General features: G+C 63.3%; 47 protein-coding genes and 1 pseudogene (1 of these 48 running past the window's edge). 36 read left to right on the top strand and 12 right to left on the bottom strand.

The features are described 5' to 3' along the window. Window positions 1-152 precede the first annotated feature (152 nt). From mrdA to NQL71_RS27950, 4 genes are all read left to right on the top strand, one after another. Window positions 153-2,045 carry a penicillin-binding protein 2 gene (mrdA, locus tag NQL71_RS27935; protein WP_046818033.1) on the top strand — a complete coding sequence of 631 codons (1,893 nt, stop codon included), beginning with the start codon at window positions 153-155 and terminating at the stop codon, window positions 2,043-2,045. A gap of 194 nt (window positions 2,046-2,239) precedes the next feature. Then, the gene (locus tag NQL71_RS27940) at window positions 2,240-2,437 is read left to right on the top strand and encodes a hypothetical protein (RefSeq protein ID WP_274643674.1); all 198 of its coding nucleotides are present in this window, start codon (window positions 2,240-2,242) and stop codon (window positions 2,435-2,437) included. 61 nt (window positions 2,438-2,498) lie between these two features. After that, on the top strand, window positions 2,499-3,164 hold the full coding sequence (locus tag NQL71_RS27945) for a c-type cytochrome (protein ID WP_248687947.1): 666 nt from the start codon (window positions 2,499-2,501) through the stop codon (window positions 3,162-3,164). After that, complete coding sequence (locus NQL71_RS27950) at window positions 3,161-4,105, top strand: c-type cytochrome (RefSeq protein WP_046818030.1); 945 nt, start codon at window positions 3,161-3,163, stop codon at window positions 4,103-4,105. The genes NQL71_RS27945 and NQL71_RS27950 overlap by 4 nt, the downstream gene beginning before the upstream one ends. Before the next feature lie 48 nt (window positions 4,106-4,153). On the opposite strand, the gene sorB is transcribed toward NQL71_RS27950, so the two are convergent. After that, window positions 4,154-4,801, bottom strand: a complete 648-nt coding sequence (sorB, locus tag NQL71_RS27955; protein ID WP_274643675.1) for a SorB family sulfite dehydrogenase c-type cytochrome subunit — start codon at window positions 4,799-4,801, stop codon at window positions 4,154-4,156. A gap of 10 nt (window positions 4,802-4,811) precedes the next feature. Beyond that, the gene (sorA, locus tag NQL71_RS27960; RefSeq protein ID WP_274643676.1) at window positions 4,812-6,053 is read right to left on the bottom strand and encodes a SorA family sulfite dehydrogenase catalytic subunit; all 1,242 of its coding nucleotides are present in this window, start codon (window positions 6,051-6,053) and stop codon (window positions 4,812-4,814) included. A 373-nt stretch (window positions 6,054-6,426) separates the two neighbouring features. On the opposite strand from sorA, the gene NQL71_RS27965 reads away from it, so the two are divergent. The 7 genes from NQL71_RS27965 to NQL71_RS27995 all read left to right on the top strand — a co-directional run bounded on the left by NQL71_RS27965 (window position 6,427) and on the right by NQL71_RS27995 (window position 12,825). Then, window positions 6,427-7,407, top strand: a complete 981-nt coding sequence (locus tag NQL71_RS27965) for a quinone oxidoreductase family protein (RefSeq protein ID WP_046818027.1) — start codon at window positions 6,427-6,429, stop codon at window positions 7,405-7,407. A 14-nt stretch (window positions 7,408-7,421) separates the two neighbouring features. Next, window positions 7,422-8,270, top strand: a complete 849-nt coding sequence (locus NQL71_RS27970; RefSeq protein WP_166621968.1) for a TauD/TfdA dioxygenase family protein — start codon at window positions 7,422-7,424, stop codon at window positions 8,268-8,270. A 78-nt stretch (window positions 8,271-8,348) separates the two neighbouring features. Continuing rightward, on the top strand, window positions 8,349-9,401 hold the full coding sequence (locus NQL71_RS27975; protein ID WP_046818025.1) for a beta-keto acid cleavage family enzyme: 1,053 nt from the start codon (window positions 8,349-8,351) through the stop codon (window positions 9,399-9,401). Window positions 9,402-9,510: 109 nt separating this feature from the next. Further along, entirely contained in the window at window positions 9,511-10,836 is a 1,326-nt protein-coding gene (locus tag NQL71_RS27980; protein ID WP_046818024.1) for an MFS transporter, read from the top strand. Continuing rightward, on the top strand, window positions 10,833-11,495 hold the full coding sequence (locus NQL71_RS27985; protein ID WP_274643677.1) for a DsbA family oxidoreductase: 663 nt from the start codon (window positions 10,833-10,835) through the stop codon (window positions 11,493-11,495). Before NQL71_RS27980 ends, NQL71_RS27985 begins: the two co-directional genes overlap by 4 nt. Beyond that, window positions 11,492-11,818 (top strand): Rieske (2Fe-2S) protein, encoded by a 327-nt coding sequence (locus NQL71_RS27990; RefSeq protein ID WP_274643678.1) that lies wholly within the window; start codon window positions 11,492-11,494, stop codon window positions 11,816-11,818. The genes NQL71_RS27985 and NQL71_RS27990 overlap by 4 nt, the downstream gene beginning before the upstream one ends. After that, complete coding sequence (locus NQL71_RS27995) at window positions 11,815-12,825, top strand: YeiH family protein (protein ID WP_274643679.1); 1,011 nt, start codon at window positions 11,815-11,817, stop codon at window positions 12,823-12,825. Before NQL71_RS27990 ends, NQL71_RS27995 begins: the two co-directional genes overlap by 4 nt. A gap of 399 nt (window positions 12,826-13,224) precedes the next feature. On the opposite strand, the gene NQL71_RS28000 is transcribed toward NQL71_RS27995, so the two are convergent. Beyond that, window positions 13,225-14,244 carry an AraC family transcriptional regulator gene (locus NQL71_RS28000; RefSeq protein WP_046818020.1) on the bottom strand — a complete coding sequence of 340 codons (1,020 nt, stop codon included), beginning with the start codon at window positions 14,242-14,244 and terminating at the stop codon, window positions 13,225-13,227. 257 nt (window positions 14,245-14,501) lie between these two features. On the opposite strand from NQL71_RS28000, the gene NQL71_RS28005 reads away from it, so the two are divergent. From NQL71_RS28005 to NQL71_RS28045, 9 genes are all read left to right on the top strand, one after another. Next, window positions 14,502-15,056, top strand: coding sequence for an RBBP9/YdeN family alpha/beta hydrolase (locus tag NQL71_RS28005; RefSeq protein ID WP_046818019.1), 555 nt, complete (start codon window positions 14,502-14,504; stop codon window positions 15,054-15,056). A 113-nt stretch (window positions 15,057-15,169) separates the two neighbouring features. After that, entirely contained in the window at window positions 15,170-17,038 is a 1,869-nt protein-coding gene (locus NQL71_RS28010; protein WP_046818018.1) for a DUF1302 domain-containing protein, read from the top strand. Window positions 17,039-17,077: 39 nt separating this feature from the next. Beyond that, the gene (locus tag NQL71_RS28015; RefSeq protein ID WP_046818017.1) at window positions 17,078-18,433 is read left to right on the top strand and encodes a DUF1329 domain-containing protein; all 1,356 of its coding nucleotides are present in this window, start codon (window positions 17,078-17,080) and stop codon (window positions 18,431-18,433) included. 114 nt (window positions 18,434-18,547) lie between these two features. After that, the gene (locus NQL71_RS28020; RefSeq protein ID WP_274643680.1) at window positions 18,548-19,633 is read left to right on the top strand and encodes a WD40/YVTN/BNR-like repeat-containing protein; all 1,086 of its coding nucleotides are present in this window, start codon (window positions 18,548-18,550) and stop codon (window positions 19,631-19,633) included. 16 nt (window positions 19,634-19,649) lie between these two features. After that, a complete protein-coding gene (locus tag NQL71_RS28025) occupies window positions 19,650-22,172 on the top strand; it encodes an efflux RND transporter permease subunit (RefSeq protein WP_274643681.1) in 2,523 nt (840 codons plus the stop codon). 5 nt (window positions 22,173-22,177) lie between these two features. Beyond that, window positions 22,178-23,956, top strand: coding sequence for an acyl-CoA dehydrogenase C-terminal domain-containing protein (locus tag NQL71_RS28030; protein ID WP_046817767.1), 1,779 nt, complete (start codon window positions 22,178-22,180; stop codon window positions 23,954-23,956). Window positions 23,957-23,973: 17 nt separating this feature from the next. Further along, on the top strand, window positions 23,974-25,617 hold the full coding sequence (locus tag NQL71_RS28035; protein WP_274643682.1) for a fatty acid--CoA ligase: 1,644 nt from the start codon (window positions 23,974-23,976) through the stop codon (window positions 25,615-25,617). A 55-nt stretch (window positions 25,618-25,672) separates the two neighbouring features. Further along, window positions 25,673-27,784, top strand: a complete 2,112-nt coding sequence (locus tag NQL71_RS28040) for a 3-hydroxyacyl-CoA dehydrogenase NAD-binding domain-containing protein (RefSeq protein WP_274643683.1) — start codon at window positions 25,673-25,675, stop codon at window positions 27,782-27,784. Window positions 27,785-27,839: 55 nt separating this feature from the next. Next, on the top strand, window positions 27,840-29,027 hold the full coding sequence (locus tag NQL71_RS28045; RefSeq protein ID WP_046817770.1) for an acetyl-CoA C-acyltransferase: 1,188 nt from the start codon (window positions 27,840-27,842) through the stop codon (window positions 29,025-29,027). Window positions 29,028-29,039: 12 nt separating this feature from the next. Here NQL71_RS28045 and prpR read toward each other — a convergent pair whose 3' ends face one another. Beyond that, window positions 29,040-30,977: a propionate catabolism operon regulatory protein PrpR gene (prpR, locus tag NQL71_RS28050; RefSeq protein ID WP_274643684.1), complete on the bottom strand. Its 1,938-nt coding sequence runs from the start codon at window positions 30,975-30,977 to the stop codon at window positions 29,040-29,042. Between the two features lie 215 nt (window positions 30,978-31,192). On the opposite strand from prpR, the gene NQL71_RS28055 reads away from it, so the two are divergent. The 6 genes from NQL71_RS28055 to NQL71_RS28080 are packed head-to-tail and all read left to right on the top strand — an operon-like array spanning window position 31,193 to window position 36,185. After that, complete coding sequence (locus NQL71_RS28055; protein ID WP_046817772.1) at window positions 31,193-32,251, top strand: phosphotransferase family protein; 1,059 nt, start codon at window positions 31,193-31,195, stop codon at window positions 32,249-32,251. After that, complete coding sequence (locus tag NQL71_RS28060; protein WP_166620785.1) at window positions 32,248-32,613, top strand: DUF6285 domain-containing protein; 366 nt, start codon at window positions 32,248-32,250, stop codon at window positions 32,611-32,613. The genes NQL71_RS28055 and NQL71_RS28060 overlap by 4 nt, the downstream gene beginning before the upstream one ends. Beyond that, complete coding sequence (locus NQL71_RS28065) at window positions 32,610-33,323, top strand: histidine phosphatase family protein (RefSeq protein ID WP_274643685.1); 714 nt, start codon at window positions 32,610-32,612, stop codon at window positions 33,321-33,323. Before NQL71_RS28060 ends, NQL71_RS28065 begins: the two co-directional genes overlap by 4 nt. Before the next feature lie 22 nt (window positions 33,324-33,345). Then, a complete protein-coding gene (locus tag NQL71_RS28070; protein ID WP_046817775.1) occupies window positions 33,346-34,518 on the top strand; it encodes an acyl-CoA dehydrogenase family protein in 1,173 nt (390 codons plus the stop codon). Continuing rightward, complete coding sequence (locus NQL71_RS28075; protein WP_046817776.1) at window positions 34,518-35,297, top strand: SDR family NAD(P)-dependent oxidoreductase; 780 nt, start codon at window positions 34,518-34,520, stop codon at window positions 35,295-35,297. The genes NQL71_RS28070 and NQL71_RS28075 overlap by 1 nt, the downstream gene beginning before the upstream one ends. A 57-nt stretch (window positions 35,298-35,354) precedes the next feature. Next, window positions 35,355-36,185: an SDR family NAD(P)-dependent oxidoreductase gene (locus NQL71_RS28080; protein WP_274643686.1), complete on the top strand. Its 831-nt coding sequence runs from the start codon at window positions 35,355-35,357 to the stop codon at window positions 36,183-36,185. A gap of 142 nt (window positions 36,186-36,327) precedes the next feature. On the opposite strand, the gene NQL71_RS28085 is transcribed toward NQL71_RS28080, so the two are convergent. The 4 genes from NQL71_RS28085 to NQL71_RS28100 all read right to left on the bottom strand — a co-directional run bounded on the left by NQL71_RS28085 (window position 36,328) and on the right by NQL71_RS28100 (window position 41,482). Further along, the gene (locus NQL71_RS28085; RefSeq protein ID WP_274643687.1) at window positions 36,328-37,335 is read right to left on the bottom strand and encodes a zinc-dependent alcohol dehydrogenase family protein; all 1,008 of its coding nucleotides are present in this window, start codon (window positions 37,333-37,335) and stop codon (window positions 36,328-36,330) included. A 127-nt stretch (window positions 37,336-37,462) separates the two neighbouring features. Further along, entirely contained in the window at window positions 37,463-38,521 is a 1,059-nt protein-coding gene (locus NQL71_RS28090) for an NAD(P)-dependent alcohol dehydrogenase (RefSeq protein WP_046817778.1), read from the bottom strand. 59 nt (window positions 38,522-38,580) lie between these two features. After that, window positions 38,581-40,038 (bottom strand): acyl-CoA reductase, encoded by a 1,458-nt coding sequence (locus NQL71_RS28095; RefSeq protein ID WP_046817779.1) that lies wholly within the window; start codon window positions 40,036-40,038, stop codon window positions 38,581-38,583. A 4-nt stretch (window positions 40,039-40,042) separates the two neighbouring features. Continuing rightward, on the bottom strand, window positions 40,043-41,482 hold the full coding sequence (locus NQL71_RS28100; RefSeq protein ID WP_077186233.1) for a phenylacetate--CoA ligase family protein: 1,440 nt from the start codon (window positions 41,480-41,482) through the stop codon (window positions 40,043-40,045). A gap of 357 nt (window positions 41,483-41,839) precedes the next feature. On the opposite strand from NQL71_RS28100, the gene NQL71_RS28105 reads away from it, so the two are divergent. The 3 genes from NQL71_RS28105 (at window position 41,840) to NQL71_RS28115 (ending at window position 44,175) form a co-directional block, all read left to right on the top strand. Further along, window positions 41,840-42,991: an iron-containing alcohol dehydrogenase gene (locus tag NQL71_RS28105; protein ID WP_274643688.1), complete on the top strand. Its 1,152-nt coding sequence runs from the start codon at window positions 41,840-41,842 to the stop codon at window positions 42,989-42,991. Beyond that, window positions 42,988-43,425: an acyl-CoA thioesterase gene (locus tag NQL71_RS28110; RefSeq protein ID WP_046817782.1), complete on the top strand. Its 438-nt coding sequence runs from the start codon at window positions 42,988-42,990 to the stop codon at window positions 43,423-43,425. The genes NQL71_RS28105 and NQL71_RS28110 overlap by 4 nt, the downstream gene beginning before the upstream one ends. A gap of 81 nt (window positions 43,426-43,506) precedes the next feature. Next, on the top strand, window positions 43,507-44,175 hold the full coding sequence (locus NQL71_RS28115; protein ID WP_046817783.1) for a TetR/AcrR family transcriptional regulator: 669 nt from the start codon (window positions 43,507-43,509) through the stop codon (window positions 44,173-44,175). A gap of 51 nt (window positions 44,176-44,226) precedes the next feature. On the opposite strand, the gene gabD is transcribed toward NQL71_RS28115, so the two are convergent. From gabD to glaH, 3 genes are all read right to left on the bottom strand, one after another. Next, on the bottom strand, window positions 44,227-45,675 hold the full coding sequence (gene gabD / locus NQL71_RS28120; RefSeq protein ID WP_248687913.1) for an NADP-dependent succinate-semialdehyde dehydrogenase: 1,449 nt from the start codon (window positions 45,673-45,675) through the stop codon (window positions 44,227-44,229). Between the two features lie 12 nt (window positions 45,676-45,687). Then, a complete protein-coding gene (gene lhgD / locus NQL71_RS28125) occupies window positions 45,688-46,956 on the bottom strand; it encodes an L-2-hydroxyglutarate dehydrogenase (RefSeq protein WP_274643695.1) in 1,269 nt (422 codons plus the stop codon). A gap of 63 nt (window positions 46,957-47,019) precedes the next feature. Then, window positions 47,020-47,997 (bottom strand): glutarate dioxygenase GlaH, encoded by a 978-nt coding sequence (glaH, locus tag NQL71_RS28130; protein ID WP_274643689.1) that lies wholly within the window; start codon window positions 47,995-47,997, stop codon window positions 47,020-47,022. Window positions 47,998-48,191: 194 nt separating this feature from the next. On the opposite strand from glaH, the gene csiR reads away from it, so the two are divergent. Both csiR and NQL71_RS36905 read left to right on the top strand, forming a co-directional pair. After that, window positions 48,192-48,887: a DNA-binding transcriptional regulator CsiR gene (csiR, locus tag NQL71_RS28135; RefSeq protein WP_046817900.1), complete on the top strand. Its 696-nt coding sequence runs from the start codon at window positions 48,192-48,194 to the stop codon at window positions 48,885-48,887. 331 nt (window positions 48,888-49,218) lie between these two features. Further along, a pseudogene (locus NQL71_RS36905) lies at window positions 49,219-49,329 on the top strand (DUF6124 family protein); the annotation flags it as partial. Here NQL71_RS36905 and NQL71_RS28140 read toward each other — a convergent pair. After that, window positions 49,326-50,366: a LacI family DNA-binding transcriptional regulator gene (locus tag NQL71_RS28140; RefSeq protein ID WP_046817786.1), complete on the bottom strand. Its 1,041-nt coding sequence runs from the start codon at window positions 50,364-50,366 to the stop codon at window positions 49,326-49,328. The pseudogene NQL71_RS36905 and the gene NQL71_RS28140 sit on opposite strands and share 4 nt — an antisense overlap. Before the next feature lie 212 nt (window positions 50,367-50,578). Here NQL71_RS28140 and NQL71_RS28145 point away from each other — a divergent pair, with 212 nt between their 5' ends. The 5 genes from NQL71_RS28145 to qhpE all read left to right on the top strand — a co-directional run. Next, a complete protein-coding gene (locus NQL71_RS28145) occupies window positions 50,579-51,910 on the top strand; it encodes an MFS transporter (RefSeq protein ID WP_046817787.1) in 1,332 nt (443 codons plus the stop codon). A gap of 13 nt (window positions 51,911-51,923) precedes the next feature. Continuing rightward, window positions 51,924-53,282 (top strand): amidase, encoded by a 1,359-nt coding sequence (locus NQL71_RS28150; RefSeq protein WP_274643690.1) that lies wholly within the window; start codon window positions 51,924-51,926, stop codon window positions 53,280-53,282. 305 nt (window positions 53,283-53,587) lie between these two features. Then, window positions 53,588-55,492: a sigma-54-dependent Fis family transcriptional regulator gene (locus NQL71_RS28155; protein WP_046817789.1), complete on the top strand. Its 1,905-nt coding sequence runs from the start codon at window positions 53,588-53,590 to the stop codon at window positions 55,490-55,492. Next, entirely contained in the window at window positions 55,492-57,210 is a 1,719-nt protein-coding gene (locus NQL71_RS28160; RefSeq protein WP_166620794.1) for an ABC transporter ATP-binding protein, read from the top strand. Before NQL71_RS28155 ends, NQL71_RS28160 begins: the two co-directional genes overlap by 1 nt. Next, window positions 57,200-57,671, top strand: the 5' portion of a protein-coding gene (gene qhpE / locus NQL71_RS28165; protein ID WP_274643691.1) for a subtilisin-like serine protease QhpE. The gene runs 206 nt beyond the window's last position; 472 of the gene's 678 nt are visible here — the first part of the coding sequence; its start codon is at window positions 57,200-57,202; its stop codon lies off the right edge, out of view. Before NQL71_RS28160 ends, qhpE begins: the two co-directional genes overlap by 11 nt.

The raw sequence follows: 57,671 nt of genomic DNA on the forward strand, positions 1-57,671 counted from the left end.
ATTTTTTCTGCGGGAGCGAGCAAGCTCGCTCCTACGTAAAGAAAATGACATGAAAGTGACCCGGCGGTTTTTGCTATGGTGCAGCTCGTTTTTTTAACGGACTGTTTCAAGCCCAGGGATCGGCGTTTTCTTTTCAAAGAGCTGCTATAGAAATGCCCCAACCGATTCCTATCAAAGACCACGAAAAAGAGACGCGTCTGGTCAACAAGAGACTGATGGCCTGCGCCTTGTTCGTCGTCGCCATCACCTGCGCGCTGGTGGTTCGCCTGTACATCCTGCAGGTGGTGGAATTCGACTATCACTCGACGATTTCCGAAAACAACCGCGTCCACGTGCTGCCGATCACCCCTACCCGGGGCTTGATCTATGACCGTAATGGCGTGGTCCTGGCGGACAACCGGCCCAGCTACAACCTGACCATCACCCGCGAGCGAGCGTCCGATGTCAGTCAAGAGTTGGACGAAGTGGTCAGCTTGCTGCACCTGCCTGCTGAAGACCGCACGCAGTTCGACAAGGCGATGAAACAGGCACGGCACCCGTTCGTGCCAGTGACGTTGTTCTATGAACTGAGCGAGGAGCAGATCGCGGTACTGGCGGTCAACGAGTTCCGCTTGCCGGGTATCGATGTCGAGCCGCAGTTCGTGCGTCATTATCCGTTGGGCGAGCACTTTGCTCATTCGGTCGGCTACGTTGGACGGATCAACGAGAAAGAGTCCAAGGTCCTGGATACCGTCGAGTATCGAGGTACCCAATCCATCGGCAAGACCGGGGTCGAAAAATTCTACGAGTCGCAACTGCACGGCCATGTCGGTTACGAGGAAGTCGAGACCAATGCCCAGGGCCGCGTATTGCGTGTGCTCAAGCACACGGATCCGGTGCCCGGTGAAAGCATCGTCCTGAGCCTGGACGTCAAGCTGCAGGAGGCCGCCGAGCACGCCTTGGGCGATCGTCGTGGCTCCGTGGTTGCGCTCGATCCGTCCACCGGGGAAGTGTTGGCCATGGTCAGCAACCCGAGTTTCGATCCGAACCTGTTCGTCACCGGTATCAGCTCCAAGGAATACTCGGCGCTGCGCGATTCCATCGACCGGCCGCTGTTCAACCGCGTGCTGCGCGGGCTCTACGCGCCGGGCTCGACCATCAAGCCGGAAGTCGCCATTGCCGGGCTCGACGCCGGCATCGTCACGCCGCAGACCCGGGTCTTCGATCCGGGGTATTACCAACTCCCGGACTTCGACCACAAGTACCGCAACTGGAACCACAGCGGCGACGGTTGGGTGGACATGGACGCGGCGATCATGCGCTCCAACGACACCTACTTCTACGACCTGGCGCACAAGCTGGGCATCGATCGGTTGCATGACTACATGGCCATGTTCGGCCTCGGGGAAAAGGTCTCGCTGGACATGTTCGAAGAGTCTCCCGGCTTGATGCCTTCCCAGGCCTGGAAGCGCGCCACGCGGCGTCAGCCATGGTTCCCGGGGGAAACCGTGATCCTCGGCATCGGCCAGGGCTATATGCAGGTCACGCCGCTGCAACTGGCCCAGGCCACGGCGCTGATTGCCAATAAAGGCGTGTGGAACCGCCCGCACCTGGCCAAGACCGTAGACGGTGTGGCGCCAGTGGACGAGCATCCGATGCCGAATATTCTCCTCAAGGACCCGCGCGACTGGGAGCAGGTCAACCACGGCATGCAGATGGTAATGCACGATGCCCGCGGGATTGCTCGGGCGGCAGCGGCGGGCGCCCAGTACCGTATCGCCGGCAAGAGCGGCACCGCGCAAGTGGTGGCGATCAAGCAAGGCGAGCGCTACAACCGCGCGAAAACCCGCGAACGCAATCGAGACAACGCCTTGTTCGTCGGTTTCGCCCCGGCCGAACATCCGCAGATCGTGATTTCGGTGATGATCGAAAACGGCGAGGCGGGTGGTCGTGTCGCCGGTCCCGTGGTGCGGCAGATCATGGACGCCTGGCTACTCGATCAAGACGGCCATCTCAAACCGCAATACGCCGTGCCGAGCAAGGCAGCGGGCGATCCTCACGTATAAGCGTTCTATTATCCGCAGAAAATCATCGGCTCAGACGGTTAGCCGTTGGTGCAGGCTTTCGAGAAAGATCGTCTCGGCACGGCTCATGCGCTGTTCGCGGTTCCAAGTGGAAACAGTTAAGGTCAGGTCAGCCCACAATGGGCCAGATCCTGACACCGTTCGCCTGACCGCGCAGGAAGGCTCCTCCCGCACAGATGACCCCCACGCCATGGGTGGACAGCGGCGAGCTGGTCCTGCCCCTCGCTGGCTTCGGCTGTTCTGGCCACTACGACTATCATCTGGTACAGCCGCCGCTGGGAACGGTGCCCAAGCGACTGCTGGTGTTCATGAACTGGCTAGGGGAATGTGCGCTGCAATCATCACCTCAGGACGAGAACGAGGAAGTACGCTGAGGAAGGCCTGCGTACCTGTTAAGGATTAACTTGAATTGGCCGCAGAAAGGAGTCGAAAACCATGAAATTTGCCCAGAGATCCGGTCGCAAGACCCGCGTTGGCCTGTGTGTCTTCTTGCTGGCGACAGCAGCACAGGCCGATCCCCAGGGACAGAAAATCTACACCCAGGGCGGTGAGTCACCCGCCGCCCTGGCTTGCGCCACCTGTCATGGGCCCGACGGGATGGGCGTCGGTAGCGCCGGGTTTCCCCGGCTGGCGGGTTTGTCCCCGGGATACCTGGTGAAGCAGCTCGAGGATTTCCGCTCAGGCAAACGCAGCAATGCCGTGATGCAACCGATCGCAGCGGCGCTGACCGATCCCGAAGGCAAGGCGGTGGCGAGCTATCTCGGTGCCTTGGCTATCGCGGCTTCCAGTGCTGATCTGGCCCCCACGGGAAGTGTGGGCAGCGCCGCTGAGAAGTTGGTGAAACAAGGCGACTGGAGTCGCAATATTCCGGCTTGTGTCGCCTGCCACGGGGTGGGCAACAGCGGCGTGGGAGAAAGTTTTCCACCACTGTTAGACCAGTCGGGCGTGTACATCGCGGCACAGCTCAATGCCTGGCGCAGTGGTACGCGCAAGAATGATCCCAATGATTTGATGGGGCATATCGCGCGCTCCCTCAGTGATACTGAAATCAAGGATCTGTCAGCCTATTTCGCCGGCCTGGGCGGGGAGGGCAAGCCATGAACAATGCACTGAAGGTCTGCCTTGGCATCGTGATTGCGGTACCGCTTCTGGCCGCCAAAACGTACTACGAAGAACGCGACGGGGTGACGGTCGCGAAGGTACCTGTGGCGGCGGCCGAGCCGGCTGAGCCAGTCAGGCCCGGGGTTTTTACGCCGCCCCAGGAAGCGCAACTGCCCGACAACGCCTTTGGCGAGCTGGTGCGCGAAGGTCGGGACATCTTTGTCGACACCCGGAAAAATGCCGCCGAGTTCGTGGGTAACGGACTCAACTGCAGCAACTGCCACCTCGATCAAGGTCGCAAGGCGGATTCAGCGCCGCTGTGGGGGGCCTATGGCATGTACCCCGCCTATCGAAAAAAGAACAACAAGGTCAATACGTTCACCGAGCGCATGCAGGGCTGCTTCGAATTCAGCATGAACGGCAAGGCACCCGCCAGTGACAGCCATGTGATGAAAGCACTCGGCACCTACGCCTATTGGCTCGCAACCAAGGCGCCTGTGGGTGAGGAACTGCCGGGGCGCCTCTATCCGGTTATCCCGGCCCCGGAAAAAGGCTTCGACCTGGTGAAAGGGAAACAAATCTATGCCGAGCAATGTGCCATTTGCCATGGCGCGCAAGGGCAGGGCCAGCAGGCCGCAGGCACATTCGTGTTTCCACCGCTTTGGGGCAAGGACTCCTACAACTGGGGTGCTGGCATGCACCGTATCAACACGGCGGCGGGCTTCATCAAGCAGAACATGCCGCTGGGCAAGGGCGGTTCGCTGTCGGATGACGAGGCCTGGCATGTGGCGGCCTGGATCAACAGTCACGAGCGCCCCCAGGATCCGCGCCTGGTCGATGGCTCCGTGGAAAAGACCCGGGAGAAATACCACCAGGGCGATGGGGTCAACCTGTATGGCGAAGTCGTTAATGGCGTGACGCTGGGGCAGGGCATCAACTGAGCGCAGGCAGGGCCAGGTCGACTTGGCCCTGCTTGCTCAAGCGCGGGTTTACTGCTGCAGGATGAAGGTCGCCAGGCTGTTCAGCTCGTCGTTGCTCAACTGCGCGAAGGGCGGCATCGGGATGTCCCCCCATTTGCCGCTGCCGCCGTGCTGGATGCTCGACGTCAGCTTGGTCAGGGCCTGGGGGTCATTGGCGTATTTGGCCGCCACATCGTGATAAGCCGGGCCGACTACCTTGTGATCGATGGCGTGGCAGGACAGGCACGCGTTGTTCTCAAGCAAGGTCGTGGCGTCGACTTTTGCCACCGGGGCTGGGGCAGGTTGGCCCGCCGTCGGGTTCGAGGCGGCCAGCACATCGGCATCGCTCGCCTTGGCACTGCCGTAGGTGGCCGCCAGGTAGGCGCCGATAATGGTCACGTCCTGATCGCTGATCGGCGCACCGTACACGTGCTGCATCTTGCCCGCTTCCGCCGTCCACTGCGCCAGGCTCATGCCCGGTGGCTGGAAGTTGATGTAGTCGGCGGAATGGCAGGTGGAACACTTCTGCTGGGCCAGCGGGTAGCCCGGCAGGGTACTGGGCTTCAACGCTGCCGTCTCCGGCGGCAGGGTGATCGACAGGGGCGCTGCGCAGGCGATGCCCGCCAGGCAGATTTGCGCCGCGCACAGCCAGCGGCTCATGAGTTTCATGGATTTCATCCGGCTCTCCTCAGGCGACGGTCACGTGGCTGGTTTCGACGACGTGCCGGCGATAGCCGGCTGGGTTCCAGTCGGCTTGCAGCGGTTGGGTCTCGCCCGCGCTGTTGCTGGCGCGCACCATCAGTTGGGTGGCGCCCTTGCGGGTAAAGGTGATCGCCAGCGTCCACTCGCGGAAGGAGTAACGGCCGAGGTCCTGGCCAAGCGTGGCTTCACGCCAGTTTTTTCCACCGTCGATGGACAGTTCGACCTTGTTGACCCCGGTACCGCCGTCGAACGCGATGCCCTTGAGCAACACGCTTTTTTTCAACGGCAACACATCGCCGTGTTTGACGCTGGTGATGAAGCTGCGTACCGGCAGTTTGGAAATCGGTTTGGTTTGCGCCGGCGTGGTGCCGGGGGCGATGCAGAAACAATCGTTGTCCGGCACCCGGTAACCCTTGGCCATGAAAAAACCGTCGTAGGTATGGTCGACGACTTCGATCTCGCTCAGGTGCTTGACCCAGTAGGTGCCGAAATAACCGGGCACCACCAGGCGTATCGGGTAGCCGTTGAGGAAGGGCAGGTCGGTGCCGTTCATCGACCAGGCGATCATCGGCTCACCGTCCATGGCGTGGCCGATGTCCAGGGCCTTGATGAACTCCGGGGTGCTTGGCAGCACCGGCTTGTCGAGGCCGCGGAAGGTCACTTGTCTGGCGTCGGCCTTCACCCCCGCTTTCTCCAGTACGGCCTTGAGCGGCACGCCCACCCAGCGTGCATTGCCCATCGAGCCGTTGCCCAACTGCGCGCCGAACACCCGGGGCATCGAGAAGCCGCGGCTGTTGCCCGAACATTGATTGACCGCCACCACTTCCACCGGCTCCGCCAGCGCCTTGAGCTCGACCAGGGACAGTGACAACGGAGTGTCGACCGCGCCCTTGACCGTCAGCCGGTAGCTGTCTGGATCGATGCTGGTGGGGAAATTGGCCAGGTGGTAACGCACGAAAAAGGCGTCGTTGGGCGTGATCGGCCCTTCGTTGAACACCGTGAAGGGCGTTTCCAGGTGCGGTGGGCGAGTGGTTACCAGGGTCAAGGGGCGTTTTTGCGGATACTGCACCAGCGGCCGTGGACCCGCCGCGAATGTCACGTCCTCGGCGCTTTCGTCGGCTGCCCGGGCGAGGCTGGCCAAGGGGGAGGCGGCCACGGCCAGGGCCAAGGCATCGCGCAAAACGCGCCGTCGGGTGGGCTTGCCGGTATCGATAAAACTGAACTTCATGCTGCGCTCTCTTTGATTGTTTTTCTGAGATGCAACCGATAGCCCCCATCAGGGCGCAAAGGCATCGGTCTAGACGTGTCGCGAGACTGTTCGATGAGCCAACCAGTATCCCCAGGTGCGGGGTGTCTGCTTCTCATTGAGCGTCAGTGATTTAGCAATCGATGACAGAGGCGACCCCAGCGAGACCCTTTAGATGCCTTGTATTATGGTATGCCGTTTGCCAAATTTACGTGGCTACCAGTCGAGCACCAGCGCCTGTCACCAAATGTGACGGCGCTGTCGTTCGATGAGATGCGTTCAGGCAGCCTGAAGCTTACATTCCAATCACGTAATCGCCGCAGTGCACCCAGAACGCTGATTGGAGAAAAAAAGCATGGCTCAAGTCGTACGATTTTACGAAACCGGTGGTCCCGAGGTTCTTCGTTTTGAAGAGGTCGAGGTCGGTGATCCAGGTCCCGGTGAGGTTCGACTGCGCCACGTGGCGGTCGGCCTCAACTATGCCGACACCTACTTTCGCAATGGCACCTATCCGATCCCGATGCCCAATGGCATCGGCGTTGAAGCCTCCGGTGTAGTGGAAGCCGTGGGCGAGGGCGTGAGCAATGTGGTGGTCGGGGACCGGGTAACCTATACCGGCTTCACCAATACCCTTGGCGCCTACAGCACCGAACGTCTGATCCCGGCTGCGCCACTGATCAAACTGCCGGAAAGTATTTCCTTCGAGAACGCCGCGGCCATGACCATGCGCGGGCTGACCTCGGCCTACCTGATGCGGCGCATCTATGACTTCAAGGCCGGTGACAGCATCCTGCTGCACGCGGCCGCCGGTGGTGTCGGCCTGATCGTTTCGCAGTGGGCAAAATTGCTCGGCCTGAACGTGATCGGCACCGTGTCCAGCGAGGCCAAGGCAGAGCTCGCCCGGGCTCATGGTTGCGATCACGTGATCAATTACAGCCATGAAGATGTGGCCAGGCGCGTGCGTGAATTGACCGACGGCGTCGGCGTCAACGTAGTGTTCGACAGCGTCGGCAAGAGCACCTTCGAGGGCTCGCTGGACTCCCTCAAACGTCGCGGCCTGATGGTTTGCGTCGGTACCGCATCCGGCCCGATTCCGCCCTTCAGCCCGGCACAGTTAGCGATGAAAGGCTCACTGTTCATGACCCGTCCGGCACTGGCCGACTACATCGCCGACCCGGCCGAGAAGGCTGAGCTGGCCGGTGAGATCTTCGGTCTGGTCGGCAGCGGCAAGATCAAGATCGAGATCAACCAGCATTACGGTTTGCTCGACGCCGTGCAGGCGCACCGTGATCTGGAGTCGCGCAAGACCACCGGTTCATCGATCTTCGTCATCTAAGGAGGTCTGCCGCCATGCAAGTCGAACAACTCACCTGCAGCATTGGCGCCGAACTGATCGGCGTGAACCTCGCCGATGCCGTCCATGACGACGGCCTGTTCGCCGAGATCCGCGCGCAGTTGCTCAAGCACCGCGTGCTGTTCCTGCGTGACCAGGACATCAGTCGGGCCGAGCATGTGGCCTTTGCCCAGCGCTTTGGCGAACTGGAGGACCACCCGGTGGTCGGCAGCCACCCCGAGTATCCCGGGTTGGTGCAGGTCTACAAGAATCCGGACAGCCCGGTCGACCGCTACGAGAACTCCTGGCACACCGACGCCACCTGGCGCGAGGCGCCGCCGCTGGGGGCCGTGCTGCGCTGCCTGGAGTGCCCACCGGTGGGTGGCGACACCATGTGGGCCAACATGGTCGAGGCCTACAAGCATCTGCCCAGCGACGTGAAAGCCAGGATCGAAGGCCTGCGCGCCCGGCACAGCATCGAGGCGACCTTTGGCGCGGCGATGCCGATCGAAAAACGCCTCGCGCTCAAGGCCAGGTACCCGGACGCCGAGCACCCGGTGGTGCGCATCCATCCCGAAACTGGTGAACAGGTGCTGTTCGTCAATTCGTTCACCACCCACTTCACCAACTTCCACACCGCCGAGCGGGTGCGTGTCGGCCAGGATTTCAGCCAGGGTTCCTCCGAGCTGCTGCGCTACCTGACCAGCCAAGCCAGCATTCCGGAGTACCAGGTGCGCTGGCGTTGGAAGCCTAACAGCATCGCGATCTGGGACAACCGCAGCACCCAGCATTACGCCGTGATGGATTACCCGCCCTGTCATCGCAAGATGGAACGCGCCGGGATCATTGGCGAAAAGACCTACTGAGCCACTCCACCTGCACCCACGCCAAGGCCTGCTCCGTACAGCCTGTCGGGCAGGCAAAAACAAAAACAGGAGATAACCATGCAGTTTTTCGACGATTCCCTGCACCCGGACACCATGGAAAAAGTGGTGATTACCGTCGCCCCTTACGCTCCACAATGGATGCCTGGCGACTTCCCGGAAGACATTCCGCTGACCATGGACGAGCACGTGCAGGCGGCAGTCGACTGCTATGAAGCCGGCGCCACCGTGTTGCACTTGCATGTCCGCGAGCTGGACGGCAAAGGCTCCAAGCGCCTGTCCAAGTTCAACGAGTTGATCGCCGGTGTGCGTGAAGCCGTGCCGGACATGATCATCCAGGTCGGCGGCTCGATTTCCTTTGCCCCTGAAGGTGACGGTGCCGAAGCCCTGTGGCTGTCCGACGACACCCGGCACATGCTCGCGGACCTGATGCCCAAGCCGGACCAGGTCACCATCGCCATCAACACCATCCAGATGACCATCACCGAGCTGTTGTTCCCGGAAGGCATCGAAGGCACCTCGCTGCTGGAGCCGGCCACCTATGCCGCCTACAGCGAAATGACCGTGCCGGCCGGGCCTGCCTTTGTCGCCGAGCACCTCAAGCGCCTGCAGGCGAGCAATATCCAGCCGCACTTCCAGCTGACCGGTATTCATGCCTATGAAACCCTGGAGCGCCTGGTGCGCAAGGGCATCTACAAGGGCCCGCTGAACCTGACCTGGATCGGCATCGGTGGCGGTTTCGATGGCCCGAACCCGATGAACCTGATGAACTTCATCAACCGTGTGCCGGACCGTTGCACCCTGACGGCCGAGTCGTTGCTCAAGAACGTGCTGCCACTCAACACCATCGCCATGGCCATGGGCTTGCACCCACGCCTGGGCAACGAAGACACCATCATCGACCAGCACGGCAAGCGCTTCTCTTCCGTCGAGCAGGTCAAGCAGACGGTGCGCATCGCCCACGAGCTGGGTCGTGAAATCGCCACTGGCAAAGAGGCGCGCGACATCTACCGTATCGGCGTGCAGTACGAGACCGTTGAAGAAACCCTGTTGGCCAACGGCATGGCACCGAACCGCAAGCAGGGGCAGAAGGGCGTACCACAACGCGGCTGATCCGCTGTGCGGGGCAGGCGGCCAATGGCGGCCTGCCTCGGTTCGGCTGAGCGCGTGAGCAAGACCAAAAAACAATAACAAAACGGGTGCTAGACACCGAGGAGGCAGCATGGCGTTTCATCACAGTACTGTGGCCGATGAAATGGATACTTCAATTGGCATTCCACGTCGGTACGCCTGGATTGTGTTTGTGCTGACCTTTGGCCTGTTGATTTCCGATTACATGTCACGGCAGGTACTCAATGCCGTGTTCCCGATTCTCAAGAACGAGTGGACCCTGAGCGACGGCCAGCTCGGCCTGCTCAGCGGCATCGTCGCGCTGATGGTCGGCCTGCTGACGATTCCCCTGTCGCTGCTGGCCGACCGCTTTGGCCGGGTCAAGAGCCTGGCGTTGATGGCTGGCCTGTGGAGCCTGGCAACCCTGGGCTGTGCACTGGCCCAGAACTACCCGGAAATGCTGTTTGCGCGCTTCTTGGTCGGCGTCGGCGAGGCGGCCTACGGCAGCGTCGGCGTCGCCGTGGTGGTGTCGGTCTTTCCCAAGAGCATGCGGGCGACCCTCGCCAGTGCCTTCATGGCGGGCGCCATGTTCGGCTCGGTGCTGGGCATCTCCATCGGCGGGGCAATCGCGGTGAAGCTGGGCTGGCGTTGGTCGTTCGCCAGCATGGCGCTGTTCGGCCTGGTGCTGGCGGCGCTGTACCCGATCATCGTCAAGGAAGCGCGTATTGCCCCGCAGCGTCTGGCCACGATCGCCAACAAGGCCACAGCCGAGCGCCCTCTGCGCACCCTGTACGGAACGCGTTCGGTGATCGCTGCCTACATCGCCAGCGGCCTGCAGACATTCGTGGTCGGCAGCATGATTGTGTGGATGCCGAGCTATTTCAACCGCTATTACGCGATGGGCGAGGGCAAGGCGGGCGTCATGGCGGGCGTCATGGTGTTGTGCTGCGGTGTCGGAGCGATTCTGTGCGGCATGCTCAGTGATCGCCTGAGCCGGCAATCGCCGTTGCGCAAGATCGAGATGTCCATGGTGTTCTGCCTGGGCAGTTGCCTGTTGATGTCGCTGGCCCTGATGCAGCCCGTTGGCACGCTGCAGTTGGTGCTGATCGGCCTGGCGATGCTGTTGGTGACGGGCATCAACGGCCCGACCATTGCCACGATCGCCAACCTGACCCACTACAAAGTGCATGGCACCGCGTTTGCCACCCTGACCCTGGTCAACAATCTGATCGGCCTGGCCCCGGGGCCTTTCCTCACCGGCCGGGTGTCTGACCTGATCGGCCTGCATGGCGCCTTCCAGTTGATACCGCTGATGAGCATCGCGGCAGCGGCGGTGTTTTTCTATATCCGTTGTCACTATCTCGACGACATTGCACGCGTTCAGGGCGGGAAGGTCGCAGAGGCGCCGGGCAAAGCCGCGATGGAGGTGTCGTCGTGACGGGGCCATTGCGCATCAATGTGTTCTTCGACTTCATTTGCCCATGGTGCCTGATAGGCAAGCGCCAACTTGAACGCGCACTCACGCAGTTGCGCGCCCGCCACCCGCAAGTCGAGGTGGCGCTGGCCTGGCATGGCGTACAGCTGCTGCCGCACCTGCCGGCGCAGGGCGTGCCTTTTGTCGAGTTCTACCGCCAGCGACTGGGCAGTGCCGAGGCGGTGCAAGCGCGCCAGGCGCAAGTCCGCCAGGCCGCGGCCAGCGTCGGCGTGAGCATCGACTTCAATGGCATCAGCACCATGCCCAACACCGCCGATGCCCATCGTCTGCTGGAGCGTGCCGCTGAACTGGGCAGCGTGGCGCAGCGCGATGCCTTGCTGGAGCGGCTGTTCTCCGCCTATTTTCATCAAGGCGAGGACCTCGGGAACAGTGCCACCCTGCTGTCGATCGCCGAGTCCTGTGGTTACTCGCGTGCGGCCCTGGCCGACTGTCTGGAGGGCGCTCGCTTCCCCTACAACGATGGCGGTATGAGCGCCAGGGGCGTGCCGTATTTCATCTTCAACCGTCGCCAGGCGCTGTCCGGTGCACAGCCGGCCGAGGTGCTGTTGCGGGCGATGGAGCAGACCCTTGAGCAGGACGCGGCCGGGAGTCAATCGGCATGAGTCGGCGCATCGCGGTACCGCCTGAGAAAGTCCCGGCACCAGGCCTGCGCACGCTGTTTGAGCCTGAGGGCCGCAGCCTGGCGCTGTTCAATGTCGCCGGCCAACTCTACGCCATCGACGACAGCTGTCCGCATCAGGGGGCATCACTCTGTGGTGGTCGGCTGGAGGGCCGGGTCATCCAGTGCCTTGCCCACGGCCTGCGCTTCGACCTGGCGAGCGGCTGCCTGCTGAATTCGAGCAGCGTGAAGGTCGGCAGCTACCCGGTCGAGGTGGTCGACGGCCAGGTGTTCATCGTCATCGCTTGCAAGGAACCCGCCTCATGAGTGCCATTGCCCTGGCTGATGTTCAAAGCCGTGTGCAGGAACTGATCCCCGGTTTCATCGTCAGCCTGATCGTTGCCGCGGCGGCGAGTTTCCTTTCCGAGCACTATGGCGCGCCGGTGATGCTGTTCGCGTTGCTGCTCGGCATGGCGGTGAATTTTCTCGCCGCCGACGGCAAGTGCAAGATCGGTATCGAGTTCACCTCACGCACGGTGCTGCGCATCGGCGTGGCGTTGCTAGGCATGCGCATCACCCTCGAACAGATCGCCGCGCTGGGCTGGAAACCGGCGGCCCTGGTGGTGATCTCAGTGGTGGTGACCATCGTCGTGTCGATGGTGGCGGCCAGGGCCATGGGCTTCCAGCGCCTGTTTGGCATGCTCACCGGCGGCGCCACGGCCATTTGCGGCGCCTCCGCGGCCTTGGCATTGGCGGCGTCCTTTCCCCATCATCCGCAGAAAGAGCGGGCCACGCTGTTCACGGTGATCGGTGTGTCGGCGCTGTCGACCCTGGCCATGATTCTTTACCCGATGATCGCCAACTGGCTTGAGCTCGATCCGCAGTCGGCCGGGGTGTTTCTTGGCGCCACCATTCACGATGTGGCCCAGGTGGTGGGCGCCGGCTACAGCCTGTCGACCGAGACCGGCGATACGGCCACTGTGGTCAAGTTGATGCGAGTGGCCATGCTGCTGCCGGTGATCGTTTGCGCGGCGATGATTGCCCGCAGGCAGGGTGTTGATCCGACGGGTAAACGACCGCCGTTGTTGCCTTGGTTTGCGGTGGGCTTTTTGATGCTTGCGTGCATCAACAGTACTGGCTGGATTGCTCCGGCTGTGCAGGGTTTGACCAATGATCTTTCGCGCTGGTGCCTGGTCATTGCCATCAGCGCGCTGGGGATGAAGACTCAGCTCAGGGAGCTTGCGGCGGTGGGGATCAAGCCCATTTTGCTGATGGTGGGGGAGACGGTCTTTCTCGTCGTGTTGGTGCTGTTGTTGATGCGTTGGGGCTTGTAGGCGAACGTCCCGGGATTTGCTCCTTTTTGCGGTCGTCTTTCCAGCAGATGACCGTTTTTTTTGTACGGTCCATCTCTCGCGGCCGTACCCGATCCACTGTAGGAGCTACTTGTAGGAGCGAGCTTGCTCGCGAAAAGCGTCTGGACAACGCGGTCACTCAGACAGAGCGCGTCATCGTTGACGACCTTCGCTGGCAAGCCAGCTCCTACAGGGGAATGCGTTCACTTGAGATCAGGTCGGCCCATAGGGCGCCTCGCTTTGGCCGTTGCTCTGGCTTTTGATTTTCTTGCCCCCACGGAGCAGCACCGGAGCGAGGTGACCCGCTGTAAGAGCGGAACCATAAGCGGCCGTTACCGCAGCAACGGATATGTACTCCGTTGACAAACACCAGGCCAGGTATCAAGCCTCCTTGCGCGGCACAATCTTGCGTTCACTGCGCCACGCAGCCGGCGGCATGTTGAACTGGGAGATGAACCAGCGCGTGAAGGAGTTGGGCATGGAGTAGCCGAGCATGTCGGCGATCCGTCCCAACGAGTAGCCGGGGTTCTCCAGGTAGCGCACCACCAGGTCGCGGCGCACGCTGCTGATCAACTCGCTGAAACTGGCGTCTTCTTCGCCCAGGCGGCGCTGCAGGGTGCGTACGTTCATGCCCTGGCTCTGGGCAATCTGCGCGATGGTCGCGCGGCCCATGGGGAGCAGAAGGTAAATGGATTTGCGCACCTCGAACGCCACGGAGTGATCGTCCTTGCCCAGCAGCGAATCCATGTAGCGTTGCGCATGGCGGGCCATGGCCGCATTGGCCAGGGGGATGGTGGTGTCGAGGTTGGCGGCGGGACAGACGATGCCGTTGAACTCGCAGCCGAACTCCAGCTTGCAGCCGAAGATGCGGCGATGCACCGAGAGGTCCGCCGGCGCGTCATGGGTGAAACAGACCGTGATCGGGTGCCAGTGTGTGCCGAGCAGGGCGGCGCAAAAGCGGTGCATCACGGCGATGGCCAGTTCGATGGACTGGCGGTTGTTAGTGCCCATGTCGGTCACCAGCTCTTCGCGAATGATCACCGTGTTGCCGGTTTCCTCGATGTAGATCGCCAGTGACTCGTTGATCAGCCGCCGGTAATGCACGATCACATCCAGCGCATCGCGCAGGGTGCTCTGATGACTGAGCAGCAGGCTCACTTCGCCAAAATCCGCCAGTTGACGCAGCTCGGCCATGCGTAGGCCGAGGGTTTCGCAACCGCTCAGGCGCGCCGATTTTTCCAGCAGGATGATGCTGGCGGTGGCCGGGATACGTTGGCTCTGATCGCTCAGCATCGCGGGGCTCAAGCCGACTTCGGCCAACAGGGCGACCGCGTTCAGCCGTAGGTGGCGAGCGACGTCCAGATAGTTGGTCAGTACGGCGGTTCGTGCTTGTACGGGCATGGCGTGACTACATTCCAGGTGGTGACAAATGCGCTCTCGCTGTCGCGGTTCCCTGCCAGTTATAGAGACTTGATCGCGAAATGAAAAGCTCCGGGCGCGGTAAATCTCCCGGGGCGATTCTGCGGCGCTGTCACCAAAAGGGAAGTGGCTGACGCCAAATGTAACGCGCGCCGACAAGGCGAATCCTACTGTGCTGCTGGCAGGGTTCGGAATGTTGGCGGACCCGCTCGATGGATTGTTCGAGGGTAAAAAACGCGATGAATGACACCACGATTTTGATAGTTCCCGGCCTGCGCGAACACGTGCCAGCGCATTGGCAAACCTTGCTTGAAGCGAAGCTGGACAACGTCCGCTCGGTGCCGCCACTGGAAGACAACAAGCTCAGCCTGGCGGCTCGGGTGGAAGCGATCCAGAGCGAACTGGAGAAAATTTCCGGCCCGGTGATCCTGGTGGCCCACAGCGCCGGTGTGCTGATGGTGGTGCACTGGGCCGCCCGTCATGACCGTCCGATCAAGGGCGCCTTGCTGGCCGCGCCGCCGGACCTCGAGGCCAACTGGCCAGCCGGTTATCCAACCCCGGAGAACCTGCGGGCCAATGGCTGGGACCCGTTGCCAAACGGACCTCTGCCGTTCCCGGCGATCGTCGCGGCCAGTACCAACGACCACCTTGCAAGCCTCGAAGCCGTGACCCGGATGGCCGCGCAATGGGGCGGTCAACTGGTCAATCTCGGTGCCGTCGGCCATCTCAATCCTGCCGCCGGATACGGCGAGTGGCCGCAGGCCGAAGACTTTATCCGCACGCTCGATCGCTAGTCGCAAACGCCTGAATCAAACCGCCTGAAGAAAACTCGCAGCGGCACCAGGACCGGATGCGAGCCCGTTGTTAGCGCCAAAAAACAAAAACAACAAAAAACGGAGACAACGCAATGCACACCACGACAAGACCCTGTCCGCTGCATCTGAGCCTGCTGGCCAGCGCCACATTGTTCGCGTCCATGCCGGCTGCCCAGGCCTTTGAATTCGGTGATAGTGAGAATTGGGCCGTGCGTTTCGATAACACCCTGAAGACCAGTTACGGTCAACGGGTGGAAGGCGAGAATTCGAAGATTGCCAGCGCCTCCAACTACAACGACGGTGACAAGAATTTCAGTGTCGGCAGTGCGGTGACCCAGCGGGTCGACCTGCTGACCGAGCTGGACGTGGTCTATCAACGCCAGATGGGTTTTCGGGTCAGTACCGCGAGCTGGTACGACCATGCCTATGACAATGTCGGCTCCAATTCCAACCCTTTTCCAGGGCAGGCGGACAATGCCGGCAACCTGGTCGCGGCGCGGCAGTCCGGGGCGATCCAGCCCGGCGATTCGCTGAACGGCCACACGGCCCGCAAGCATGGCCTGAGCGGCTACACAGATCGTTATTACAACGGTCCCTCCGGCGAGATTCTCGATGCCTTTGTGTTCTACAGCACCGAGGTCGGCGAGGAGTCGATGTTCAGCGCCAAGCTCGGCCGGCACAACATGTACTGGGGCGAGACCCTGTTCAACGCGGCCAACGGCATCAACTACGGTCAGTCGGCCCTGGACCTGGCCAAGTTGTACAACGTGCCCGGCACCGAGACCAAAGAGCTGTTCCTGCCGCGCAACCAGCTGTCCATGTCGTTCACGGTCAACCCTGAGCTGACCCTGGGCGCGCAATACTTCCTGGAGTTCCGCAACACCCGTCTGCCCGAGGGTGGCACCTACATGGGCGGCTACGACATGTTCGGCGAAGGCGGGGAAGTGTTCTGGCTGCCGGTGCCGACGGCGTTGAACGGGGCCGGGGCGTTCTACGGTACGCCGCGCGGGCATGACCTCAAGCCGCACAACACTGGCGACTTCGGGCTGATGGCCAAGTGGAGCCCGCAGTGGCTGGATGGCACCCTGGGCTTCTACTACCGCAAGACCTCGGACCCGATGCCGGTGGTGCTGATCAATGCGCCCAACCTGCAGACGCCAGGCCTGCCGGGTCTCGACGGCGCTGAATACTTGGCTGCGTACGCCGATGACATCGACATCTACGGCATCAGTCTGTCCAAGGCCGTGGGCCCGGTCAGCGTCGGCCTCGATGTGAACTACCGCGAGAACATGCCGCTGCTGAGCAACTTCACCACCATCAACCCGACCTTGAGTGCGCAGGCGGAACAGGGCCTGGTCAACGGCGACAACCTGATCAGTGCCGTGCCAACCCGAGGCGACACCGGCACCGCCCGCGGCAAGACTTTCCACGTGGTACTCAACGGCCTGGTGAGCTTTGGCAGTACCCCGTTGTGGGACTCGTCCTCGCTGGCTGTCGAAGGCGCGATGACCCATCTGGTCAGCGTCGACAAGGGCAAGCAGTCGTTCAAGGGCAACTCCAGCTACCAGGGGGTCGACAAGGTCGACACCAATGCCTACTCCATCTCCACCAACTTCACTCCGACCTGGTTCCAGGTGTTCCCGGGTGTCGATATGTCCATGCCCATGTCCTACAACGTCGGCCTCAAGGGCAACTCGGCCGTGCAGCTCGGTGGCAGCGAGGACGCTGGCAGCTACGCCATCGGCGTCGCCGCGGACGTGTATCAAAAGTACAAGTTCGACCTCAAGTACGTGGACTCCTTTGGCCCCTTCAATACCTGTGAAACCGGCTTCGACAACAACACCCCCGGTAGCGGTGGGCAGTACCGCTGCATTCCCGGCCAGATCACTTCGCAGTCCGGCCTGGCGCCGCTGCTGAAAGACCGCGGGATGGTCACGGCCTCGTTCAAGACCACCTTCTGATTGACGCTCGAAATACAACAACAAGTGGAGAGAATTCAGATGAGAATGCTAAACAGCGTGCTGGCAGCATCCCTGGCGGCGGTCATTGCCGGTCAGGCCCAGGCGGCCGTATCGACCAAGGAAGCGGCGAAGTTGGGCACCAGCCTGACCCCTGTCGGCGCCGAGATGGCGGCCAATGCCGATGGCTCGATTCCGGCCTACACAGGCGGGCTGACCACCGCGCCAGCCGGCTTCAAGGCGGGCGATGGCATGCGCCCGGATCCATTTGCCGACGAGAAGCCGCTGCTGGTCATCGATGGCAAGAACGTCGACAAATACAAGGGCCTGCTGACGGCCACCACGGCCGAGCTGGCCAAGCGTTATCCCACCTATCACATCAACGTATACCCGACCCACCGCACCGTCGCCCTGCCGCAGGCGGTGCTGGACAACAGCGTAAAAAATGCCACCGGCACCCAGTCCATCAACGGCGGCTTGTCCATCGATAACCTGTTGCCCGGCGTGCCGTTCCCGATCCCGACCTCGGGCAGCGAGGCGATGTGGAACCACCTGCTGCGCGTCGGCGGCAATCGCAACGTCAAGTACGACTCCTGGAACGTCGACTCGGCGGGTGTGCCGAGCCTGTCCACCACCGCGCTATCGTTCTCCAGCTATCCGATCTACGACGAAATGTCGAAGCCGTTCAAGAGCACGGACGTTTTCTTTCAGATGAAGCTGTACTACACCGGCCCCGCGCGCCGGGCGGGCGAGGCGATCATGCTCAAGGATACCGCCAACCCATTGGAGCAGCCGCGCCGCAGCTGGCAGTACCTGCCGGGCCAGCGTCGAGTCAAGCTGGCGCCCGACCTGGCCTATGACACGCCCAACCCGGGTACGGGTGGTGCGGGCACTTACGACGATGTGTTCGTCTTCAACGGTGCGCTGGATCGCTTCGACTGGAAACTGGTGGGCAAGCAGGAAATGCTCGTGCCCTACAACACCTACAAGCTGACCTACGCCGTGGACGTCAAGCAGCTGACCACCCCCAACCACATCGCATCTGACTTCGTGCGTTGGGAGAAACACCGCGTGTGGGTGGTGGAGGGCACGCTCAAGTCCGGTGCCCGGCACATCTACCAGAAGCGCCGCATCTACCTGGATGAAGACAGCTGGATCGCTCTGGCCTCTGACCAGTACGACTCGAGCGGCAAGCTCTACCGGGGTTCCTTCGCCTTCCTCAGCCAGAGCTACGACAAGAAGATCCCCGATGTCTCGCCGTTCATGATCTACGACCTGGTGGGTGGCTCCTACAACATCAACGGCATCACGGGCACCTACGGCGGCATCAAGTACATCGAGCCTCTATCGAAGGCGCAGTGGGCACCGGATGCGCTGGCAGGGTCAGGTATCCGCTAAGCGTCAGGCAACAAGAGTCCGGGCGGCTTGAGTGCCGTTCGTCTGGGGTTACCGACTCCGACGCCGGGCTGCACCTTGAGTGCATCGCGGCGTCGTTTACCTTGAAGGTGCGGTATGGGTTCCATGAGAAATTTAGTGCTGGCGCTGCTGTGTACGCTGTTGGCTCTGGTGCAGGGTGTCGCCCGGGCGGGCGCTTATGTCGATGTGCTGGACCTGCCCGCCAAGCCCAGTGCCCTGGCCGTGCGCAGCCCCTTGATCGACATCGCCCGGGCCGGTGAGCGCCTGGTCACCGTTGGCCAGCGTGGCCATATTCTTTATTCCGATGACGCCGGTCAGCACTGGTTGCAGGCGGGTGTGCCGCTGAGCAGCGATCTGACCGCGGTGTTTTTTCCGACCGCCAGTCAGGGTTGGGCGGTGGGTAACGACGGCGTCGTGTTGCACACCAGCGATGCCGGCGCGACGTGGAGCAAACAGCTCGACGGCCGCCAGATCGGTGAATTGCTGGTCAGGCATTACTCGGCGTTGGCCAGTGCCGAACCGGGCAACGTGCAATGGCCGCTGCTGGTCGCCGAAGGCCAGCGCCTGGTGGAGCAGGGCGCGGACAAACCGCTGCTCGACGTCTGGTTCGCCAATGACAAAGTCGGCTATGTGGTCGGTGTGTTCAACCTGATCCTGCGCACCGAGGACGGTGGCCAGAGCTGGACGCCGTTCCAGGATCGCACCGACAACCCGCAAGGCTTCCACCTCAATGCCATCGCCTCCACCGGGGATGCGCTGTACATCGCTGGCGAACAGGGCCTGTTGCTCAAATGGAATGACCACTCTCAGCGCTTTGCCGCCGTGCCGACGCCTTACCAGGGCAGCTTCTTCGGTGTGGTCGGCAAGCCTGACGAGGTGCTGGTCTACGGCCTGCGCGGCAACGTGCTGCGCAGTACCGATGGCGGGCAGCACTGGACCGCACTGGACAGTGGCCTGCACGTCAGCATCACCGCCGCACTCGTCGACGGCCATGGCCAATACCACCTGTTCACTCAGGCCGGACACGCGCTGGCAAGCCAGACGGGCGACCGGCTGCAGTTAATGCCGCACCAGGATTTGCCACCCGTAGCCGGGGCCACCCTGGCCGCCAATGGTTCGCTGGTGGTGGTGGGCAGCCGTGGCGCCCAGACGCTGGCCGCCGATCCAGCCCTCGAACCCTAAGAGCGAGAACCCAGACATGGGCAATATCAAACAAGACGCCATGCCGGTGATCCGCGAACTGCGTGATTTCGACCGCCGCTCCGGCAACCTGCTGGAAAGGCTGGTGTTCAACTATCGGCCGCTGTTCATGCTGCTGATGGCCATTGCCACGGTGATGCTTGGCTACATGGCCGTGACCCGCCTGGAGCTGCGCCCCAGCTTCGAGAAGATGATTCCCCAGAGCCAGCCATACATCCAGAATTACCTCGAGAACCGCGCTTCACTGCGCGGCCTGGGCAACTCGGTGCGGGTCGTGGTGGAGAACACCCAGGGCGATATCTTCGACCCCGAATATCTGGACGTACTCAAGCAGGTCAACGACCAGTTGTTCCTCACCGAAGGCGTCGACCGTGCGTGGATGAAGTCGCTGTGGAGCCCGGCGGTGCGCTGGACCGAGGTCACCGAGCAAGGCTTCCAGGGTGGCCCGGTGATGCCCGATACCTACCGCGGCTCGCCCGGGGACATCGAGCGTCTGCGCCAGAACATCGGTCGGGCCGGCATCGTCGGCAGCCTGGTGGCCAGCGATTTCAAGTCAAGCATGCTGATCGTGCCGCTGCTGGACAAGGCCTCGGCAACCGGCCAGAGCATCAACTACCACCAGTTTTCGCAGATGCTCGAAGAGCAATTGCGCGACAAGATCGAATACGCCGGCGACAGCGCGGCGCGTAAAACCGGCGCCGAGGGCAAGGGCCCGTACAAGGTGCGGGTGATCGGTTTCGCCAAGTTGATGGGCGACCTGATCGATGGCCTGCTCCAGGTGATGATGTTCTTCGGCCTGGCCGTGGTCACTTCGCTGGTCATCATCTACGCGTACACCCGTTGCGTGCGCAGCACCCTGCTGGTGGTGGGTTGCTCGTTGGTCGCGGTGGTCTGGCAGCTGGGCATCGTTGCCTGGCTGGGTTATGCCATCGACCCGTATTCGGTGCTGGTGCCGTTTTTGATCTTCGCCATCGGCGTGTCCCACGCGGCGCAGAAGATGAACGGCATCATGCAGGACATCGCCCGTGGCACGCACAAGCTGATCGCCGCGCGCTACACCTTCCGTCGTCTGTTCATCGCTGGCGTTACTGCGTTGCTGGCTGACGCGGTAGGTTTCGCCGTGCTGATGCTGATCGACATTCCGGTGATCCAGGACCTGGCGATTACCGCCAGCATCGGTGTCGCCGTGCTGATTTTCACCTCCTTGTTGCTGATGCCGGTGGCGCTGTCCTACATCGGGGTAGGGCGCAAGGCCGCCGAGCGCGCGCTGAAAATCGACACCCGTGCCGACGGCCACAAGGGCTTTGGCAAACTCTGGGATTGGCTCGACCGCTTCACCACCCGCAAGTGGGCGACCGGCGCGGTGTTGGTCGCGGCGCTGATGGGCATTGGCGGTTTCATGGTTAGCCTGCAACTGAAAATCGGCGACCTCGACAGCGGCGCACCGGAGTTACGTGCCGACTCGCGCTACAACCGCGACAACGCCTACATCACCAGCCACTACGCACTGTCCAGCGACCTGTTCGCGGTGATGATCAAGACCCCGGCGGAAGGCTGCCTGAGTTACCAGACCCTGGTCCTCGCCGACCGCCTGGCCTGGGAGCTGCAGCAATCACCGGGGGTGCAGGCGACGTCTTCGCTGGTCAACGCGGTACGCCAGATCACCGCCGGCACCTATGAAGGCAACCCCAAGCTCAACAGCATCCAGCGCAACCAGGACGTGCTCAACTACGCCGCGCAGCAGGCCTCGGTCAACTCGCCGGAGCTGTTCAACAACAACTGCTCGTTGATGCCGGTGATTGCCTTCCTCAAGGATCACAAGGCCGAGACCCTCGACGCCGTGGTGGCGATTGCCGACAAGTTTGCCAAGGAAAACAGCAGCCCGGATCGCCAGTTCCTGCTGGCGGCCGGCAGTGCCGGGATCGAAGCGGCGACCAACATCGTGGTGCGCGAGGCCAACCACACCATGCTGCTGTACGTCTACCTGGCGGTGACGCTGTTCTGCCTGATCACCTTCCGCAGCTGGCGCGCCACGCTGGTGGCGCTGTTGCCGCTGGTGCTGACCTCGATCCTCTGTGAGGCACTGATGGTGGCCATGGGCATCGGCGTGAAGGTCGCGACCTTGCCAGTGATCGCCCTCGGCGTGGGCATCGGCGTCGACTACGCCCTGTACCTGCTCAGCGTGCAATTGCACTTCCAGCGCCAGGGCCTGCCGCTGTCCCAGGCCTACCGCAACGCCGTGTCGTTCACCGGCCGGGTGGTCGGGCTGGTCGGTATCACCCTGGCGGCCGGCGTGGTGTGCTGGGTCTGGTCGCCGATCAAGTTCCAGGCCGACATGGGCATCCTGCTGACCTTCATGTTCCTGTGGAACATGCTCGGCGCGCTGATCCTGATTCCTGCCCTGTCGTACTTCCTGCTGCGTGAGCGGGTGCCGGTCGCGCACGCCCGTGCCACGCAAGCCGCTTTATCCCCATCCCCTGAACGCCCGGGCATGCCCCATGCCCTGGCCACTTCCGAGTAAGCACTATGGCTGACTACAAAGCTCCCCTGCGCGACATGCGCTTCGTACTCAACGAGGTTTTCCAGGTGTCCCGGCTCTGGGCCGGATTACCTGGCCTGGCCGAGGCGATCGATGAAGAAACCGCCGCCGCCATCCTTGAGGAGGCCGGCAAGATCAGCGCGAACGACATCGCCCCATTGCGCCGCAGTGGCGACGAACAGGGTTGTTCCTGGAACAACGGATCGGTGACCGCCCCTGAGGGTTTTGCCCAGGCCTACCAGGTCTTCGCCGAAGGCGGTTGGGTCGGTGTCGGCGGTGAAGCGCAGTACGGTGGCATGGGCATGCCCAAGGCGATTTCCGCCCAGGTCGAAGAGATGGTGGCCTCGGCCAACCTGTCGTTCGGCACCTACCCGATGCTGACCGCCGGTGCCTGCCTGTCGATCAAGGCCCACGCCAGCGAGGAACTCAAGGAACGCTACCTGCCGAACATGTACGCCGGCACCTGGAGCGGTTCGATGTGCCTGACCGAGGCCCACGCCGGCACCGACCTGGGCCTTATTCGTACCAAGGCCGAACCCCAGGCCGACGGCAGCTACAAGGTCAGCGGCAGCAAGATCTTCATCTCCGGCGGCGAACACGACCTGACCGAAAACATCATTCACCTGGTGCTGGCGAGATTGCCCGATGCACCGGCGGGGCCAAAAGGCATCTCGCTGTTCCTGGTGCCGAAAGTGCTGGTCAATGCCGACGGCGCCCTGGGCGAACGCAATTCACTGTCCTGCGGTTCCATCGAACACAAGATGGGCATCAAGGCTTCCGCCACTTGCGTGATGAATTTCGACGGCGCCACCGGCTGGATCGTCGACGCACCGAACAAGGGCCTGGCGGCGATGTTCACCATGATGAACTACGAGCGCCTGGGCGTGGGTATCCAGGGCCTGGCCCAAGGCGAACGTTCCTACCAGAGCGCCGTCGAGTATGCCCGCGAGCGCCTGCAAAGCCGTGCACCGGGCGGCGCCCCAGGTACGGAAAAGGCCGCCGACCCGATCATCGTGCACCCCGATGTGCGCCGCATGCTGTTGACCATGAAAGCCCTGAACGAAGGCGGTCGCGCATTCTCCAGCTACGTGGCCCTGCAACTGGACATCGCCAAGTACAGCGAAGACCCGACCGCCCGCACCCGCGCCCAGGAACTGGTGGCCTTGCTGACGCCGATCGCCAAGTCCTTTCTCACCGACATGGCGCTGGAAACCACCCTGCACGGGCAGATGATTTTCGGCGGCCATGGCTACATCCGCGAGTGGGGCCAGGAGCAACTGGTGCGCGATGTGCGCATCACGCAAATCTACGAAGGCACCAACGGCATCCAGTCCCTGGACCTGGCCGGGCGCAAGATCGTCGGCAGCGGCGGGGCGCTCTACCGCCTGTTCGCATCGGAAGTTCGCAACTTCACCGCCAACGCCAGCGCTGATCTCGGCGAGTTCACCCAACCGCTGAACGCCGCGGTAGACACCCTCGACGAATTGACCGCCTGGCTGCTCGATCGCGCCCAGGGCAACCCGAATGAAATCGGCGCCGCCTCGGTCGAGTACCTGCAAGTGTTCGGCTACACCGCCTACGCCTACATGTGGGCATTGATGGCCAAGGCCGCCATGGGCCAGCAGGGTGAAGACGATTTTTATGCCGGCAAGCTCGGCACCGCACGTTTCTACTTCGCCCGGCTGCTGCCGCGAATCCACTCGTTGAGCGCTTCGGTCAAGGCCGGTAGCGAAAGCCTTTACCTGCTGGATGCGGCGCAGTTTTGAACCAGGAATTCACGACCATGCTCAAGACAAAAATAATTCCCCCGGCAGATGGCGCCTACAGCTACCCGCTGTTGATCAAGCGACTGTTGCTGTCGGGTGAGCGCTACCAACCCGACAACGAGATCGTCTACGCCGACAAGCTGCGCTACAGCTACAAGACCCTGATCGAGCGCATCCATCGCCTGGCCAATGCGCTGACGGCGGCCGGGGTCAAGGCCGGGGACACCGTGGCCATGCTCGACTGGGACAGCCACCGCTACCTGGAAAGTTTCTTTGCCGTGCCGATGATCGGCGCGGTGCTGCACACGGTGAACATTCGCCTGTCGCCAGAGCAGGTGCTCTACACCATGAACCACGCCGAGGACGACCTGGTGCTGGTGCATGACGACTTCCTGCCGATGATCGAGCAGATCCAGGGCGGCCTGAACACCGTGAAAGGCTTTATCAGGCTGACTGACGACGCGGCGACCGGCACCGAGCTGCCTGTACTGGGGGAGTACGAAAGCCTGCTCGCCCAGGCCGCCTGCCATTACGACTTCCCTGACTTCGATGAGAACTCGGTAGCGACTCTGTTCTACACCACGGGCACCACCGGCGACCCCAAGGGCGTGTATTTCACCCATCGCCAACTGGTCCTGCATACCCTGAATGCCGTGGGCACCTTGGGCACCAACCAAAGCTTCGCTCTGCTGCGTTCCGACGACGTTTACATGCCGATCACGCCGATGTTCCACGTGCATGCCTGGGGCGTGCCCTATGTCGCGACCCTGTTGGGCATCAAGCAGGTCTACCCCGGACGTTACGAGCCCAACAGCCTGGTGCGGTTGTTTCGCGAAGAGAAGGTGACCTTTTCCCACTGCGTGCCGACCATCCTGCAGATGATCCTCGGCTGCGAGGAAGCGGCGCAGACCGACTTCGAGGGCTGGAAAATGCTCCTGGGTGGCAGTGCGCTGACCCTGGCCATCGCTGCCCAGGCGTCCGCCCGAGGCATGGGCGTGCACAGCGGCTACGGCATGTCCGAGACCTGCCCGATGCTTTGCTCGACCTACCTGCGGGCGCAGGCGCTCGAGCAACCGATGCCAGCGCAACTGCCCGCGCGCATCAAGACCGGCATGCCGATCGCGATGGTCGACCTGAAAATCGTCGATGCCAGCGGCAACAGCGTGCCCCACGATGGCGAGTCCTTGGGCGAGATCGTGGTGCGTGCACCCTGGCTGACCCAGGGCTATCTGAAGGACCCGCAAAAGGGCGCCGAGCTGTGGCAGGGCGGTTGGCTGCACACCGGCGACCTGGCGTCCATCGACCCTCAGGGCGGGGTGGAGATCAAGGACCGGATCAAGGACGTGATCAAGACGGGCGGCGAGTGGATCAGTTCCCTGGAACTGGAGAACCTGATCAGCGAACACGCCTCGGTCACGTCCGTCGCAGTGGTCGGCATCGCCGACGAGCAATGGGGCGAACGGCCCCTGGCCCTGGTGGTGTGTGAGCCCGGCCACTACCTGGATCGCAAGATCCTCGAGACGCACCTGCAAGGGTTTGTCGAGCGCGGCCGCATCAACAAATGGGCGATCCCCAAGCAGTTCAAGTTCGTCGCCGAGATCCCCAAGACCAGCGTCGGCAAGATCAACAAGAAGCTGATTCGGGAAAGCGCGTTGAGCTAAGGGAGACCGCCCTGTCTTGCGTTTTCCACTGCTTTATCCGATTGAGAAAATATCCATGAAAAACCTGATCCATTACCGTCGTGAAGATTCCCTGGCCCTGATCGGCCTCACCAGTGCCCCGGTCAACGCCCTCGGCCAGGCCCTGCGCGAGCAACTGCTTGAAGCTTGCGAACGTGCCGCCGCGGACGCCAGCGTGAAAGCGATTGTCCTCCACGGCGAGGGGCTGGTGTTCAGCGCGGGCGCCGACATTTCCGAGTTTGGCAGCGCCGCGTCGTTTGCCCGGCCGGACCTGTCGAGCCTGCTGGTGCGCCTCACCGAACTGGACAAGCCTTTGATCGCTGCCATCGGAGGACTGGCGTTGGGGGGCGGGCTGGAACTCGCCTTGGCCTGCGGTTACCGCGTGGTGGAGGCCGGGGCACGCCTGGGCCTACCGGAAATCAAGCTCGGCTTGCTGCCCGGCGCCGGTGGCACCCAGCGGCTGCCGCGTCTGATCGGCGCCGAGGCCGCGCTGGAGATGATCGTTTCGGGCCAGCCGATCACGGCGGCCAAGGCTCTGGCGCTTGGCCTGATCGAGCGCGTGGCACCAGACGCTGACAGCCTGCTCGATACCGCGCGCAGCCTTGCCAATGACTTGATTGCCCGGCAGGCGCCGGCGCGTCCGGGCTGGCCGCACGCGAATCCGGGAGCAACCCTGCCGGTGAACTATTTTGCCGACTACCGCACAGCGAACCAGAGTCGTTGGAAGGGCCAGAGCGCGCCACAACGCGTCGTGGCGGCGATCGAGGCGGCCTGCCGCCTGCCCTTGGCCGAAGGCCTGGCCAGGGAGAGCGAACTGTTCAAGGAGGCCGAGGCGTCCAGCGAATCCGAGGCGCTGCGCCACGTGTTTTTCGCCGAGCGTGAAATCGGCAAGCTGCCGGGGCTGGACGCGGGCACGCCGATCCGGCCGATCAACCGGGTCGCAGTGATCGGCGCCGGCACCATGGGTGGCGGGATCGCGATGAACTTTGCCAATGCGGGCATGGCGGTAACCCTTCTGGAGCTCAAGGCCGATGCCCTGGCACGTGGTCTTGAGCTGATTGGCAAAAACTACGAAACCAGCGTGCAGCGCGGCAAGCTCACCGCAGCGCAGATGGATCAGCGCTTGGCGCTGATCCACGGCACCCTCGACTACGCAGATATCGCCGACGCTGACCTCGTGATCGAAGCGGTGTTCGAGAACCTGTCGATCAAGCAGCAGGTGTTTCGCACCCTGGACGAGTTGTGCAAGGCCGGCGCGATCCTGGCGAGCAATACCTCGACCCTGGATGTCGACGCCATTGCCGCCGTCACCCGCAGGCCCGAGGGCGTGGTCGGCCTGCACTTCTTCAGCCCGGCCAACGTCATGCGGTTGCTCGAAGTAGTACGCGGCACCGCCACGGCCCCAGACGTCCTGGCCACCACACTGAAAATCGCCAAGCGCATCGGCAAGATCCCGGTGGTCTCCGGGGTGTGCTTCGGCTTCATCGGCAACCGCATGCTCGAACCCTATTCCCGCGAAGCGCACCGCCTGCTGCTCGAAGGTGCATCGCCTGCGCAGATCGACAAGGTGCTCACCGACCTCGGCCTGGCCATGGGCGTGTTGGCCATGCACGACCTGGCCGGCATCGATGTCAGCTTTCTGGTGCGTGAATCGCGCCGTGAGCTCATCGCCCACGACCCGGGTTATTGCAAGCTCGCCGACGCGCTCTACGGCCTCGGCCGTTTTGGCCAGAAGACCCGCAGCGGCTATTACCTCTACGAAGGCCGCGAGCGCAAGGAAGACCCGCAAGTGCTGGCATTGGCCGAGCAGATCGCCGGCGAACTGGGCATCCAGCGCCGCGCCATCAGCGATCAGGAAATCCACGACCGCTGCCTGTTGATGCTGGTCAACGAAGGCATCCAGCTGCTCGACGAAGGCATCGCCCAGCGCAGCAGCGACATCGACCTGGTCTGGATCAACGGCTACGGCTTTCCGGCCTGGCGCGGTGGCCCGCTGCACTACGCGCAAGGGCTGGGGCTGGCCCATGTACTCGAGCGCATTCGCCATTACCGAGAGGCACTCGGTACCTACGGCGAAATGTGGTTCCAGCCAGCGCCATTGCTGGAGCGCCTGGTTGCCAGCGACCAGGCCCGCATCGAACGCAACTGACCTTTGGCGGCCACTTCAGGGTGGCCGCCGCAACTGATAGCTGAGGACCTCAAGCATGAAAGAAGCCGTCATTCTCTCCACGGCCCGTACGCCGATCGCCAAGGCGTTCCGTGGCGCGTACAACACCATCAAGTCGCCCACCTTGGCCGGTCACGCGATCCGCGAGGCTGTGGTGCGCGCGGGAATCGAAGCCCAGGAGATCGAAGACCTGGTGCTCGGCACCGCACTGACCAGCGGCACGGCGGGCCAGAACCTCGCGCGCATGGCCGCCCTGGCCGCGGGCTTGCCGCTGTCAGTCAGCGGGCAGACCCTGGACCGCCAGTGCGCCTCGGGCCTGATGGCCATCGCCACCGCCGCCAAGCAGATCATGGTCGACGGCATGCCGGCTGCGATCGGTGCCGGCCAGGAAAACATCAGCGCCGTACAGAATCGCCACATGGCGTGGGCCTTTGAGGAGCGCGATCCGCGGGTGGAACGCAACGCGCTGCACGCCTACATGCCCATGTTGCAAACCGCTGAACTGGTCGCCAGGCGCTACGGGATCAGCCGCGAGGCCCAGGATGCCTACGCCCTGCAATCGCAGATGCGCACCGCGGCGGCGCAGCAGGCCGGGCGGTTCGACAGTGAAATCATCCCGGTCACCAGCCTTCGCCAGGTAATCGACAAAGTCACCGGCGAGACGACGCTGCAAGAAGTCACCCTCAAGGCCGATGAAGGCAACCGTCCTCAAACCCGCCTGGAAGACCTGGTCAACCTCAAGCCGGTGATCGACGGCGGGTGCATCACCGCCGGCAACGCCAGCCAATTGTCCGACGGCGCCAGCGCCTGCGTGTTGATGGATGCGCGCCTCGCCGAGCAGCGCAACCTCAAGCCGTTGGGCCTGTATCGCGGGATTGCCGTGGCCGGCCTGGCCCCGGAAGAAATGGGCATCGGCCCGGTGCTGGCGGTGCCCAAGCTGCTCAAGCAACACGGCCTGAAGGTCGACGACATCGGCCTGTGGGAGCTCAATGAGGCCTTTGCCTGTCAGGTCCTGTACTGCCGCGACACCCTGGGCATCGACGACGGCCGGCTGAACGTCAATGGCGGCTCCATCGCCATCGGCCACCCGTACGGCATGAGTGGCGCGCGGATGGTCGGGCATGCTCTGCTGGAAGGCCGGCGCCGCGGGGTGAAGTATGTGGTGGTGACCATGTGCGTCGGCGGCGGCATGGGCGCTGCCGGGCTCTTCGAAGTGTTCCAGTAACCCGGGCAGCGTCTATTGCAGACGCCGCCACAGCGTGGAGCGACTGATGCCCAGGCGACTGGCAGTTTGCGCCAGGTTGCCGTCACAGGCCTGGAGCATGTCGAGGACGTATTGCCTTTCCTTTTCCTTGGCGATGCTTTTCAGGTCGGTGACGGGCACCGTTGGGGGCAGTGCCCGGCTGTTGCGCAGTTCGGGAATCACCAGGGCCAGGCTCGCTCCCTCGATCGCCGTGCCGCGCAACAGATCCTCGGCCGACAGCGCGGCACGTTCCAGGATGTTTTCCAGTTCGCGGATATTGCCGGGCCAGTGATACGCCATGAGGTTGGGCAGCAGCGATTCCAGCAGGCGCTCCTGCAAGGGTGGCACACGATGCTCGCCATTCAGGCGGCGCAAGATGGCCCGGGCGATGTCGCCGATGTCTTCGCTGCGCTCGCGTAGCGGCACCGTCTGCAGGCGCAGGATGTTCAGGCGATAGTAGAGGTCGCTGCGAAAACGTCCGGCTTCGATAGCTTGCGGCAGGTCTTGATGGGTGGCGGCGATGATGCGGATGTCGATGCTGATCGGCTCGGTGGCGCCCAGGCGCAGCACTTCGCGCTCCTGCAGGACGCGCAGCAGGCGGGTCTGCAAGGACACCGGCATGTCGCCAATTTCGTCGAGGAACATCGTGCCGCCATGGGCCGCTTCGATCAGGCCGGGTTTACCGCCTTTGCGCGATCCGCTGAAGGCGCCTTCCTGGTAGCCGAACAGCTCACTTTCCAGCAGCGATTCGGGAAAGGCCGCGCAATTGATCGCCACGAACGGGCCGCCCTGGCGGTTGCTGACATTGTGCATGCCTTGGGCCAGCAACTCCTTGCCGGTACCACTTTCACCGGTGATCAGCACCGTCGATGAGGTGGCCCCATACCGTTGCGCCAGCTTGAGCAATTGGCGGGTGGCCGGGCTTTTGCCGCTGATCTGCTCGAGGCGGTACCTGGCCGAAAACCCGCCGGGGCGATGGGTCGAGCGGATGCGCTGGTCGGCGCATTGGACCGCCGAGGTGTCCTGGCACGTCAACACCAGCCCGGTGCGCTGGCCGTCTTCGAGGATGGGCAGGATATTGCAGACCAGCAGATTCTGACCCAGTTGAATGACCGTGTTCTCTTCTCCGACGCCGCTGCGCAGCACTTCGTCCAGTGCCAGTTGCGGGCAGAACTCTTGCAGGGGACGCCCGAGCAGGCGGCTGGCGGGCATGCCCAACAACGCTTCGAATGCGGGGTTCAGCGCTTGCACGATGCCCTGGTTGTCCACGGCTGCAACGCCGGAGGGAATGTGCTGCAACACGGCGTCCAGGTGCCGGCGCTTGGCCAGTTCGCTGCGCTGGCTGTGCAGGATCCCAAGGGCTTCTTCCAGGGCTTTGCGCACGGTGGTCTGGCTGATTGAAAGCACACCGTGCAAACCGACCTGCTCCGCCAGTTCAACCACGGTGGATGAGCCGATCACTGTCTGGCAACCCAGGTGGCGCGCGCGTTCTACTGCCTGCCTGGCCTCGTCGAGGGTGATGTAGCACCCCTGGTGGATCTGCACGGTGAACAGCGCCGCCAGCGAGTCGAGGTCGGCGTTGATTCGCGCATGGCTGATGACGGCGATCTGCGGTGAATGCAGTCGCGCCTGTTCCAAAGCCCACAGTAGATCGGCGCCGCCCACGCGCATCGATAGCACCGGTCGGGTCAGGTGCCGGCGCAGGTAGGCGGCGGTGGCGCCAGCGCAGACGAACACCTCGACTTCGCCGTTCTGCTCCAGCTCGCGGGCCAGTTGCAGCGACTCCTCGACGGTGGTGTCGAGCACGCGGATGTTGGTTTCGCCTGAGTAGTCAGGCAGCACGCTGGTCACCACGCGGGCCAGGCGGCTCTGCTGCAGTGGTCGCTGCAGGTGGCTGATCAGCACGATGATCCGGGGGAGGCGAGGCGGCATGGCGACTGGGCTCGTATGTTTCAGTTGGGTGTCATATATGAATTCAGTTGTTTCAATATTGCAAGTTCAGTGCTCGCAAGCAGGTCTTGCGACTCTGCCAAGAATAGCTGCAGGCCCCACTGCATAAGGGGGAGAGCGATGCACGGGGAAACTGGCCCGGCAATTGCTCCATGACTGTTATCTACACATCCAACAAAAATCAGGTGCGGCGACACATGAGTGGACCGAATGCAGCCGCGGCGACAAAGCCGCAGGCCGAAGAACAGCTAAAGAAAAACCGGCTTGAAGCCTTCCTTTGCCGCCAGGCTGGCGCGCAGCGAGTCAGCGTTGAGCATCAGCAGCGCCTGTCTGGCGGTGCTATACAGGAGAACTGGTTGCTCGACGTCAACGTGGAGGGCGGCGCCCATGCCGGACGCCAGCGCTGGGTGCTGCGCAGCGACGCGCAATCGGTGGTGCAAGGGAGCCTGAGCCGCGCTGAGGAATTCGCTGTGTTGAGCGCAGTCCACCAGGCCGGCGTCAAGGTGCCTCGGCCACTCTGGCTGTGCGATGACACCGCGATGCACGGCCGCGCATTTTTCATCATGCAGTGGGTGTCCGGCATCACGGCCGGCCACAGGCTCACCGGTCAGCTGGGTGCTGAAGGCGATCCGCAGTTGGTGGCGGAACTGGGTGCCAACCTGGCGCGAATCCATCGCATCGCGCCTGCCCAGGCGCGGCTTGAGTTCCTGGGCGATCCCCGGCAGGTCTCGGTGCAAGCCACCATCGATGCCCAGCGTGGCGTACTCGACCGCCTCGAGGTAAACGAGCCCGTGCTGGAGTGGGCGCTGCGCTGGTGTGAATCGCACTCGCCGGACAGTACCGACCTGTGTCTGCTGCACGGCGACTTTCGCACCGGCAATTACCTGGCCGAGGCCGGCAGGCTGCAGGCGGTACTGGATTGGGAATTCACCGGTTGGGGCGATCCGCGCCAGGACATCGGCTGGTTCACCGCCCGTTGCTGGCGCTTCGCCCGGCCTGACCTGGAGGGTGGGGGTATCGGCACCCTGGAGCATTTCCTGCGCGGCTACCGCGAAGTCTCGCCGCTCGTAATCGAGCGTGACGAGCTGGTGTTCTGGCAGGTCATGGCCACCCTGCGTTGGGCAGTCATCGCCCAGCAGCAGGCCCAGCGTCATCTGTCCGGTGAGGAGCCTTCGCTGGAACTGGCCCTGACCGGAAGGCTGATTCCTGAACTGGAACAGGACCTGTTGCGTTTGACCGGAGGGCTGCGCCGATGAACATCCGCCCCGATGCCACAGAGCTGCTGGCGATTGCCCGACAGACCCTGCTCGATGAATTATTGCCGCAGTTACCTTCCAACCTGCGCTATCAGGCGCTGATGGTGGCCAATGCCATGGCGATTGCCAGGCGCGAATGCAGTGACGGCGAGGCGGCGGATGCCGCCGAGACTCTGCTGCTGGCAGCGCTGCCGGACGTTGGCGGGGCATCCCTTGATGAGGCTCGCCAAGCCCTGTGCCAGGCCATTCGCCAAGGACGATTCGATGCGCCGGGGAGTGATCAGGAGCAGCTGCTCGCGGCGCTCTCGGCGATCACCCGGGCGCGGCTGTCGATCAGCAATCCGAAGGGGCTCGCCGAATGAGCACAGCAACCCTACATCGTCGGCGTTGCTATCTGGTCCGTCATGGGCATGTCGATTATTTCGCTCCCGACGGCCAGCCGCTGGACCCGCGCAGCGTGCCGCTCTCCGGGCTTGGAGTCGATCAGGTGCGCCAGCTGGCGCAGGTGCTGGCGCCCATCGGTTTCGACCGTGCGCTGTGTTCCGATTACCCGCGCGCCCGACAGACCGCCGAATTATTGCTGGGCGATCGCCCGCTCGAGCTGCAGGCGTGCGCGCAGTTGCGGGAAGTGCGCGCCGGCCGCCTGCGCGACATTGCCCCCGGGCAATTGCAGCAGCAGGTCAGCTACGCCTACGACAGTTTCGCCGACCCAGAAGGCTGCTTCATGGGCGGCGAACGCTGGAGCGATTTTGACAGTCGCATCCTCGCCCGCTTCGAGCAAGTCCTCGCCGAGCCCGACTGGCAGCACTTGATGCTGGTCAGCCATGACGCGGTCAACCGCCTGTTGCTGGGCTGGGCCCTGGGTGGCGCGCGCGGCTGTGCCGCCGCCCTCGAGCAGGACAACGCCTGCCTGAACATCATTGATATCGACATGCAGGGCGGTCGCATCCTGCGTCGGTTCGTCCGGGTCGTGAACCTGACCCCCTACGATCTCCCCAAGGCAAGCCAGCGGCAAACCGTAATGGAGCGCATCCACGCCCAGCTCGCGCCCCTCGCCGAACAGCGCCCCTAACTGAATAGAACCCAGGACCACCATGAACTTCACCATTCCCCAAGAGTTGCTGGACCTGCGCGCAAAGACCCGCGCCTTTATCGCCGAGCAGGTGATCCCCATGGAAACCGATGAGCGATACACGTCTCACGGCCCCAGCGAAGACCTGCGCCAGGAGCTGCTGGAAAAGGCCCGTCTGGCCGGTCTGTTGTGCCCCCACGCCAGTCGCGAAATGGGCGGCGCAGGCCTGAGCCACGTCGCCAAGGCGATCGTCTTCGAGGAGGCGGGTTATTCGCCGCTGGGCCCCATCGCATTGAATATCCACGCACCGGACGAAGGCAACATCCACCTGATGGACGAGGTGGCCACCGCGGCGCAGAAAGATCGCTGGCTGCGTCCCCTGGTCAGTGGCCGGATCCGCTCCTGCTTCGCCATGACCGAGCCGGCGCCGGGTGCCGGTTCCGATCCGTCGATGCTGCAGACCGTCGCCGTGCGTGACGGCGACGACTACCTCATCAGCGGTCGCAAATGGCTGATCACCGGGGCTGACGGTGCCGGCTTCGCAATCATAATGGCGCGCATGGAGGACGGCTCGGCGACCATGTTCCTGGCGGACATGAACACCCCCGGGATCATCCTCGAACGGCAACTCAAGACCCTCGACAGCTGTTTCTCCGGCGGTCATTCCGTCCTGCGTTTCGAGAATGTGCGCATTCCCGCCAGCGATGTGCTGGGCGAAATCGGCAAGGGTTTTCGTTATGCACAAGTGCGCCTGGCGCCCGCGCGGCTGACTCACTGCATGCGTTGGTTGGGCGCTGCCCGGCGGGCCCACGATATCGCCTGCGACTATGCGAGAACCCGCGATTCGTTTGGCAAGACCCTGGGCGAGCACCAGGGTGTCGGCTTCATGCTGGCGGACAACCAGATGGCGCTGCACAGCACCCGCCTGGCCGTCTGGCATTGCGCCTGGGTGTTGGACGAAGGCGGTCGCGGCAATGTCGAGTCGAGCATGACCAAGGTGCTGAGTGCCGAAGCCTTGTGGAACGTGGTCGATCGATGCGTACAGATTCTCGGTGGTCGCGGGGTGACCGGGGAAACCGTGGTCGAGCGCATCTTCCGCGACATCCGGCCGTTCCGTATCTACGACGGCCCAAGCGAGGTGCACCGCATGAGCCTGGCGAAAAAAATCCTCGAAGGACACAAGGAGTTTTCCTGATGCAAGCTGCAATCACTCAGCTGTTTGATCTCACCGGCAGGCGCGCCCTGGTCACTGGTGCCTCCAGCGGCCTCGGCCGGCATTTCGCCCGCACCCTGGCGGCGGCCGGCGCCGAAGTGGCGGTGGCGGCGCGACGCGTCGAGCAACTGCACACCCTGGTCGCGCAAATCGAAGGCGAGGGCGGTCGCGCCCGGGCCTTCGCCCTGGACGTCACCGACCGCGCATCGGTCATCAAATGCCTGGGGCGGATCGGCGAAGAAATGGGCGCGCTGGACATCCTGGTCAACAACGCCGGCGTCAGCGACAGCCTGCCGGTGCTGGCGTACACCGACGATGATTGGGACCGGGTGGTGGACACTAACCTCAAGGGCGCCTGGATCGTCGCCCAGGAAGTGGCGCGGCGCATGGTCGAGGTTCAGCGCGGCGGCAGCCTGATCAACGTCACGTCGATCCTCGCCAGCCGCGTGGCCGGCAGCCTGACCCCCTATATTGCGGCGAAGGCTGGCCTGAGCCACTTGACGCGCTCCCTGGCCCTGGAACTGGCGCGGCATGAGATTCGGGTCAACTCTATCGCGCCCGGCTATGTGATGACCGAGCTCAACAGTGATTTCCTGCGCAGTGAGGCGGGCGAGAAGTTACGCGCGCGTATCCCCACCCGGCGCTTCTGTACGCCGGCCGATCTGGACGGCGCCTTGCTGCTGCTCGCCTCGCCCGCCGGTCGCGGCATGACCGGCAGTGAGATCGTCGTGGATGCCGGTCACTTGTGCAGCACGCTGTAGATGGATTTCTTCGAATGCCGCGCGCTTTTTTCGAACCCACAGGACGGTCAGATCCCCATGAAAGCACTGCATGACAAAGTCGCCGTGATCACCGGCGCCGCCAGCGGCTTCGGTCGCGAACTGGCGATCGCCTGCGCCAACGAAGGCATGCGCCTGGTGTTGAGCGACATTGATGAGAAGAACCTGCAGGGCACCCTCGCGTTGCTGCCCTCGGCCACGCCAGTGTTGGCCAAGACTTGTGACGTCGCCCAGGCTGACCAGGTCGAGCAACTGGCGGCGACGACCTACGAGCGTTTTGGCGCCGCGCACCTGCTGTTCAACAACGCCGGAGTCTTGGTCGGTGGCCCGATGTGGACCACTACCGTGCAGGATTGGGCGTGGATGATCGGCATCAACGTGATGGGCGTTGCCCATGGCATTCGCAGTTTTGTGCCGCGCATGCTGGCGCAAGGGGATGAGTGCCACATCGTCAATACAGCCTCGGTGGCTGGTTTGCTGTCGGTTCCGGGCAACGGCATTTATTGCGCAACCAAGCACGCCGTGGTGACCATGTCTGAATGCCTGCAGCTTGAACTGCAGGAGGAAAACGCATCGATCGGCGTGTCGGTGCTGTGCCCGGCCTTCGTCTCGACGGGCATCGCCGATGCCGGCCGCAACCGCCCGGCGGAACTGGCGGCCGCCAATCCGCTGAAAGAAAAGTACCAAGAGCAGACCCGCAAGGCCACCCAGGCCGGTAAGCTCAGCGCCACCGACATCGCGCAGATCACCCTCGATGCAGTCAAGCAAAAGCGTTTCTACATCCTGCCCCATCAAAAGATCAAGGGCCTGATCGAGCAGCGCATGGCAGACATTCTCGAGGAGCGCAGCCCGCGCAAGACTTCACGCTGAAACCTCATGGCCTGTCCCATACAGAATGGCAGCTCCTGCGGGGGAGATGCGTACGGTTCCCAATCAGGCCGGCCGGTAGGCCGCCTTCGCTGGCAAGCCAACTCCTACAGTAGATCGGGTGCAGCTGCGGAATAAACTCCCTTCAATACTGCAGGCAGATCTTGCCAAAGTGGCTGGCGCTGATCTGGTGCGCAAAGGCCTCGGCAATCTGCTCCAGCGGATAGCGGCTGTCGATGACCGGGCGCCAGTCGAAGTTTTCCAGCGCGCGCACCATGTCCCGCTGATGCTCGCGGCTGCCGACGATCAGGCCGCGCAGGGTTTGCTGCTTGCGCATCAACTCCAGGGTTGGAACGCTGCCGCTGATGCCGGTGAGCACGCCGATCAGCGCAATGTGGCCGCCGGCCGCGCAGGAGCGGATTGATTGCGGCAGGGTGCCGGGGCCACCCACTTCGACCACGATGTCGGCACCGCGCCCGTCCGTGGCGGCCAGCACTGCATCACCCCATTCCGGTTGGTCCTTGTAGTTGATGACCTGATCGGCCCCCAGCTCCAGCAGGTGCGCTTTCTTGGCCTCTGAGGAGGTCGTGGCAATCACCCGCGCGCCCATGGACCTGGCCATCTGCAGGGCCGCGATCGACACGCCACCGGTACCCAGCACCAGCACGGTGTCGCCGGCCTGGATGCGCCCATCCACCACCAGTGCCCGCCAGGCCGTGAGGCCGGCGGTGGTCAGCGTGGCGGCTTCTTCATGGCTGTAGCCCTTGGGCGCCAGCGTGAAGGCCTCGGTGGGCAGGTTGACCAGCTCGCGGGCAAAGCCGTCTACGCCATCGCCCGGTACGGTCTGGAAGGTGGTGGGCACGTCGCGACCCGATTGCCAGTGAGGGAAAAAGCACGACACCACGTGGTCGCCCACGGCGAATTCCGTCACGCCTTCGCCCACGGCAGTGACCACGCCGGCGCCGTCGGACATGGGGATGCGACCGTCTGCTGCGCGGGCGTGGCCGGTGACGACGCCGAGGTCGTGATAATTCAGCGAGCTGGCATGGATGCGCACTTGGATCTCGCCGGCGGCGGGGGTGCCGGGGGCGGGCATGTCGACCAGGCGCAGGTTGTCCAGGCCAGCAGGATGCAGGAGTTGAATGGCTTTCATGAGGATCCTCGAGTCAGTCCGTGTGACGGTAGAGGCGCAGATTGTTGGTCAACGATGGCCGCGCCCACCACGAGTATATTGCCTCAATAAGACGCTGCGGTGATGCGCACCGCAGCGTGGGGCTGCATTACAGGACGACGTCGCGCAGGCTGGTCATGTCGATCACGAAGCGGTACTTCACGTCGTTGTTCTGCAGACGGTCGAAGGCCCTGTTGATGTCCTTGATGTCGATCATTTCGCAGCTCGGCAGCACCTGGTGTTCGGCGCAGAAATCCAGCAGTTCCTGGATCGCCTGGATGCCACCGATCAGCGAGCCGGCGATGCTGCGGTTGTTGCGGATCAGCAGGCCACCGTGGATCGGTTCCAGGGGTTCGATGGCCCCGACCAGCACCAGCACGCCGTTGCGCCCCAGCAGCATCAGGTAGGGGTTGACGTTGTGCCGGCTGGGAATGGTGTCGATGATGAACTCGAAGCCATTGGCCGCCGCCGACATCGCTGGCGCATCGTTGGACAGCAGTACGTGAGTGGCACCCAGGGCGCGGGCGTCGTCGGCCTTGCCCGGTGAAGTGGTGATCACGGTCACCTCGGCACCGAGGGCCACCGCCAGCTTCACCGCCATATGCCCCAGCCCGCCAAGGCCCACCACCGCGACTTTCGAACCCTGGCCCACGCCGTAGCGGCGCATCGGGTTCCATACGGTAATGCCGGCGCACAGCAGTGGCGCGGCGAAGCGCGGGTCGAGGCTTTCGGGCATGCGCAGGACGAACTGCTCACGCACGACAATGTGCTCGGAATATCCACCGTAGGTGACCTCGCCGGTGTGACGGTCCTTGCCGTTATAGGTCGGCGTCGGCCCCTGGACGCAGAGTTGTTCCTGGTGTTCTGCGCAAGGGGCGCATTGCAGGCAGCTGTCGACCTGGCAACCGACGGCGACCCGGTCGCCGACCTTGAAGCGGCTGACGTTACGGCCCACGGCCGTCACATGCCCAACGATCTCGTGGCCGGGCACGATGGGATAGACGGTGTTGTTCCAGTCGTTGTGCACCTGATGGGCATCGGAATGGCAGACACCGCAATAGGCGATATCGATGGCGACGTCATCGTCGCGCAGGGCCCGGCGTTCGAAACGAAACGGCGCGAGGGCGGAGTGGGCCTCATGGGCGGCAAATCCCAGGCAAGTAGTCATGGATTGGTCCTGTAGAAATCGATGCGTCCCCCCGGCCAGAGCCCGGGGGACAGGAGACGTCAGATGGAAGGGCGCAACCACGGCGCCGGGGTCATTTCCGGCGTTGCGATCTGGTTGACGATCCACTTGCCCATGCGCCGCAGTGGCTCGATGGAATCCTGGGGACCGGCCCATTTCAGCCCTGCCGCGTAGCCCAGGGAAACGATGCGCTGCGCGCCATACAGCGGCAGGATGTCCTTGAGGTCGTCCTTGATGCTTTCCGGGTAGACGCCCACGGTCTGGGTGTAGGCGTCCACGGCGTCCATCATCTCGTGCAGGTCGTCGACCGGCACCAGGTTGGCGGTGCGGTCGTCGAGCCGGGCGGCGAAGGACACCGACTCCGGAATCTGCGAGCAGATCACCGCGCCTTCGCCGTCCTGGCCACCGATCACCTGGTACCACTCGTCATCCAGGCGCAGGGCGTCAACTTCGGCCTTGAGCCCCTGGTCGTAGCGCTTGGGCACGGTGCTGAGGGTGTTGGGCAGGGTTTGCATGGCGTCGTAGACATAACGGCCAAAGGTGTTGAGGTTGGCCAGGCCAGCTTCGTCGGTGCCGCTTTGCACGTAGACCACCCGGGCGCACACGCAGGCTTTCTGGTTCAGTGCACCGATGTCGCTGGCTAGGCGCAGGGCGGCCTCGCGCATGGTTTCTTCACTGTCGAAAGCGCCCTTGCCGATGATGCTGGCGCTGCGTTTCGGGTCGAGAGAGATCAGCTCAAGGCCCGGCTGGATGTAGCGGGTGACGTGCTTCATCGAATTGAAGCCGCCCCAGGCAACGATTTTCTCCAGGTTCTGCGGCTGGTACAGGCGTTCTTCGAAGGCCTGGTCGCCCCCTTTCCAGTAGGCGACGCTGAGGTGTTTGGTCAGCGGGTGGTCCGGCGCCATCTCGACCATGGTGCGGGCGATGGCCAGGGCGGTGAACGGGTCGTTGGACGGCGCCTTGATGATCGCATCGCTGCGCAGCACCATGTTGCGCAGGATGGTCAGCAGCGACAGGCCGGTCGCGTTGCCGGCGACGATATGCAGGGTGCGGGCGCCGAAGCAGCGCACGTCCAGCTCGGTGCCGTCGATCAAGCGCTGCTTGACCCAGCCTTCCAGGTATTTGACGCCTACCGAGTTCTCCACCTGTTCGGTGACGGACTCACGGGTGAGCATGTGGCGCAGCCCCATGTAGCTGCCCTTGACCATGCTCGGGGTGACCGGCGCCGTCAGGTACGACAGCTCGCAGGCTTCCTGCAGGTAGGGGTTCTGGTGGAATTCCAGGCGTTCACCGAGGGCTTCGCAATAGTCGAGGATGTCCTTGAACGTGAGCGTGTACAGGTCGGCCAGCTTCGCCGGGTTACCCAGCGGCAGTTGGTCGATGTATTTGTGCGCATCCGGGGTCTGGAAGATCAGGTCGCCGCCACGACCGCCGACGTCGATCAGGTTGTCGGTGATGACTTTGCCACGGATGATCATTGGCGCAATGGGTTTGCTCATTGGGTTAACCCTCTAATGTGTTCAGGAAATCCATCGCCTGACGATGGGAGTCTTCGGTGGCGGCGCAGGTGATCTTGTCGTCGCCGCCATTGAGTTCGCTGTAACGCTGGATCGGCCCGACTACGTAGCAACTCGGCCGACCACAGGCGCAGGGCTTGTCCCATTCGACGGTGATCTCGTCGCCGGTGATGAAACCGCCCCAACGGATTTCCGCGCCGAGGTCGAAGAACGCCGCACGGCCCGTCACGCGACCATGGCGCGGCAGCGGCTTGCTGGTCTGCGGGTCGAGCAGGTAAGGGATGACGGTGGGGGCGAAGTGGAAATGGCCCTCTTCGCAAACGGCATGGGCACCGCCGACGATCTCGGACATGGCATAGGATTCGTTGAGGGTCTTGGCACCGGTAAAGCGCAGCACGTCTTCGCGCCAGCCTTCGGGTTGCACCACGCCCTTGCCGCCACCGGCGGTGTGCACGAACGACTCAGGGTGAAAGACGCCTTCCAGGCCGCGCTCAAGGCCGGCCTTGGCCATGCTGTGGAGCAGGTTCCAGGTGGCGCCGATGTACACGCGCTGGCCCTTGAGCTGGGTCGACATGTGATCGAAGAAGGTGGCCAGGTGCTGGGGCATCTCGGCCTGCAACTGGTCGAACGCCTTTTTCTTTTCCAGCAGTTCCGGGCTGATCACCAGGCGATCGAGGGTGCCCTTGGCCTGTGCCGCGCGCAGCTTGGCGCCCAGGTGCAGCACGTCGGTGCTGAGGGTGGTCGGGTACGCCGCATGGAAATGCGATTCGTGGGGCAACAGCGCCGGAATCATCGCCGCGTGGACGCGCACATGGCTCAGGTAACCCTTGCGGTAGTAGGGGTAGATGGTGTGCAGGTTGGGTTCCGGGGTGTCCGGGCCGTCCATGTTCCACACCATCATCTTGCGCAGTTGCGCGAACTTGTCCCACTCGTGCACGCCCTGGGGCAGGAACGACAGGGTGCCGGACGTGCCCGAGGTGTGGCTGATGCGCAGTTGCGGCACGCCTTCGTCCATGGTTTCGAACCAGTCGTCCAGGCCCTGGCAATCGCTGACATTGACCGCGGCGATGGCCTCTGCCACCTCCGGCGTCACCAGCTTGCCCAGCCACTTGTTGATCTGGGCGAAGCTGCGTTTTTCCAGCAACGATGGCGGGTAGGACTTGTAGACGGTGTGTTCGAACAGCAGCGGCACCACGTCGTCGAGTTGTTCGATCTTGTCCACGCCCTGGGCGTCGGCGAGTTTCTTGAGGACCGGGATGCGCTCGCGCAGTTCGGCGAAGCGTTGCTTGAGGGCATTGAGCTGCAGCGCGTCGATTTCCGCGCGGGGCAAATGGTTCCAGGCGTGCTGGGAATAGTTGACCAACTCTGCCGGGTTGTTCAGCAGCTGCTGGGTTTTTTGTTCTATCGACAGTTGTGCAGTGGGCATTGTCTGGCTCGCTACTCGACTAGTGGGGAACCGGCGAGGCCGGGGGGAGGGTGTGGCTCAAGTATGGGGAGGCCGAGTCGGTTTTTGTTCCGGATTCCGGTATTTGCTGATATGGCTTAAGTTGTTGAAATATATAGAGAAAAAATGAAGTTTTGTGATGCCGGTGGAGGTCATTCCGGATTCGGCACGGGGCAGCGGATTTCAGTCGGGAACAGCCGGTTTGCTGGCATACACTCGGTCTCTCTCAGCCCTGTCGACGGGGCACTGGGCTGCCACTCAGACCGCTGTTTATGAGGCAGCCAGTGCTTTGCAATCGCCAGAAAAACCCGGTGCATTTCACCTATTCGTGAGGCTTCCATGTTGAAAATGGTATTTCAGACCACGCCATCAATGATCATCGAACGCGGTGCCTCGACCCGGCTCGCCGAGCATGTTCGTGCCAGGGGTTGCAAGTCGGTGCTGCTGGTGACCGATGCCGGGGTTATCGCCGCCGGACTGCTGGAGGCGGTGCTCAAAGGCCTCGAAAGCCAAGAGATCGCTGTCAGCGTGTTTTCCCAGGTCCAGGCCGACCCGCCGGAGTCGGTGATCCTCGCCGCGGTGGATGCGGCCAAAGCCTGTAACGCTGACTGCGTGGTGGGGCTCGGTGGTGGCAGTTCGCTGGATGCCGCCAAGCTGGCCGCGCTGCTGGCGCGCAGTGGCGAGTCCCTGACCCAGGTGTATGGCATCGACCAGGCCAAGGGCCCGCGCCTCCCACTGATCCTGGTGCCGACCACTGCGGGGACCGGTTCGGAAGTGACCTCGGTGTCGGTGGTGACCACCGGTGCCGGTGAGAAGAACGTGGTCTACTCGCCGATGCTGTTGCCTGACCTGGCGGTGCTCGACGCCGGGCAGACCCTTGGCCTGCCCGCGCACGTCACGGCGGCGACCGGTATCGATGCCATGGTCCATGCCATCGAGGCCTATACCACCAAAAACCTGAAGAACCCAATCTCCGATTGCCTGGCTCGGGAGGCGCTGCGCCTGTTGTCCGGCAGCCTGTTCCAGGCCTGCGTCGACGGAACCAACCTGCAGGCGCGGGAGAACATGTTGCTTGGTGCCTGCCTGGCGGGCATGGCTTTCGCCAACGCGCCGGTGGCGGCGGTGCACGCCCTGGCGTATCCCCTCGGCGCCCGTTTCCATATCCCCCACGGCCTGTCCAACGCCCTGGTACTGGGGCCGGTGATGCGCTTCAACCTCGAGACGGTGGCGCCGCTGTATGCGCAACTGGCCGATATCGTCCTGCCTGGCATCCAGGGTCACGATAGGGAAAAAGCCTCGACCCTGGCCAACTACCTCGGCTCCCTTGCCGGTGAACTGGGCCTGGCGACCCGCTTGCGTGACCTGGGCATCGTCGAGTCCGACATCGAGGCGCTGGCAACCGATGCGATGAAACAACAGCGCCTGCTCGGCAACAATCCCCGGGAACTGAGCCTGGCCGATGTGCGCGCGATCTACCGGGAGATCCTATGAGCCACAAGACCAGGCGCCCGTGCCGGGACGAGTTCCGCCATTTCAGCCAGGTGCCGACGCGCTTCGGTGACAATGACGCCTATGGGCATGTGAACAACGTGGTCTATTACTCCTATTGCGAGTCAGCGATCACGGCGTTCCTGGTCGAGCAGGGCACCCTAGACATCGCCAGGAGCCCGGTGATCGGCTTGATCGTCAATTCCGGGTGCGACTACTTTGCGTCCATGGGCTTCCCTGACGTGATCACGGTCGGCATGAAAATATCCCGCCTGGGCACCAGCAGCGCCCGCTACGAGCTGGCGCTGTTTCGCAACGATGAACAGCTGGCGTCGGCCGCGACCCATGTCGTCTATGTGTACGTCGACCGCGCCAGCAACCGCTCGGTGCCCATCCCACCCACGGTGCGTCGTGCACTCGCCAGGCTCGCTGACTAAGCGCGCCGGCTCGGTCATACTCCAGAGTGCTGCTTGTGGTTCTGCCGCAGTGGCGTTGAGCAGCATTCTGGAGCGCACAGCATGATCAAACCCACCTCTGACAAGCCGGGCGTGCAGGTCGATATCCCGGCCCAGCCCCGCAAGGAACCGCGCCAGGCGCGCTCGATCGCCCTGGTCACGGCCGTGAAGCAGGCTGGTCGGCAGATTCTCGAAAGCGAGGGGCGCGATGCCTTGAGCGCGATGCGCCTGGCCGAAGACTCGGGGGTGGCGATCAGCTCGATCTACGAGTATTTCCCGACCATGGAGTCGTTGATCGCGGCGATATTCGATGACTACCGCACCGAAGCGCGCATCGGCCTGTACGCCGACATCATGGCGCTGCCGCCGGGCACCAGCCTGATGGACGGGATTCTGCTGGCCTTGCGCGCCGTGCTGGCCGCCCACCACAAGAAAACCCTCTACGACCCGGCCTTCAGCGTGCGCTCCACCCACTATGACGAGCTGGTGCGGCTGGATGTGGTCAAGGCCAAACAACTCTGGACTGCCACGGCCAGTTCGGCCTTGATGAAACGCTTCGCCGATGAAATCAAGGTGAAGAATCGGGAAAAGGCCGAGTTTCTGGTGTACCAGACCTGGTCGGTACTGCCACGGGCCATACTCCTGGAAAAACCCGGCTACCTCACCGAGGAGGACACGCCGAGGATGATGGCGCGCATGCTCCACGCGCTGTTGACCGAGCCGAACCCGTGAAAACAGCGACGCCCCGCAAGCGGGGCGTCAGGTGTTACCCGGCCAGGTTACTCAGAGGCCGATGCACAGGTACTTGATTTCCAGGTAGTCCTCGATGCCGTATTTCGACCCTTCGCGGCCCAGGCCCGAAGCCTTGATGCCACCGAACGGCGCCACTTCGTTGGAGATGATCCCGGTGTTGACGCCGACGATGCCATACTCCAGCGCTTCACCGACCCGGAACACTCGGCTCAGGTCGCGGGCGTAGAAATAGGACGCCAGGCCGAACTCGGTGTCGTTGGCCATGGCGATCACATCGGCTTCGTCGTTGAAGCGGAACAGCGGTGCCAGCGGGCCGAAGGTTTCTTCCCGGGCGACGGCGGCGTTGCGCGGCACATCCACCAGCACTGTCGGCTCGAAGAAGGTCCCGCCCAAGGCGTGCGGCTTGCCGCCTGCGACCACGCGCGCACCTTTGCTGACGGCATCGTCGATGTGTTCCTGGACCTTGGCCATGGCCTTGGCGTCGATCAGGGGGCCAGTGGTGACGCCGTTTTCCAGGCCGTTGCCGATGTTCAACCGGGCCACGGCCGCGGTGAGCTTAACGACGAAGGCGTCGTAGACACCGTCTTGGATGTACAGGCGGTTGGCGCAGACACAGGTTTGGCCGTTGTTGCGATACTTGGAGACCAGCGCGCCCTCGACCGCGGCGTCCAGGTCGGCGTCATCGAAGACGATGAAGGGCGCGTTGCCGCCCAGTTCCAGGGAGACTTTCTTGATGTCTTTTGCGCACTCGACCATCAGCTGGCGGCCGATCTCGGTGGAGCCGGTGAAGCTCAGTTTGCGCACCAGCGGGTTGCCGGTCAGCTCGGCGCCGACTTCGCCGGCACTGCCGGTGACCACGCTGAACACGCCTTTGGGAATGCCGGCGCGCTCGGCCAGTTCCGCCAGGGCGAGGGCCGAGTAGGGCGTTTGCGAGGCCGGCTTGAGGACCATGGTGCAACCGGCGGCCAGGGCCGGGCCGGCCTTGCGGGTGATCATCGCCGACGGGAAGTTCCACGGCGTGATGGCCGCGGTGACACCGATCGGTTGCTTGAGCACCATCAGGCGCTTGTCGGCCTGGTGACCGGGAATCATGTCGCCATAGACGCGCTTGGCTTCTTCGCCGAACCACTCCAGGAAGGAGGCGGCGTAAGCGATTTCGCCACGGGATTCGCTCAGCGGCTTGCCCTGTTCGAGGGTCATCAGGCGGGCCAGGTCTTCCTGGTTGGCCAGCATCAGGTCGAACCACTTGCGCAGCTTGTTGGCGCGCTCCTTGGCGGTCAGGGCTCGCCAGGCCGGCAACGCCTTGTCGGCGGCTTCGATGGCTCGGCGGGTCTCGCTGGCGCCCATCTTCGGCACGCTGCCGATGATCTCACCGGTGGCCGGGTTGTTGACCTTGAGGGTCTGGCCGTTGTCGGCATCGACCCAGGCACCGTCGATATAGGCTTGCTGGCGGAACAGTTGCGGATCCTTGAGTTGCACGCTTGATTCCTCTTATCGGGTGGCGACGCAGGCCGCTCCAGGGGCGGACCGGGTCGGGTTGGCGGGTTTGACGAAACTGGCGCCGGTGCTGGCCAGCTGTTCGCGGACCTTGTCGACGATGTAGGCGCCGATCGGGATGGCGGAGGTCGCGGCAGGCGACGGGGCATTGCAGACGCTGACGCTGCGGGCGGTGTTGACGAACAGGAAGTCGTCGATCAATTTGCCGTCCAGCGACACCGCCTGGGCGCGCACACCGGCGGGGTAGGGAGTGAGGTCGCGCTTGTCGATGCCCGGGCAATACTTCTGCACCTGCCTGAGGTAGCCGCCCTTGAACAGCGAATTTTTCATCTCGATCAGGCCCGGGCGCAGGTTGTTCTTCAGCACCTTGAGAATGCCCGGGGTGGTCAGGGTCTCGACCATGTCCGACAGCGAGAAATCGGTCTTGCGATAGCCCTCGCGCTTCATCGCCAGCACCGCGTTGGGGCCGACGGTGACGGTGCCGTCGATCATGCGCGTCAGGTGCACGCCGAGGAACGGCATGGACGGGTCCGGGATCGGATAGATCAGGTGGTTGACGATCTGGTTGTGCTGCTTGGGCAGCAGGTAATACTCGCCCCGGAACGGGCAGATGATGAAGTTCGGCGTGACCCCGAGCATGCGCACCACACGGTCGGCCATCAGCCCCGAACAGGTGATGAGGAAACGCCCGCGGTGCTGCTGGTCTTTGCTGCGCACCACCACCTCGTCCGCACGCTCGTCGATGGCGACCACTTCGCTGTTGTAGCGGATCTCACCCCCGGCAGCCTCGAACTCGCGGCCCATGGCCTCAGTGACCTTGGCGTAGTTCACGATGCCGCTGGAGGGCACGAAGATACCGCCCAGGCCGACGATGTTCGGCTCACGCTCACGTAGTTCGGCGGCCGTCAGCCAGTCACGCTTGATGCCATTTGCGGCGGTGCGCTCCCACAGTGCGCGCATGCGCTCCATTTCCAGCTCGTTGGTGGCCACCAGCAGCTTGCCGCACTCGTCGTACGGGATGCCGTGTTTGTTGCAGAAGGCCTTGGTGGCCTTGTTGCCTTCCAGGCAGAAACGCGCCTTCAGGCTGCCCGGGGTGTAGTAGACGCCGGCGTGGATCACGCCACTGTTGTGGCCGGTCTGGTGCCGGGCCAGGCCGGACTCTTTCTCCAGCAGGAGGATCTTGGCCTCCGGGTAAACCTGCGCCAGTTGCATGGCCGTGGACATGCCCACGATGCCGCCGCCGATGATGATGAAGTCGTACACAGCCATTCGCTTGCACCGCCTGGATTAGGTTTTTATAGGTAGCACCGTCACGCCTGGCAGACCTTACTGGCCGCGCTGGTACAAGGTTTTCTGGTAACTGATGTAACCACGCTGGCGCATCAGCTCGCGACGCAGGCCTTGGTGGGCGATGAAGCGGTCACGGCCGTGCAGCCAGAACATGTTGTTGACCAGCACGAAGCTGCCGACCGGTACCGGTACCGAGAGTTTGCGCGCACTGCCTTCCAGGGATTCGCTCATCGCGTTCAGCCAGATGCCTTCCTCGAAATCCCTCGGCTGCACGAACTGGTCGATGTAGCGCATGGTCGGGCGGCCTTGCGCATCGTTGTCGAACACGGCGTGGAACACGTCTTCACGCACGTTCTTGCTCGGTGGTGCGGTGAAGCGCATTTCACGGCGGGCCAGTGGGTGGCGGTAGTAATGCTGCAGGTCTTCCCAGTCATCCAGGTGCAGCAGCAGGGAGTTGCCGCCCTCCATGTTCTGCTCGTCGATCTTCATCATCATCACGTAGTCGGTACGCTCCTGGACGAAGGTGCCGTCGTTGTGCAACTCCATCACCCGGTGGGGCTGGCGCAGGTAGCTGTCGGAGCTGTCCGTGTTGACCACCACAAAACGCGCGTAGAACTGGCCGCTCATGGCATCGAAGTTGGAGCGGCCGATCAGGTGGGCCACCGCCGAGGAGAACTTGACCATGTCATCGGCCTGGGACACGTCGTCCAGCCCTTCAGGGGTGATCAGCATGCCGCCAGTGGCGCGATCGAGGATGGTGTTGATCAACACCGGGCGCAGGGTGCCTTCACACAACTCGTCAAGGATCTGAGCGACCCGGAAGCGCAGAAACGACTTGTACTCCAAAGCCTGCACCGGCCATTGCGCCACCGCCTCGATGAACGCATCGACCGTTTCCCTGGGGAATTTCAGCTCAAGCAGGCGCGGCGACTGGCTAGAAGGGGACAGGGTGAAACCCTTGGTTTCCGATGGCAATGGCAGCACAAGGTCCTGAATTTGCGTAAAGGCGTTCATGGCAACTCCGGGGCAGCAGGGAATGAAGGGCGCCTTCCAGCGGTGTGTCTGGATCTGGCAAGAGGGAAAATATCGGCATAAGATAAAAATGTCTACATTTTAATGAATAAGCGACAAAGTAGATAATCGTCGATTGTTTTTCGATCGATAGATGTTTGGGTATGATGGGGGTTTGGCACGTTTGGAGCAGCACCTTGGACAGCCCCACCCCCAGGCTCAACTCCGCGTTCAGTGGGTATGAGCGGCTCAAACTGGACATCATCCGCGGCACCTTCAAGCCCGGTGAAAAACTGCTTATGAGCGGGCTCAAGGAGCGTTACGACCTGGGGGTCGGCCCGCTGCGCGAGGCGCTGTCACAACTGGTGGCCGAACACCTGGTGGTGGTCATCAGCCAGAAAGGCTACCGGGTCGCCCCCATGTCACTGGCCGAAATGCAGGACATCTACGACGCCCGCGCCAACCTCGAAGCCATGATCGTCGGCCTGGCCATCGAACGCGGCGATGACGCCTGGGAAGCCCAGATCCTCGCCCAGTCCCACACCCTGTCCAAAGTCATGGACGTAACCACTCGCGAGAAAGTGCTCGACGTCTGGGACGAACGCCACAAGGCCTTCCACAGCGCCATCGCCGCAGGCTGCGGCTCCCGGCATCTACTGCAGGCGCGCACCTACCTGTTCGACCAGGCTGAGCGCTATCGGCACTTGTGGTTGACGCAAACGGTGTTCTCCGAGGAAGCGCTGGCGTTGAAGCGTCAGGAGCATGCGGCATTGGTTGAGGCGATTTTGGCTCGGGATGCCGTTCGGGCGAGCAGCATGATGCGTAGCCATTTGATGACGCCGGTGCCGATTATTGTTGAGGTGATGCAGAGGGGTGGGTGGGGGAGGGGTTGAGTTTTGCTGAGTGATTGAGGTCGTTGAGGGTCTCAGCTTCGGGAGTCTTGGTGATGCCCTCAAGCTTTCAGGAATCTGACAGAATGCTGTTGGATGTGCGTTCCGTCGCTATTGGCAGGGTTTTCGCGAGCAATTTGCAGCATGTTTGAACGCCCACCAGGTTACGTCCCGAAAGCCACAGCGTCTTGCGTCGTTGCCTACGGTTACTCCAGAGTCCGCCGGCTTGTGCGCCTTGGGGGTCGCTCGGTAACTTGATTCGTGTCACTGCCCATCAGTGATCGGGTTTAGCAGCCCGGCGAAAAACTCCGATTGTGCGCGCATCTGTCATGCAGTGGACCAACTGGACGGTGGGTCGCGCCATGCGCTGCTGGGTACCAGCAACAGCATCATGCTGGCGGAGATCACGGCGAATCGGGTGCTGGATCAGATTGATCCGCCTTAAAAGATCGCAGGCTGTGACAACGAGGAACTCGCCCGCACCTGCAACTGCGGCGTCAGGATGATCGACTCGACGCTCTCACCATTGATGCGCTTGAGCAGCAGCTCAACCGCATGCCGGCCCATCTGTGCCAGCGGCAGGCGCACGCTGGTCAGGGGCACGATCAGCTCGTTGGCCAGGGGGATGTCGTTGTAGCCGACCACGGCTATGTCCTTGCCCGGCTGCAGGCCTTTGTCGCGGGCGGCGCCCATCAGGCCAATGGCGAGGAAGTCGTTGACCGCAAAAAATGCTTGCGGGCGCGGGTTGAGTCCCAGCAGGTATTCGCCTTGCTGGTGGCCGGTGTGGCTGTCAAAAGGACCATTGAGGATCCACTCCGGGCGCAGGCTGAGGCCTTGCTCGCGGTAGTAGCGGATGAAGCCGCGGGTGCGATCAGCGCCGGTGGACGCATGCCGTTCGCCCGCGAGAATCGCCACGTCGCGACAGCCCAGTCGATACAGGTGCTCGGCCGCCAGCCAGCCGCCCAGTTCGTCGTCGCTGGCCGCCGTCAGGTGTCCGGCAATCTGCCGGCTGACCAGCACGTAGGGGATGTGCTTGCGCGCCAGCAGGTCGAGCAGGGGCTGGGTTTCACCGACGTGGGAGTCACCGACGATCAGCCCGGCCACCGAGCGGCGCAAGGCGTGTTCGGCACGGGCCATCTGGCGTGGCTGCTGGTCGTCGGTATTGGACACGAAGGTGAGGTAGCCGGCCTGTTCGGCGGCGCTGTCGATGCTGTCATAAATGGTCGCCATCACCAGGTCAGTAAGGCGCGGCATGAGCACGCAGATTTCCTGGCTCTTGCGCAATTTCAAGTTGGAGGCCTGGGTGTTCGGCCGATAGTCCAGCTCCTTGGCCAAGGCGCGGATGCGCGCCACCACCTCGGCCGATGCCGCTCGCTCAACCCCGGTCGGGTCGCCATTGAGCACCCGTGACACCGTGGAAACGTGCAACCCCAGTGCATTCGCCATGGACTTCAGGGTGGCGGGGCGAGATTGATTCGGCATGTCTGGGGGGCTTCCAACCGTCCATTATTCAGCGCGCGATTCTACCTCAATCGAAGCGTCGCCCCGAAAATAAACCTTTACCCAAACGATTGACTAAAACTTTTCCCATGACTACATTTCGTCAACCCAAACGTTTGGGTAAGACAATAAAAATACGCCGGACGCGGCCGACTTTTTGACTTCTGCCAATCATTTTTGAAGAGTCAGATCCTATGAACAGCCCCGCTATTCCGTCTTTCCGCTACCAGATTTTCTTCCTGATCATGCTGATGGCGCTGCTCAATTACATTGATCGCGGCGCGATTTCCTATGCCTCGGCCAGCATTCTTCCCGAGTACGGTTTCGACAAGGCCGACTGGGGCAAGGTGCTGGGTTACTTCGGTTACGGCTACATCCTCGGTGCGTTGATCGGCGGCATCCTGGCCGACCGTTTTGGCGCCAAGCGCATCTGGTTGATTGCGGGGGCCACTTGGTCGATCTTCGAGATCGCCACCGCGTTTGCCGGTGACCTCGGGCTGGCCTTCATGGGCGGCTCGGCCATGGCCGGTTTCGCCACCATCCGCGTGCTGTTCGGCTTTGCCGAAGGCCCGGCCTACTCGGTGATCAACAAGAGCGTGGCCAACTGGGCCACGCCCAAGGAGCGTGGCTTCGTAGTCTCGGTGGGGCTGCTCAGCACACCGCTGGGCGCGCTGCTGACGGCCCCGGTGGCGGTCGGCCTGCAAACCCTGACCGGCGACTGGCGCAGCATGTTCGTGGTACTCGGCGTGGTCAGCCTGGCGCTGTTGATTTTCTTCATGACGCGCTTCACCAACACCCCGGACGAGAACCCACGGGTGTCCAAGGCCGAGCGCGACTTCCTGCGCCAGGAACGCGCCGCGGCCGCCAATGCCTCGACGCCAACCAGCAGCGTTGCGCCGGTGTGGCATTTCTTCAAGAACAAGGACCTGCTGCTCAACGCGGTCGGTTATTTCTCGTTCGTCTACGTGACGTTCCTGCTGCTGACCTGGACCCCCAAGTACCTGCAGGACGAGTTCCACTACAACCTGTCGTCGCTGTGGTACATGGGCATGATTCCGTGGACCGGCGCCTGCTTCACCGTGCTGCTGGGCGGCAAGATCTCCGACCTGCTGCTACGCCGCACCGGCAACCTCAAGGTGGCGCGCAGCTGGCTGGCCGCGACCAGCCTGTTGTTGACCACGCTGTGCTTCATCCTGGTCTCGCAGGCCGAGACGGTGTGGGGCGTGATCGCCCTGATGACCCTGGCCAACGCCCTCAACGCGCTGCCCAACTCGGTCTACTGGGCCGTGGTGATCGACACCGCGCCGTCCAATCGGGTTGGCGCCTATAGCGGCATGACCCATTTCATCGCCAACACTGCGTCGTTCATCGCGCCAATGCTGACCGGCTACCTGACCATGCGCTACGGCTACTCGTCGATGTTCGTGGCGGCGGCGGTGGCCACGGCCGTCGGCATGAGCGCGATGCTGATGGTGCGCCCGGGCGGCCGCCAGGTTGCCCCTTCCCCTATACCCGCAGCGGTTTGATGGAGTCGTTTGTATGAGCCTGGCTAAGCCCACTCACCTTGGATATTTTTATGCGCAATCGGTCGTCGCGCTGGCCGAGGGCCTGCGCGCTGGCAGCTTGACCTGCGTCGAGCTGACGCAAGCGGCCCTGGACAGCATCGAGCGGTTGAACCCGACCCTGAACGCCTTCGTCCAGGTCGATGCGCCGGTGGCACTGGCCCAGGCGCGCAAGGCCGACGAACTATTCGCCCAGGGCCTGGACCTGGGCCCGCTACACGGCATACCGGTGGCGGTCAAAGACAACATCGACACGGTCGACTACATCACCACCTATGGCTCGGCGCATTTCGAAGGCTTCCAGCCGAGCTGCGATGCGCTGTGCGTGCAACGACTGCGCAAGGCCGGGGCGGTGATCGTCGGCAAGACCCTGACCCACGAATTCGCCTACGGCCCGACCGGCGACCGTTCGCTGCAGGGCGCGGCGCGCAACCCGTGGGATACCGCCTGCATCACCGGCGGCTCCAGCGCCGGCAGCGCCGCGGCAGTGGCCAGCGGCATGGTGCCGCTGGCGCTGGGCACCGACACCGGCGGCTCGATCCGGATTCCGGCGGCGTTGTGCGGGGCGGTCGGGTTCAAGCCCTCGTTTGCCAGCGTGCCGCTGGACGGCGTGTTCCCGCTGGCGTCGAGCCTCGACCACGTAGGCCCGATCGCCAACCACATCGAGGACGCGCGCCTGCTGTTCGAAGTGGTGGCGGGGCGGGCCTGTGCGCCGAGGACATATTCTCGGCCGCTACGGGTCGGCTGGATCACCAGCGGCAGCTTCGGCCCGGTCGACGCCGAACTGGATCGGCAGGTCTACCAGGCCGCGCAGCAGCTGTTCGGCGAGGCCCTGGTGAAGACAGCCGAACTGCAGCCGCTGGCGGCCGCCATGAAAGACACCTTGTTGGTGCTGCAACGCGCCGAGGCTTTCGAGGTGCATGCCGAACGCATGCGGGATGCACCGCACACGTTCGAGCAGGAGGTACGCGAGCGCCTCGAATTGTCCCGTGAAGTCAGGGGCTGGCAATACATCCGCGCACAGGCTGCCCAGGCCCGATTCAAGGCAGAAATGGCGCAATTGTTCGAGCGCTATGACTTGCTGGTCTCGCCCAGCGTGCCGATCACCGCGACAGCGGTGGATGCCCGCGAGGTCCGGGTCGGCGGGCAGGACATCGACGTGCGCGCCGCGGTGCTCAGCTACACCAGTGCCTGGAACCTCACCGGCCTGCCTGCGATCAGCCTGCCGGTGGGGCAGGTGAGGGGGATGCCGGTGGGGCTGCAGGTGATGGGTGCCGCGGGAGAGGATGATCGATTGTTGCGGGTGTTGGAGCAGTTGTTCGTGCTCGCCTGTTGAGTTGACGGAAGATAGCGCGCGGGCGTTTTTTGTGAGTCCAGAGGGTTAACAGATCTGCGATTTTTGGTGTCTGGTCTATCGTTATCGCGGGCAAGCCCGCTCCCACAGTGTCCGCGCTAAACCGCAAATTTGTGTACGACGCTGAACCTGTAGGCGCTGGCTTGCCAGCGATGAACGATAACGCGGTCCCACCTGCCGGAACACAAGCGCCCTACGGCACTTGCCATCGCCCTTACGTTAACGTAAAGATTGCGGCAGGGCGCCGACGTATAAAAGGCGCAAGGGCGGACGACCCGGAGCGCTTGATGACGCTAATAAAAACAAACTCCCCCAAACTGCATCGCGAAGCCCGGCTGGCCCGGGAAAAACTGCATCTGGAAGGCGAAGTCCCGGACGGCGTCCTGCGTGCGGAAATCGATGCTTCCTGGCGGCGCAGCCTCAGCCATGGCGTGCATTTCAATGCCAAGCATGAGTTGGCGCTGGAATCGAGTGCCAGCGTCGAGGTGTTGCTGGCGAGCAATCGTCTGCTGATCGATGCGGCGTTGCCGGCGATCGATTACCTGGCCGAACGCCAGGGCAAGGAAGGGCTGATCATCCTCGCCAACTCCGACGCCACCATTCTCGCCGTCGAAGGCCGCGCCGACCGCCTCAAGGGCAGTGGCCTGCAAGACATCACCCTCGGCGCCTGCTGGAGCGAAGCGGTGCGCGGCACCAACGCCCTCGGCACCGCCCTGGTCGAAGCCCGGCCAACCCTGATCGATTGCGGCGAACACTACCTGGATCGCCTCAGTGATTTTTCCTGCACCTCGGTGCCGATCCATTGCCCCCAGGGCGACATCCTCGGCGTGCTCGACCTGACTCGCGAAGGCCCGCTGGGCCGTGCCCACGACAGCACCGCGCTGCTGGCCATGGCTGTCAGCCAGATCGAAAGCCGCGTCTTCAACGCAAGCTATCCGGACGAAATCGTCCTGGCCTTCCACAGTCGCCGCCAGTACCTCGAATCGCCGTGGCAGGGCCTGTTGGCGGTGAGCCTGGGCGGGCAGATTCTCGCGGTCAGCGCCCAGGCCTGTCAGCTGTTGCATGCCGAACGTGCGGCGCTGGTCGGTCGGCGCTGCGAAGAGTTTCTCGGGGTCGATGGCCTGCAATTGCTGGCACGCCTGCATCAGGGCGGCGTCGGCAGCCTGCAGACCGCCAAGGGCGAATTCTTCTATAAGACCCTGCGTGCGCCGCAACGCTCGATCAACGTCGGCAGCCCGCCACGCACCGTCGCGAAACCGTCGAAAAACCAGCCCGACCTGGAATCCCTGGCCGGCAGCAATGCCCGTTATGCCCGCGCCCTGCGCATGGCCCGCCAAGGCCTGGCCAACCAGTTGCCGGTGTTGCTGCTGGGTGAAACCGGTACCGGCAAGGAAGTCATCGCCCGCGCCTTGCACATGGCCGGCAGCCGTTGCGACAAACCTTTCGTCGCGGTCAATTGCGCGGCGATCCCCGAAGGCCTGATCGAGTCGGAACTGTTCGGCTACCGCGAAGGCGCGTTCACCGGTTCGCGCCGGGGCGGCATGGTCGGGCGCCTGCAACAGGCCCACGGCGGCACCTTGTTCCTCGATGAAATCGGCGACATGCCGCTGGCCTTGCAGGCCCGATTGCTGCGCGTGCTGCAGGACCGCAAGGTGGCGCCACTGGGTGCCGGCGAAGAGCAGGACATCGACGTCGCGCTGATCTGCGCCACCCACCGCGACCTCAAGCGCCTGGTGGAAGACAAGCACTTTCGCGAGGACCTGTTCTACCGCGTCAACGGCATCAGCGTGATGCTCCCGGCATTGCGTGAACGCGAGGATTTCAGCGCACTGGTCGGCCGTCTGCTGGCCAGGCTCGACGCGCCGAACGTGGTCCTGCACGACGACTTGAACCGCTTGCTCGAGGGCTATCACTGGCCGGGCAACATCCGCCAGCTGGAGATGGTCCTGCGTACCGCGCTGGCCATGCGCGAACCGGGGGACAGCGTGCTGACCCTCGATCATTTGCCCGACAGCATGCTCGACGAGCTCAACGCCAGCGAGCGGCCCCAGGCCGGCAGCATTCGCGAAAACGAACTGGAGATGATCCGTCAATCCCTGGACAGCCACCAGGGCAACGTCTCGGCGGCGGCCGACGCCCTGGGCATCAGCCGCGCGACCCTGTATCGCAAGCTCAAACAGTTGCGCTCGTGATGCAGCGCTTGATCGTGCGGCTGATCGACAGCCAGAACCCTGAAGCCCTGCTAGCGGCGTTGCGCTGGCTGTACAGCTTTGTGCGGCCACATCGCTTGGCGATTGCCGGGCTGCTGGGCCTGTCGGTTTGCGCTTCGGCGCTGGTGCTGGTGCAGCCGTGGCTGACCAAGCTGTTGATCGACGATGGCCTGCTGGCGCGCAACTTCCCGATGCTGGTGCTGATTGCCGGGTTGATGATTGTCGCCGGCTTGCTGGGCACGGCGTTGTCCGGGATCAACCGCTACCTGCACACGCGCCTGTCCGGGCGCATGCTGTTTGCCCTGCGCGATGACCTGTATCGGCACCTGCAGACCCTGTCGCCGAGCTTCTACGGCCAGCGGCGCATCGGCGACCTGATGTCGCGCCTGGATGGCGACGTGGCGGAGATCCAGCGCTTTGCCGTGGATTCGTTGTTCTCGGCGGTGTCGAGCGTGATCGGCCTGGTGGTGGCCGTGGCGATGCTGCTGACCCTGTCGTGGAAACTGTCGCTGCTGGCGTTGGTGCTGATTCCCCTCGACGTGCTCTGGCTGCGCTGGATGCGGCGCAAGGTCGAGCGCGATGTGCGGCAGTTGCGCGAACGCTCGGCGGACATGTCGTCGTTCATGGTCGAGACGCTGCCGGTGATGAAGTTCATCCAGTCCGCCGGCCAGCAACAGCGCGAAGCGCGACGTCTGGAAAGTCTGGGCCAGGGCTACATGAGCCAGTTGCTGCGCCTGCAGGTCACCGAATTTTTCACACAGGCCGTGCCGGGCACGCTGACGTCGCTGTCGCGGGCCTGTGCGTTCCTGATTGGTGGTTATTGGGTGGTGCAGGGCACCTGGCAGCTGGGTGCCTTGATCGCGTTTTCCACTTACCTGGGCATGGCTGTGGGGCCGGTGCAGAGTTTGCTCGGGCTCTATGTGGCGGTGCAGCGGATGACCGTCAGCCTCGGGCGTGTGATGGAATTGCGCGGCGAACAACCGACCGTGCTCACGCCCACCACGCCACAGCCGATGCCGATCTCGGGCGATCTGCGATTCGACGATGTGCACTTCAGTCATCCCGGTCGGACGACCACCTTGCGCGGCATCGAGGCATGCATTCCCTATGGGCTGAAAGTCGCCCTGAGCGGCGGCTCTGGCGTCGGTAAATCCACGCTGATCGACCTGCTGCAACGCCACCACGATCCACAGTCCGGGCGGGTGTTGCTCGGTGAAGTCGATCTGCGCGAGCTGGACCTGTTCCAGTTGCGTCGACGCATCGCCGTGGTCAGCCAGGACATCGTGCTGTTTCGCGGCAGTCTGGCCGACAACCTGGCCTACGCCGTGCCGGATGCCAGCCGTGAGGCGATTGCCGAAGTGGCGCGGCTGGCGCAACTCGACAGCCTGATCGCGACCTTGCCCGAGGGCCTCGACAGCCCGTTGGGGGAGCGCGGCCAGCAGTTGTCCGGCGGGCAGAAACAACGCATCGCCATTGCTCGCGCCTTGTTGCAGGATCCGTTGATCCTGGTGCTCGACGAAGCCACCTCGGCGGTGGACGAAGCCACCGAGCGCGAAGTGATCGAAGCCATCGACCGGCTGTTTGCCGGGCGTACGCGCATCCTCATCAGCCATCGCCCCTCGACCCTGGCCGATGCCGACCTGCGCTTTGAATTGCTCGATGGCGTGCTGGTGTCGAAAACGGTGCTGCATGAAGCCTGAGCTGCTCATAGGTGTAGTGGACAGCGGTCACTCGACGGCGCAACGGGTGCAGGTGATCGCCGGCCGGCGTTTTTCCCTGGTGGAAGACGGGCTTACCGAAAGCGACCTGCGTGACGATCCCCTGGGCCATGGCAGCGCGGTGATCGAAGCCATCGGTCGGCGCGCGCCCGCGGCGCTGTTTTGCGTGGCGCAGGTGTTCGACCAGCGCGGGGTGACCAGCGCCTTGCAGATCGCCACGGCCATCGACTGGCTGGTGGCGCAAGACGTGCGCGTGATCAACCTGAGCCTGGGCTTGCGCCAGGATCGCAGCCTGTTGCGCAACGCCTGCGCGGCGGCGGTGGCGCGGGGCGTGCTGCTTTGCGCGTCCAGCCCGGCCCAGGGCGAAGGCGTGTTTCCGGCCAATTATCCCCAGGTACTGCGGGTGACCGGCGATGCGCGCTGCGCTGAACTCGAATGGTCGT

It is taken from the genome of Pseudomonas serbica (assembly GCF_028823535.1).
GTDB classification, from domain to species: Bacteria; Pseudomonadota; Gammaproteobacteria; order Pseudomonadales; family Pseudomonadaceae; genus Aquipseudomonas; species Aquipseudomonas serbica.

What these genes read in the sequence shown, in the direction of transcription:
- mrdA (WP_046818033.1), top strand. Translation starts at nt 153, where the DNA reads ATGCCCCAACCGATTCCTATCAAAGACCACGAAAAAGAGACGCGTCTG.
- NQL71_RS27940 (WP_274643674.1), top strand. Translation starts at nt 2,240, where the DNA reads ATGACCCCCACGCCATGGGTGGACAGCGGCGAGCTGGTCCTGCCCCTC.
- NQL71_RS27945 (WP_248687947.1), top strand. Translation starts at nt 2,499, where the DNA reads ATGAAATTTGCCCAGAGATCCGGTCGCAAGACCCGCGTTGGCCTGTGT.
- NQL71_RS27950 (WP_046818030.1), top strand. Translation starts at nt 3,161, where the DNA reads ATGAACAATGCACTGAAGGTCTGCCTTGGCATCGTGATTGCGGTACCG.
- sorB (WP_274643675.1), bottom strand. Translation starts at nt 4,801, where the DNA reads ATGAAATCCATGAAACTCATGAGCCGCTGGCTGTGCGCGGCGCAAATC.
- sorA (WP_274643676.1), bottom strand. Translation starts at nt 6,053, where the DNA reads ATGAAGTTCAGTTTTATCGATACCGGCAAGCCCACCCGACGGCGCGTT.
- NQL71_RS27965 (WP_046818027.1), top strand. Translation starts at nt 6,427, where the DNA reads ATGGCTCAAGTCGTACGATTTTACGAAACCGGTGGTCCCGAGGTTCTT.
- NQL71_RS27970 (WP_166621968.1), top strand. Translation starts at nt 7,422, where the DNA reads ATGCAAGTCGAACAACTCACCTGCAGCATTGGCGCCGAACTGATCGGC.
- NQL71_RS27975 (WP_046818025.1), top strand. Translation starts at nt 8,349, where the DNA reads ATGCAGTTTTTCGACGATTCCCTGCACCCGGACACCATGGAAAAAGTG.
- NQL71_RS27980 (WP_046818024.1), top strand. Translation starts at nt 9,511, where the DNA reads ATGGCGTTTCATCACAGTACTGTGGCCGATGAAATGGATACTTCAATT.
- NQL71_RS27990 (WP_274643678.1), top strand. Translation starts at nt 11,492, where the DNA reads ATGAGTCGGCGCATCGCGGTACCGCCTGAGAAAGTCCCGGCACCAGGC.
- NQL71_RS27995 (WP_274643679.1), top strand. Translation starts at nt 11,815, where the DNA reads ATGAGTGCCATTGCCCTGGCTGATGTTCAAAGCCGTGTGCAGGAACTG.
- NQL71_RS28000 (WP_046818020.1), bottom strand. Translation starts at nt 14,244, where the DNA reads ATGCCCGTACAAGCACGAACCGCCGTACTGACCAACTATCTGGACGTC.
- NQL71_RS28005 (WP_046818019.1), top strand. Translation starts at nt 14,502, where the DNA reads ATGAATGACACCACGATTTTGATAGTTCCCGGCCTGCGCGAACACGTG.
- NQL71_RS28010 (WP_046818018.1), top strand. Translation starts at nt 15,170, where the DNA reads ATGCACACCACGACAAGACCCTGTCCGCTGCATCTGAGCCTGCTGGCC.
- NQL71_RS28015 (WP_046818017.1), top strand. Translation starts at nt 17,078, where the DNA reads ATGAGAATGCTAAACAGCGTGCTGGCAGCATCCCTGGCGGCGGTCATT.
- NQL71_RS28020 (WP_274643680.1), top strand. Translation starts at nt 18,548, where the DNA reads ATGGGTTCCATGAGAAATTTAGTGCTGGCGCTGCTGTGTACGCTGTTG.
- NQL71_RS28025 (WP_274643681.1), top strand. Translation starts at nt 19,650, where the DNA reads ATGGGCAATATCAAACAAGACGCCATGCCGGTGATCCGCGAACTGCGT.
- NQL71_RS28030 (WP_046817767.1), top strand. Translation starts at nt 22,178, where the DNA reads ATGGCTGACTACAAAGCTCCCCTGCGCGACATGCGCTTCGTACTCAAC.
- NQL71_RS28035 (WP_274643682.1), top strand. Translation starts at nt 23,974, where the DNA reads ATGCTCAAGACAAAAATAATTCCCCCGGCAGATGGCGCCTACAGCTAC.
- NQL71_RS28040 (WP_274643683.1), top strand. Translation starts at nt 25,673, where the DNA reads ATGAAAAACCTGATCCATTACCGTCGTGAAGATTCCCTGGCCCTGATC.
- NQL71_RS28045 (WP_046817770.1), top strand. Translation starts at nt 27,840, where the DNA reads ATGAAAGAAGCCGTCATTCTCTCCACGGCCCGTACGCCGATCGCCAAG.
- prpR (WP_274643684.1), bottom strand. Translation starts at nt 30,977, where the DNA reads ATGCCGCCTCGCCTCCCCCGGATCATCGTGCTGATCAGCCACCTGCAG.
- NQL71_RS28055 (WP_046817772.1), top strand. Translation starts at nt 31,193, where the DNA reads ATGAGTGGACCGAATGCAGCCGCGGCGACAAAGCCGCAGGCCGAAGAA.
- NQL71_RS28060 (WP_166620785.1), top strand. Translation starts at nt 32,248, where the DNA reads ATGAACATCCGCCCCGATGCCACAGAGCTGCTGGCGATTGCCCGACAG.
- NQL71_RS28065 (WP_274643685.1), top strand. Translation starts at nt 32,610, where the DNA reads ATGAGCACAGCAACCCTACATCGTCGGCGTTGCTATCTGGTCCGTCAT.
- NQL71_RS28070 (WP_046817775.1), top strand. Translation starts at nt 33,346, where the DNA reads ATGAACTTCACCATTCCCCAAGAGTTGCTGGACCTGCGCGCAAAGACC.
- NQL71_RS28075 (WP_046817776.1), top strand. Translation starts at nt 34,518, where the DNA reads ATGCAAGCTGCAATCACTCAGCTGTTTGATCTCACCGGCAGGCGCGCC.
- NQL71_RS28080 (WP_274643686.1), top strand. Translation starts at nt 35,355, where the DNA reads ATGAAAGCACTGCATGACAAAGTCGCCGTGATCACCGGCGCCGCCAGC.
- NQL71_RS28085 (WP_274643687.1), bottom strand. Translation starts at nt 37,335, where the DNA reads ATGAAAGCCATTCAACTCCTGCATCCTGCTGGCCTGGACAACCTGCGC.
- NQL71_RS28090 (WP_046817778.1), bottom strand. Translation starts at nt 38,521, where the DNA reads ATGACTACTTGCCTGGGATTTGCCGCCCATGAGGCCCACTCCGCCCTC.
- NQL71_RS28095 (WP_046817779.1), bottom strand. Translation starts at nt 40,038, where the DNA reads ATGAGCAAACCCATTGCGCCAATGATCATCCGTGGCAAAGTCATCACC.
- NQL71_RS28100 (WP_077186233.1), bottom strand. Translation starts at nt 41,482, where the DNA reads ATGCCCACTGCACAACTGTCGATAGAACAAAAAACCCAGCAGCTGCTG.
- NQL71_RS28105 (WP_274643688.1), top strand. Translation starts at nt 41,840, where the DNA reads ATGTTGAAAATGGTATTTCAGACCACGCCATCAATGATCATCGAACGC.
- NQL71_RS28110 (WP_046817782.1), top strand. Translation starts at nt 42,988, where the DNA reads ATGAGCCACAAGACCAGGCGCCCGTGCCGGGACGAGTTCCGCCATTTC.
- NQL71_RS28115 (WP_046817783.1), top strand. Translation starts at nt 43,507, where the DNA reads ATGATCAAACCCACCTCTGACAAGCCGGGCGTGCAGGTCGATATCCCG.
- glaH (WP_274643689.1), bottom strand. Translation starts at nt 47,997, where the DNA reads ATGAACGCCTTTACGCAAATTCAGGACCTTGTGCTGCCATTGCCATCG.
- NQL71_RS28140 (WP_046817786.1), bottom strand. Translation starts at nt 50,366, where the DNA reads ATGCCGAATCAATCTCGCCCCGCCACCCTGAAGTCCATGGCGAATGCA.
- NQL71_RS28145 (WP_046817787.1), top strand. Translation starts at nt 50,579, where the DNA reads ATGAACAGCCCCGCTATTCCGTCTTTCCGCTACCAGATTTTCTTCCTG.
- NQL71_RS28150 (WP_274643690.1), top strand. Translation starts at nt 51,924, where the DNA reads ATGAGCCTGGCTAAGCCCACTCACCTTGGATATTTTTATGCGCAATCG.
- NQL71_RS28155 (WP_046817789.1), top strand. Translation starts at nt 53,588, where the DNA reads ATGACGCTAATAAAAACAAACTCCCCCAAACTGCATCGCGAAGCCCGG.
- NQL71_RS28160 (WP_166620794.1), top strand. Translation starts at nt 55,492, where the DNA reads ATGCAGCGCTTGATCGTGCGGCTGATCGACAGCCAGAACCCTGAAGCC.